This is a genomic window from Streptomyces sp. NPDC055749 (genome assembly GCF_053617235.1).
Window position 1 is genome coordinate 70510 of the sequence record NZ_JBSHFH010000019.1, and the last position, 56886, is coordinate 127395.

General features: G+C 70.3%; 51 protein-coding genes. 23 read left to right on the forward strand and 28 right to left on the reverse strand.

Translation table 11 applies throughout. From position 1 onward, the window contains the following. Positions 1 to 130 precede the first annotated feature (130 nt). On the reverse strand, positions 131 to 679 hold the full coding sequence (locus ACWGO0_RS16835; RefSeq protein WP_453534627.1) for a GNAT family N-acetyltransferase: 549 nt from the start codon (positions 677 to 679) through the stop codon (positions 131 to 133). 306 nt (positions 680 to 985) lie between these two features. On the opposite strand from ACWGO0_RS16835, the gene ACWGO0_RS16840 reads away from it, so the two are divergent. From ACWGO0_RS16840 to ACWGO0_RS16875, 8 genes are all read left to right on the forward strand, one after another. Then, entirely contained in the window at positions 986 to 2497 is a 1512-nt protein-coding gene (locus ACWGO0_RS16840; protein ID WP_453534630.1) for an ABC transporter substrate-binding protein, read from the forward strand. After that, on the forward strand, positions 2494 to 3447 hold the full coding sequence (locus ACWGO0_RS16845; RefSeq protein ID WP_453534633.1) for an ABC transporter permease: 954 nt from the start codon (positions 2494 to 2496) through the stop codon (positions 3445 to 3447). Before ACWGO0_RS16840 ends, ACWGO0_RS16845 begins: the two co-directional genes overlap by 4 nt. Further along, entirely contained in the window at positions 3444 to 4334 is an 891-nt protein-coding gene (locus ACWGO0_RS16850; protein ID WP_453534636.1) for an ABC transporter permease, read from the forward strand. The genes ACWGO0_RS16845 and ACWGO0_RS16850 overlap by 4 nt, the downstream gene beginning before the upstream one ends. A 34-nt stretch (positions 4335 to 4368) precedes the next feature. Continuing rightward, complete coding sequence (locus ACWGO0_RS16855; RefSeq protein ID WP_453534639.1) at positions 4369 to 5469, forward strand: ABC transporter ATP-binding protein; 1101 nt, start codon at positions 4369 to 4371, stop codon at positions 5467 to 5469. Between the two features lie 83 nt (positions 5470 to 5552). Then, positions 5553 to 6509 carry an ABC transporter ATP-binding protein gene (locus tag ACWGO0_RS16860; protein WP_453534770.1) on the forward strand — a complete coding sequence of 319 codons (957 nt, stop codon included), beginning with the start codon at positions 5553 to 5555 and terminating at the stop codon, positions 6507 to 6509. Between the two features lie 63 nt (positions 6510 to 6572). Then, a complete protein-coding gene (locus tag ACWGO0_RS16865; protein ID WP_453534641.1) occupies positions 6573 to 8414 on the forward strand; it encodes a gamma-glutamyltransferase family protein in 1842 nt (613 codons plus the stop codon). Between the two features lie 45 nt (positions 8415 to 8459). Next, on the forward strand, positions 8460 to 9305 hold the full coding sequence (locus ACWGO0_RS16870) for an inositol monophosphatase family protein (protein ID WP_453534644.1): 846 nt from the start codon (positions 8460 to 8462) through the stop codon (positions 9303 to 9305). A gap of 108 nt (positions 9306 to 9413) precedes the next feature. Further along, on the forward strand, positions 9414 to 10829 hold the full coding sequence (locus tag ACWGO0_RS16875; protein ID WP_453534646.1) for a phytoene desaturase family protein: 1416 nt from the start codon (positions 9414 to 9416) through the stop codon (positions 10827 to 10829). A 27-nt stretch (positions 10830 to 10856) separates the two neighbouring features. Here ACWGO0_RS16875 and ACWGO0_RS16880 read toward each other — a convergent pair whose 3' ends face one another. Then, entirely contained in the window at positions 10857 to 11588 is a 732-nt protein-coding gene (locus ACWGO0_RS16880) for a hypothetical protein (RefSeq protein ID WP_453534649.1), read from the reverse strand. Between the two features lie 202 nt (positions 11589 to 11790). Here ACWGO0_RS16880 and ACWGO0_RS16885 point away from each other — a divergent pair, with 202 nt between their 5' ends. The 3 genes from ACWGO0_RS16885 to ACWGO0_RS16895 all read left to right on the forward strand — a co-directional run bounded on the left by ACWGO0_RS16885 (position 11791) and on the right by ACWGO0_RS16895 (position 14275). Beyond that, on the forward strand, positions 11791 to 12177 hold the full coding sequence (locus ACWGO0_RS16885; protein ID WP_453534652.1) for a hypothetical protein: 387 nt from the start codon (positions 11791 to 11793) through the stop codon (positions 12175 to 12177). Between the two features lie 89 nt (positions 12178 to 12266). Continuing rightward, positions 12267 to 13739 (forward strand): AlkA N-terminal domain-containing protein, encoded by a 1473-nt coding sequence (locus tag ACWGO0_RS16890; RefSeq protein ID WP_453534654.1) that lies wholly within the window; start codon positions 12267 to 12269, stop codon positions 13737 to 13739. 11 nt (positions 13740 to 13750) lie between these two features. Next, positions 13751 to 14275 (forward strand): methylated-DNA--[protein]-cysteine S-methyltransferase, encoded by a 525-nt coding sequence (locus ACWGO0_RS16895; protein ID WP_453534657.1) that lies wholly within the window; start codon positions 13751 to 13753, stop codon positions 14273 to 14275. 24 nt (positions 14276 to 14299) lie between these two features. Here ACWGO0_RS16895 and ACWGO0_RS16900 read toward each other — a convergent pair whose 3' ends face one another. Then, positions 14300 to 14884, reverse strand: coding sequence for a TMEM165/GDT1 family protein (locus ACWGO0_RS16900; RefSeq protein ID WP_453534660.1), 585 nt, complete (start codon positions 14882 to 14884; stop codon positions 14300 to 14302). A 335-nt stretch (positions 14885 to 15219) separates the two neighbouring features. Here ACWGO0_RS16900 and ACWGO0_RS16905 point away from each other — a divergent pair, with 335 nt between their 5' ends. Beyond that, complete coding sequence (locus ACWGO0_RS16905; RefSeq protein ID WP_453534663.1) at positions 15220 to 15633, forward strand: (2Fe-2S) ferredoxin domain-containing protein; 414 nt, start codon at positions 15220 to 15222, stop codon at positions 15631 to 15633. Positions 15634 to 15642: 9 nt separating this feature from the next. Here the strand turns inward: ACWGO0_RS16905 and ACWGO0_RS16910 are convergent, their stop codons facing one another. From ACWGO0_RS16910 to ACWGO0_RS16955, 10 genes are all read right to left on the reverse strand, one after another. Further along, entirely contained in the window at positions 15643 to 16911 is a 1269-nt protein-coding gene (locus tag ACWGO0_RS16910; RefSeq protein ID WP_453534666.1) for a hypothetical protein, read from the reverse strand. A 198-nt stretch (positions 16912 to 17109) separates the two neighbouring features. Next, complete coding sequence (locus tag ACWGO0_RS16915) at positions 17110 to 17835, reverse strand: TetR/AcrR family transcriptional regulator (protein ID WP_453534669.1); 726 nt, start codon at positions 17833 to 17835, stop codon at positions 17110 to 17112. An 89-nt stretch (positions 17836 to 17924) separates the two neighbouring features. Further along, entirely contained in the window at positions 17925 to 19325 is a 1401-nt protein-coding gene (locus ACWGO0_RS16920) for a GH39 family glycosyl hydrolase (RefSeq protein ID WP_453534672.1), read from the reverse strand. Further along, positions 19318 to 20094 (reverse strand): polysaccharide deacetylase family protein, encoded by a 777-nt coding sequence (locus ACWGO0_RS16925; RefSeq protein WP_453534773.1) that lies wholly within the window; start codon positions 20092 to 20094, stop codon positions 19318 to 19320. Before ACWGO0_RS16925 ends, ACWGO0_RS16920 begins: the two co-directional genes overlap by 8 nt. A 69-nt stretch (positions 20095 to 20163) precedes the next feature. Then, a complete protein-coding gene (locus ACWGO0_RS16930) occupies positions 20164 to 21276 on the reverse strand; it encodes a GNAT family N-acetyltransferase (protein ID WP_453534674.1) in 1113 nt (370 codons plus the stop codon). A 62-nt stretch (positions 21277 to 21338) separates the two neighbouring features. After that, a complete protein-coding gene (locus tag ACWGO0_RS16935) occupies positions 21339 to 22391 on the reverse strand; it encodes a glycosyltransferase family 2 protein (RefSeq protein WP_453534776.1) in 1053 nt (350 codons plus the stop codon). Positions 22392 to 22438: 47 nt separating this feature from the next. Then, positions 22439 to 23743 carry a lipopolysaccharide biosynthesis protein gene (locus ACWGO0_RS16940; RefSeq protein ID WP_453534677.1) on the reverse strand — a complete coding sequence of 435 codons (1305 nt, stop codon included), beginning with the start codon at positions 23741 to 23743 and terminating at the stop codon, positions 22439 to 22441. Positions 23744 to 23797: 54 nt separating this feature from the next. Further along, complete coding sequence (locus ACWGO0_RS16945; RefSeq protein WP_453534680.1) at positions 23798 to 24199, reverse strand: hypothetical protein; 402 nt, start codon at positions 24197 to 24199, stop codon at positions 23798 to 23800. Then, positions 24199 to 25887 (reverse strand): glycosyltransferase, encoded by a 1689-nt coding sequence (locus ACWGO0_RS16950; protein WP_453534683.1) that lies wholly within the window; start codon positions 25885 to 25887, stop codon positions 24199 to 24201. The genes ACWGO0_RS16945 and ACWGO0_RS16950 overlap by 1 nt, the downstream gene beginning before the upstream one ends. Positions 25888 to 26141: 254 nt before the next feature. Further along, on the reverse strand, positions 26142 to 26984 hold the full coding sequence (locus ACWGO0_RS16955) for a glycosyltransferase family 2 protein (protein ID WP_453534686.1): 843 nt from the start codon (positions 26982 to 26984) through the stop codon (positions 26142 to 26144). Positions 26985 to 27324: 340 nt separating this feature from the next. Between ACWGO0_RS16955 and ACWGO0_RS16960 the strand changes: the two genes are divergently transcribed. After that, on the forward strand, positions 27325 to 28440 hold the full coding sequence (locus tag ACWGO0_RS16960; RefSeq protein WP_453534779.1) for a glycerate kinase: 1116 nt from the start codon (positions 27325 to 27327) through the stop codon (positions 28438 to 28440). Positions 28441 to 28501: 61 nt separating this feature from the next. Here the strand turns inward: ACWGO0_RS16960 and ACWGO0_RS16965 are convergent, their stop codons facing one another. Continuing rightward, on the reverse strand, positions 28502 to 29221 hold the full coding sequence (locus ACWGO0_RS16965) for a PucR family transcriptional regulator (RefSeq protein WP_453534689.1): 720 nt from the start codon (positions 29219 to 29221) through the stop codon (positions 28502 to 28504). A 259-nt stretch (positions 29222 to 29480) separates the two neighbouring features. Here ACWGO0_RS16965 and ACWGO0_RS16970 point away from each other — a divergent pair, with 259 nt between their 5' ends. From ACWGO0_RS16970 to ACWGO0_RS16990, 5 genes are read left to right on the forward strand one after another with little or no spacing between them, the layout of a single operon-like run. Next, positions 29481 to 30278: an ABC transporter ATP-binding protein gene (locus ACWGO0_RS16970; protein WP_453534692.1), complete on the forward strand. Its 798-nt coding sequence runs from the start codon at positions 29481 to 29483 to the stop codon at positions 30276 to 30278. Then, positions 30266 to 31078 carry an ABC transporter ATP-binding protein gene (locus tag ACWGO0_RS16975; protein WP_453534695.1) on the forward strand — a complete coding sequence of 271 codons (813 nt, stop codon included), beginning with the start codon at positions 30266 to 30268 and terminating at the stop codon, positions 31076 to 31078. Before ACWGO0_RS16970 ends, ACWGO0_RS16975 begins: the two co-directional genes overlap by 13 nt. Beyond that, positions 31075 to 31965 carry a branched-chain amino acid ABC transporter permease gene (locus tag ACWGO0_RS16980; protein ID WP_453534698.1) on the forward strand — a complete coding sequence of 297 codons (891 nt, stop codon included), beginning with the start codon at positions 31075 to 31077 and terminating at the stop codon, positions 31963 to 31965. Before ACWGO0_RS16975 ends, ACWGO0_RS16980 begins: the two co-directional genes overlap by 4 nt. Then, on the forward strand, positions 31958 to 33085 hold the full coding sequence (locus ACWGO0_RS16985) for a branched-chain amino acid ABC transporter permease (RefSeq protein WP_453534701.1): 1128 nt from the start codon (positions 31958 to 31960) through the stop codon (positions 33083 to 33085). Before ACWGO0_RS16980 ends, ACWGO0_RS16985 begins: the two co-directional genes overlap by 8 nt. After that, positions 33082 to 34335 carry an ABC transporter substrate-binding protein gene (locus tag ACWGO0_RS16990; protein ID WP_453534704.1) on the forward strand — a complete coding sequence of 418 codons (1254 nt, stop codon included), beginning with the start codon at positions 33082 to 33084 and terminating at the stop codon, positions 34333 to 34335. Before ACWGO0_RS16985 ends, ACWGO0_RS16990 begins: the two co-directional genes overlap by 4 nt. A gap of 198 nt (positions 34336 to 34533) precedes the next feature. On the opposite strand, the gene pssA is transcribed toward ACWGO0_RS16990, so the two are convergent. The 10 genes from pssA to ACWGO0_RS17040 form a co-directional block, all read right to left on the reverse strand. Continuing rightward, the gene (gene pssA, locus ACWGO0_RS16995) at positions 34534 to 35388 is read right to left on the reverse strand and encodes a CDP-diacylglycerol--serine O-phosphatidyltransferase (protein ID WP_453534707.1); all 855 of its coding nucleotides are present in this window, start codon (positions 35386 to 35388) and stop codon (positions 34534 to 34536) included. Continuing rightward, a complete protein-coding gene (locus tag ACWGO0_RS17000) occupies positions 35375 to 36022 on the reverse strand; it encodes a phosphatidylserine decarboxylase (protein ID WP_453534710.1) in 648 nt (215 codons plus the stop codon). The genes pssA and ACWGO0_RS17000 overlap by 14 nt, the downstream gene beginning before the upstream one ends. A 180-nt stretch (positions 36023 to 36202) precedes the next feature. Next, a complete protein-coding gene (locus ACWGO0_RS17005) occupies positions 36203 to 37408 on the reverse strand; it encodes an acyl-CoA dehydrogenase family protein (protein ID WP_185297422.1) in 1206 nt (401 codons plus the stop codon). Between the two features lie 27 nt (positions 37409 to 37435). Beyond that, on the reverse strand, positions 37436 to 37939 hold the full coding sequence (locus tag ACWGO0_RS17010) for a MaoC family dehydratase (RefSeq protein WP_453534714.1): 504 nt from the start codon (positions 37937 to 37939) through the stop codon (positions 37436 to 37438). 2 nt (positions 37940 to 37941) lie between these two features. Continuing rightward, positions 37942 to 38913 (reverse strand): HpcH/HpaI aldolase/citrate lyase family protein, encoded by a 972-nt coding sequence (locus ACWGO0_RS17015; RefSeq protein ID WP_362837135.1) that lies wholly within the window; start codon positions 38911 to 38913, stop codon positions 37942 to 37944. Then, on the reverse strand, positions 38910 to 40922 hold the full coding sequence (locus tag ACWGO0_RS17020; protein ID WP_453534717.1) for a protein meaA: 2013 nt from the start codon (positions 40920 to 40922) through the stop codon (positions 38910 to 38912). The genes ACWGO0_RS17015 and ACWGO0_RS17020 overlap by 4 nt, the downstream gene beginning before the upstream one ends. An 8-nt stretch (positions 40923 to 40930) precedes the next feature. Further along, complete coding sequence (gene ccrA, locus ACWGO0_RS17025) at positions 40931 to 42268, reverse strand: crotonyl-CoA carboxylase/reductase (protein ID WP_453534720.1); 1338 nt, start codon at positions 42266 to 42268, stop codon at positions 40931 to 40933. Between the two features lie 358 nt (positions 42269 to 42626). After that, on the reverse strand, positions 42627 to 43418 hold the full coding sequence (locus ACWGO0_RS17030; RefSeq protein ID WP_453534723.1) for a GNAT family N-acetyltransferase: 792 nt from the start codon (positions 43416 to 43418) through the stop codon (positions 42627 to 42629). Between the two features lie 76 nt (positions 43419 to 43494). Beyond that, positions 43495 to 44310 (reverse strand): TetR family transcriptional regulator, encoded by an 816-nt coding sequence (locus ACWGO0_RS17035; protein WP_453534726.1) that lies wholly within the window; start codon positions 44308 to 44310, stop codon positions 43495 to 43497. 91 nt (positions 44311 to 44401) lie between these two features. Beyond that, positions 44402 to 46183: a 3-hydroxyacyl-CoA dehydrogenase family protein gene (locus ACWGO0_RS17040; RefSeq protein WP_453534729.1), complete on the reverse strand. Its 1782-nt coding sequence runs from the start codon at positions 46181 to 46183 to the stop codon at positions 44402 to 44404. Between the two features lie 371 nt (positions 46184 to 46554). On the opposite strand from ACWGO0_RS17040, the gene ACWGO0_RS17045 reads away from it, so the two are divergent. Beyond that, on the forward strand, positions 46555 to 47130 hold the full coding sequence (locus tag ACWGO0_RS17045; RefSeq protein ID WP_453534731.1) for an adenylosuccinate lyase: 576 nt from the start codon (positions 46555 to 46557) through the stop codon (positions 47128 to 47130). A gap of 64 nt (positions 47131 to 47194) precedes the next feature. Here ACWGO0_RS17045 and ACWGO0_RS17050 read toward each other — a convergent pair whose 3' ends face one another. Together ACWGO0_RS17050 and ACWGO0_RS17055 are read right to left on the reverse strand one after the other, a co-directional pair. Next, positions 47195 to 48805 (reverse strand): alpha/beta hydrolase, encoded by a 1611-nt coding sequence (locus ACWGO0_RS17050; RefSeq protein WP_453534734.1) that lies wholly within the window; start codon positions 48803 to 48805, stop codon positions 47195 to 47197. 165 nt (positions 48806 to 48970) lie between these two features. Further along, on the reverse strand, positions 48971 to 50017 hold the full coding sequence (locus ACWGO0_RS17055; protein WP_453534737.1) for an Rv2578c family radical SAM protein: 1047 nt from the start codon (positions 50015 to 50017) through the stop codon (positions 48971 to 48973). Positions 50018 to 50151: 134 nt separating this feature from the next. Here ACWGO0_RS17055 and ACWGO0_RS17060 point away from each other — a divergent pair, with 134 nt between their 5' ends. The 3 genes from ACWGO0_RS17060 to ACWGO0_RS17070 all read left to right on the forward strand — a co-directional run bounded on the left by ACWGO0_RS17060 (position 50152) and on the right by ACWGO0_RS17070 (position 53706). Then, on the forward strand, positions 50152 to 50595 hold the full coding sequence (locus ACWGO0_RS17060; protein ID WP_453534739.1) for an SRPBCC family protein: 444 nt from the start codon (positions 50152 to 50154) through the stop codon (positions 50593 to 50595). 188 nt (positions 50596 to 50783) lie between these two features. Then, positions 50784 to 53222, forward strand: coding sequence for an MFS transporter (locus tag ACWGO0_RS17065; protein ID WP_453534742.1), 2439 nt, complete (start codon positions 50784 to 50786; stop codon positions 53220 to 53222). A 25-nt stretch (positions 53223 to 53247) separates the two neighbouring features. Continuing rightward, complete coding sequence (locus ACWGO0_RS17070) at positions 53248 to 53706, forward strand: aspartate/glutamate racemase family protein (protein WP_453534745.1); 459 nt, start codon at positions 53248 to 53250, stop codon at positions 53704 to 53706. Here ACWGO0_RS17070 and ACWGO0_RS17075 read toward each other — a convergent pair. Further along, positions 53684 to 54574, reverse strand: a complete 891-nt coding sequence (locus ACWGO0_RS17075; RefSeq protein ID WP_453534748.1) for a LysR family transcriptional regulator — start codon at positions 54572 to 54574, stop codon at positions 53684 to 53686. The genes ACWGO0_RS17070 and ACWGO0_RS17075 overlap by 23 nt on opposite strands. Before the next feature lie 125 nt (positions 54575 to 54699). On the opposite strand from ACWGO0_RS17075, the gene ACWGO0_RS17080 reads away from it, so the two are divergent. Further along, positions 54700 to 55692, forward strand: a complete 993-nt coding sequence (locus tag ACWGO0_RS17080) for an aldo/keto reductase (RefSeq protein WP_453534751.1) — start codon at positions 54700 to 54702, stop codon at positions 55690 to 55692. Positions 55693 to 55705: 13 nt separating this feature from the next. Here ACWGO0_RS17080 and ACWGO0_RS17085 read toward each other — a convergent pair whose 3' ends face one another. Continuing rightward, positions 55706 to 56818 (reverse strand): magnesium and cobalt transport protein CorA, encoded by a 1113-nt coding sequence (locus ACWGO0_RS17085; protein WP_453534753.1) that lies wholly within the window; start codon positions 56816 to 56818, stop codon positions 55706 to 55708. Between the last annotated feature and the right edge of the window lie 68 nt (positions 56819 to 56886).

A 56886-nucleotide genomic window follows, 5' to 3' on the forward strand; every position in this document is an offset into this window, starting at 1 on the left:
CTCGCGTACCGCGCTCGCGTACCGCGCTCGCGTACCGCGCTCGCGTACCGCGCTCGCGTACCGCGCTCGCGTACCGCGCTCGCGTACCGCGCTCGCGTACCGCGCTCGCTGAGCTGCGCCACCCGCGCGGTCAGCGCAGCTCGCCCTCCAGCATCGCCATCGTGAACTCGTCGTACCACTTGCCGTCGCGCCGGAAGCTCTGGCGCAGCCTGCCCTCCTCGACGAAGCCCACCTTGCGGTAGATGTGATGGGCCGCGTGGTTCTCGGTGACGACAGTCAGGCCGATCCGGTGCAGCCGCATCTTGTCGAAGCCGTAGCGGCAGACCGTCCGCAGCGCGTCGGTGGCGTAGCCCCGGCCCCAGGACTCCTTCTCGCCCAAGTAGATGTCGAGTTCGGCGCTGCCCGTCTCCGCCTCGACGTCGCGCAGCCGGACCAGGCCGATGAGCTGCTCGTCCTCGCGCACTTCGATGCCGAGCAGCAGATCGTCGTACGCGTTGCGGGGCCGTTCCTCCAGCCACTTACGCGTCAGTTCGGGCTGCTGGGGGTAGCCGTCGCCCATCCAGCGCATGACCTCGGGGTCGTGGTTCCACCGCCACAGGGCGTCCGCGTCCGGCGGTCCCATGGCCCGCAGCTTCACCAGTTCTCCGAGCACCATGTCCAGCAGCCTCCGTGTCTTCATGATCAGTTCTCGTGATGCGGCAGTCCTAACACGGTGCGGACAGCGCTCTCAAGCCATTTGGTGGCCCCCCGGCACCACCCACGCCGACCGTTATCCGATCGTCAGCAAAATTCCTGTCCGCTATGTGAGCAGCCCTCTTGCACTGCGGACTGTATGCGAAATACGGTCGGCGGTATTCCTTGATCACCCCCTGGCGGGAGGTAGGCCCTCGTGCGCCGAAAAGCGGTTGCCCTGGTGGCAGTTGCATTGGTGTCCCTCACCTCGGGCTGCGCGTCGCTGCAGTCCTCGGCGACCGAGGTCGGAGGTGTGCGGAAAACCGATGAACGGCCCGTACGCGACGGCGGGACGCTCACCGTTGCTCTCAACTCCGACCCCGACAAGCTCGATCCCACGCTCGCCCAGACCCTGGTGGGCCGCACGGTCTTCGCGGGCATGTGCGAGAAGCTGTACGACATCGACGAGGACGGCACCGTCGTGCCGCAGCTCGCCGCCGCGCTCCCCACCACATCGGCCGACGGCCGCACGGTCACGGTGCGGGTACGCGAGGGGCTGACGTTCAGCGACGGCACCGCACTCGACGCACAGGCGGTCGTCACCTCGCTGCTGCGCCACCGCGATCTCCCCGGATCCGCGCGCGGCACCGAACTGGCCCCGGTCAGCAAGGCCGAGGCCACCGGCCCGTACACCGTGCGGATGGAGCTCGACCACCCCTACGTACCGCTCACCGGCGTGCTCGCCGACCGGGCCGGGATGGTGATGTCACCGGCCGCGCTCAAGAAGTACGGGAAGAGCTTCACCAACCACCCGTCCTGCGTCGGCCCCTTCAGGTTCGTCGAGCGGGTCGGCGGCGACCGGATCGTCCTGGAGAAGGACCCCCACTACTACGACGCCGACAAGGTCCATCTCGACGGAGTCGTCTACAAACCCATCCCCGACGGCAACGTCCGCCTCGCCAACCTGCGCTCCGGCGACCTCCAGGTCGGCGACCAGATGGGCCCCGTCGACGTACGCAGCGCCCTCACCGAACCGGGGCTCCAGCTCTTCAACTCGCCCTCGCTCGGCTACCAGGGCATCGGTATCAACGTCGGCAACGTGAAGGGCCTGGGGCAGCCGCCCGGGAAGATCGACACCCCGCTCGCCCGTGATGTCCGGGTCCGGGAGGCGTTCGAGCTCGCCATCGACCGCGAGCTGATCAACAAGGTCGTCTTCCAGGGGATGTACGAACCGGCCTGCGGCCCCATCTCCCCGCAGTCCGCCATCGCCCCCGGCGTGCAGCCGCAGGACTGTCCGAAGCGCGATGTCGCCAAGGCGAAGAAGCTGCTGGAGGAGGCCGGGGTGAAGACCCCCGTGAAGATCGAGCTGAAGACCTCCACCACCCCGGAACAGGGGCGCGTCGGCCAGGTCCTCCAGGCCATGGTCAAGGAGGCCGGCTTCGAACTCTCGCTGCGGCCCACCGAGTACGCCACCATGCTCGCCGAGACCGACGCCGGGCACTACGACATCTTCACCAGCGGCTGGTCCGGCCGCCTCGACCCCGACGGCAACGTCTCCAACTTCCTCAAGACGGCGGGCGCCATGAACGCGTACGGCCTCGGCGACCCCGGGATCGACAAGCTGATCGCCGAGGGCCGCACCGTCGCCGACCCGGCACGGCGGACCGAGATCTACGACGAACTGACCCGACGGGTCCAGGACGCCCACGCCATGATCTACCTCTACCGGCAGAAGAACTACGTCGTCACCACCAAGGACGTCGCGGGCATCCGCGTCTACGGCGACGGACTGGTCCGGGTCACGACTGCGGGGTACACCCGATGACGAAGTACCTGCTGACGCGGCTGCGTCAGTCCCTCATCACGCTCTTCCTCGTCAGCATCGTGGTGTTCGCCGGAATCCGGGCCCTGCCCGGCGACCCGGCGCTCGCACTCGCCGGCGAGGAACGCAGCCCCGAGGCACTCGCCGCGATCCGCGAGAGCTACGGACTCAACGACAACATCGTCGTCCAGTACGGACGGTTCATAGGCCACGCCCTCACCGGCGACCTCGGTACGTCCTCCCGCACCGGGCTTCCCGTCGCCGACGCCATCGCCCAGGCCCTGCCCGTCACCCTGGAACTCGCCGCGCTCTCCCTGCTCCTCGCGGTCGTCGTCGGCATCGGCGCCGGTGTCGTCGCCGCCGTACGGCGCGGCAGGCCGGAGGAGTGGCTCGCCAACGCCATCGCGCTGATCGGCCTCTCCATCCCGACCTTCTGGCTCGGTATCGTCCTGGTCCTCGGATTCGCCATCGCCGTCCCGGTGTTCGCCGCTTCCGGTTACGTCCCCTTCGGTACGGACCCGGTCGACAACCTGCGCCGCATGGTGCTTCCCGCGATCGTGCTCGGTTCCGGTCTGGCCGCCGTCGTGATGCGCCAGACCCGGGCGGCGATGCTCGACTCGCTCTCCGCCGACTACGTCCGTACGGCACGCGCCAAGGGCCTGTCGCGGCGGTCCGTCATCGGCGGGCACGCGCTGCGCAACTCGCTCGTCACCGTCGTGACCGTCCTCGGTCTCCAGCTCGGCCACCTGATCTCCGGCGCCGTCGTCACGGAGCAGATCTTCGTCCTGCCCGGCTTCGGCAAGCTCACCATCGACGCCGTCTTCACCCGTGACTACGCCACGCTCCAGGCCGTGGTGCTCTGCACCTCCGCCGCGTACATCCTCATCAACCTGCTGGTCGACGTGGTCTATTCGGTCATCGACCCGCGCATCCGGCTCGGAGGTGCCCGGTGACCACAGCGACCACATCCCTCCCCACCAAGCCCGCGGTCACTCCGCGGCGCAGGGGCGGCGGCAGGCTCCGCGCCCTGCGCAGGAACCGGCTCGCCCTCACCGGCGGGATCATCGCCGCCGTCTTCGTACTCGTGGCACTGTTCGCCCCGCTCATCGCACCGTACGACCCCGCCCAGCCGAACTTCGGGAACGTTCTGGCGGAACCGAGCTGGGCGCACTGGCTCGGCACCGACGATCTCGGCCGCGACCAGCTCTCCCGCATCGTGTACGGGGCGCGGGCCTCCATGCAGGTCGGCCTCGTCGCCGTCGTGCTGGCCTTCCTCGTCGGCGTACCGCTGGGACTGCTCGGCGGGTACTACGGCAAGATCGCGGACAGCGCCGTCTCGCGCCTCACGGACACCATGCTGGCCTTCCCCTTCCTGGTGCTCGCCGTCGGACTCGCCGCGATCCTCGGCCCGTCCCTCATCAACGCGACCATCGCCATCGGCATCTCGCAGATCCCCGCCGTCATCCGCATCACCAGGGCCGAGACCCTGCGGCTGCGGGACGCCGACTACGTCGCCGCTGCCATCGCCAACGGCGGGGGCGACGGCACCCTGCTCTTCCGGCACATCCTGCCCAACGCCACATCCGCGCTGATCGTCCAGGCGACCGTGGGCATCCCCGCCGCCATCATCGGCGAGGCGCTGCTCAGCTTCCTCGGCCTCGGCGTCCAGCCGCCCGACCCCTCGCTGGGCGTGATGCTCTCCGGCGCCCAGTCCTTCCTGGCGCCCGCGCCCTGGATGGCCGTCTTCCCCGGCCTGGCGATCGTCGCGGCGACCCTGGCCTTCAACCTGCTCGGCGACGGACTGCGTGACGTCCTCGACCCCCGCGGAGGCACCCGATGACCGAGACCGTTCACGCCTTCTGCGGAGGCACCCGATGACCGAGACCGTCCTCGAACCCGTACGGGATCCGGTACGCGAACCCGTCCTGAGCGTGCGCGACCTGGCGGTGTCCTTCCGCTCCGACACCCGCACCGTGCACGCCGTCGACGGAGTCTCCTTCGACCTGGCCCGCGGTGAAGTCCTCGCCGTGGTGGGGGAGTCGGGCTGCGGCAAGTCCGTCACCTCGATGGCCGTCATGGGGCTGCTCCCGCCGACCGCCCGCGTCGGCGGTTCCATCAGGCTCGCCGGCCGCGAACTCGCCGGCGCGTCCGAGAAGGAACTCCAGAAGGTCCGCGGCAAGGACATCGCGATGATCTTCCAGGAGCCGATGACCTCGCTGAACCCGGTCCTGACCATCGGCCGGCAGATCGGCGAAGTGCTCCGCAGGCACCAGGGCCTCAGTAAGAAGGAGGCGCGCTCGCGCGCCGTGGAACTCCTCGAACTCGTCGGCATCCCGGCCCCGGCGCGCCGCATCGAGGAGTACCCCCACCAGCTCTCCGGCGGTATGCGCCAGCGCGTGATGATCGCCATCGCCGTGGCCTGCGACCCCGCCGTCCTGATCGCGGACGAGCCGACGACGGCACTCGACGTGACCGTGCAGGCCGGCATCCTGGAAGTGCTCCAGTCGCTGCGCGAACGGCTCGGCACCGCCATCGTCCTGGTCACCCACGACCTCGGCGTGGTGGCCGACGCCGCCGACCGGGTCCTCGTGATGTACGCGGGCCGCCCCGTCGAACAGGCCCCAGTCCACGACCTGTTCGCCGCCGGAAGGCACCCGTACACCCGTGGCCTGCTCGGCGCGGTCCTGCGTCCCGGCGGCGAGGGCAAACGACGGCTGCCCGAGATCCCCGGCCTGGTGCCGAGCCTCGACAGCCAGCCGGACGCGTGCACCTTCGCCCCGCGCTGCGCCCGGGCCGACGACACCTGTACGGGCAGCCGTCCCGGCTTCAAGGCCATCGACCGCCAGGCCGGCGCCGACGCCTCGCACCGGGCCGCCTGCTGGCACCCGTACGGAGCGGACGAAGTCACTGCCCCCGCACGCGAATCCACCGCCCCCGCACACGAAGCCCGACCCGACCAGGAGGCCGGAAAGTGACCACAGCACAGACCGTCCCCGCACCGCGCGAGAGCGGTGAGGGTGCCCCGCCCCCGCTGCCCCCGGTCCTCGAAATCACTTCCATGGAAAGGCACTTCGCGGCCTCCGGCGGCGCGACCGTACGGGCCGTGGACGGCGTGTCGATCACCGTCGGGCGCGGCGAGGTCGTCGGACTCGTCGGCGAGTCCGGCAGCGGCAAGACGACCGTCGGCCGCTGCGCCGTCCGCCTCGACGAACCCACCGGCGGCACCGTCCGCATCAACGGCACGGACGTCACCCACCTCTCCCGCCGGGCCCTGCGCCCCCTGCGCAAGGACTTCCACCTGGTCTTCCAGGACCCGTCGTCCTCCCTCGACCCGCGCATGACCATCGGGCAGATCATCGCCGAGCCGATCAGACTGAACCGGCAGGCCCGAGGCGAAGAGGTACGGGCCCGCGTCGAGAAGCTCCTCGGCCAGGTCGGACTGCGCCCCGAGCACGCGGACCGGCACCCGCACGAGCTCTCGGGCGGGCAGCGCCAGCGCATCTCCATAGCCCGCGCGCTCTCCTGCGACCCCGATCTGGTCGTCGCCGACGAACCGACTTCGGCCCTCGACGTCTCCGTCCAGGCGGCCGTGCTCAACCTCCTCGCCGACCTTCAGCGCGACCGCGGGTTCGGCTGTCTGTTCATCACCCACGACCTGGCCGCCGTCGAATTCCTCGCCGACCGGATCGCCGTGATGTATCTGGGCCAGATCGTCGAACAGGCCCCGACAGCCGAGCTGTTCGCGGCACCCAAGCACCCGTACACCCAGGCCCTGCTCTCCGCCGCACCCGTCCCGGACCCGGTCGAGCAGCGGTCCCGCCGGCGCATCGTGCTGCACGGCGAACTCCCCAGCCCCCTCGACCCCCCGCCGGGCTGCCGCTTCCACACCCGCTGCCCGCTCGCCACCGACCGCTGCCGCACCGAGGTCCCCGCCCTGCGCGAGATCCCCGGCGGTCGGCAGGTCTCCTGCCACCTCGTGGCCGACGACGGCACCGCCCCCGACGCGGCCGGCTGACCCGCCCCGCGCCCCCGCGTCTACGATCCGCACAGACCACCAGCACAGCTAGGAGCCGTATCCGTGTTCACCACCCGGCCGACCCTCCAGGGCACCTTCGGCATGGTGTCCTCCACCCACTGGCTCGCCTCGCAGTCCGCGATGGCCGTCCTGGAGGACGGCGGAAACGCCTTCGACGCGGCCGTCGCCGCCGGATTCGTCCTGCACGTCGTCGAACCGCACCTCAACGGCCCGGCCGGTGAGGTCCCGGTGATCCTGGCGCCGAAGGACGGCGACGTACAGGTGCTGTGCGGCCAGGGTCCCGCCCCCGCGGGCGCCACCGTCGCCCACTACCGCTCCCTGGGGCTCGACCTCGTGCCCGGCACGGGGCCGCTCGCCGCCGCCGTCCCCGGCGCGTTCGACGCCTGGATGCTGCTGCTGCGCGACCACGGCACCAAGAGCGTCGAGCAGGTCCTGCGGTACGCGATCGGATACGCGGAGGACGGCCACGCACCCGTCGAGCGGGTCGGCCAGACCGTCGAGACTGTCCGCGAACTCTTCGAGACGGAATGGCCGTCCTCCGCCGAGGTCTACCTCCCTGGCGGCAACGCGCCGCGGCCGGGCGAGCTGTTCCGCAACCCCGCCCTCGCGGCAACCTGGCGCCGCCTCATAGCCGAGGCCCGCGAGACGGGCGGTGAGGACCGCGTCGCGCAGATCGACGCGGCCCGGAAGATCTGGAGCGAGGGCTTCATCGCCGAGGCCCTGGTCCGCCAGGCCGCCGTTCCCACCATGGACACCAGCGGCAAGCACCACACCGGCACCCTCACGGCCGCCGATCTGGCCGGCTGGTCCGCCTCGTACGAGGCCCCCGCCACGTACGACTGGAACGGCTGGACGCTCGCCAAGGCGGGCGGCTGGAGCCAGGGCCCCGCCTTCCTCCAGCAGCTCGCCCTGCTCCCCGCCGAGCTGCCCGCGTACGGCTCCGCCGACTACGTGCACCTGCTCATCGAGGGCTGCAAGCTCGCCATGGCCGACCGGGAGGCCTGGTACGGCGACGCCGCGACCGTCCCCCTGGACACCCTGCTCTCCGAGCCGTACAACGCAGCGCGCCGCGCCCTTGTCACCGGCGATGCGTCGTACGAGCTGCGCCCCGGCAGCCCCGACGGCCGCACCCCCGTCCTCAGCGCGCACGCCCACGCCGTCGCCTCCGGCGAGTCCGGCTTCGACGCCATGGGCATCCCGGCCGCCGGTGCGGGCGAGCCGACCGTCGCCAAGGACGGCGCGGGCGCCGCTGAGCCTGCCGTCTCCGCCGATGGCTCGACCCGCGGCGACACCTGCCACGTCGACGTCGTCGACCGCTGGGGCAACATGGTCTCCGCGACCCCCAGCGGCGGCTGGCTCCAGTCCAACCCGGTCGTCCCCGAGCTGGGCTTCCCGCTCGGCACCCGCCTCCAGATGGCCTGGCTCGACGAGGGCCTGCCGAACTCCCTCACCCCCGGCCGCCGCCCCCGCACCACCCTCACCCCGTCCCTCGCCCTGCGCGACGGCGTGCCCGTCATGGCGTTCGGTACGCCCGGCGGCGACCAGCAGGACCAGTGGCAGGTGCACTTCTTCCTCGCCGTCGCGCTGCGCGCCGAGGTCCGCGGGGGCCTCGACCTCCAGGGCGCCATCGACGCCCCGAACTGGCACAACGACAGCTTCCCCGGGTCCTTCTTCCCGCGCGGTATGCGCCCCGGCAGCGTCACCGTCGAGGAGGGCATGGACCCGGAGGTCGTGGCCGAGCTGCGCCGCAGGGGCCACGAGGTCACGGTCGGCGACCCGTGGTCGGAGGGCCGGATGTGCGCCGTCGCCCGCGACCCGCGGACCGGAGTCCTGTCCGCCGCGGCCAATCCGCGCGGCATGCAGGGGTACGCGGTCGGCCGCTGACCGCCCGCCCGACGCGCCCCCGGCGGACCGTGCTTAGCTGGAGTCATGATCGATGACTTTCTCGCCGAGAACGCCGGGGACGCCGGGCACCTGACGCAGGTCGAAGCGGCGGTCCGCGAAGCCGCCGCCGCCGAGATCATGCCGCGCTACCAGCAGCTCGCCTCCCACGAGATCATCGAGAAGAGCGGCCCGCACGACCTGGTCACGACCGCCGACCGCCTCGCCGAGGAGCATCTGACCGCCTCCCTGACCCGGCTGCTGCCCGGCTCGGTCGTCGTCGGCGAGGAGGCCGTCCACGCCGACCCGCGGGTGTACGACGCCCTGGGCGGCGAAGCACCCGTCTGGATCGTCGACCCGGTCGACGGGACCCGGCAGTTCGTCCGCGGCGAACCCGGCTTCTGCACCCTGGTGGCCCTCGCCCACCACGGCGAGGTCCTCGCCTCGTGGACGTACGCCGCCGCGCTGGGAGAGATGGCCGTCGCCGTACGCGGCCGGGGCGCCACGCTCAACGGCAAGCCCCTGCACGCGGGCTCGCCCGCGCCCGGCGCCGTCCTGAAGGTGGCCATGTCCCACCCCGACTACACGTCCGACGCCCAGAAGCGGGCCCTGCTGGGGCTGCGTACCGAAGGCATCGACGCCCGCCCCTGCGGGTCCGCCGGACTCGAATACCTCGCAGTCGCCTGCGGAGCCCAGGACGCGGTCGCGTTCAACTGGGAGTTCGCCTGGGACCACGCGGCGGGCCTTCTCCTGGTCACCGAGGCGGGCGGCGCGCAGTCCACGCTCTCCGGCGCGCCCTTCCGTATCGCCGGTGGCAACGACCTGCCCTTCACGGCCGCCCGGGACGACACCACGAAGGAACGCGTCCTGGACGCGCTGCGCACCGGGATCTGACCGGTCCCGCAGCACCGAGCGGCCGGGCGGAAGGCCACCCGCTCCCACGCTGTCGGTGGCCCCGAATATCCTGGGTGTCCTGGCCGCCGGCTGACAAGGAGTCCCAAGGTGCCGTCGATGCTCGATGCAGTCGTCGTGGGGGCGGGGCCCAACGGACTCACCGCCGCAGCCGAGTTGGCCCGCCGGGGCTTCTCGGTGGAGGTGTTCGAGGCCGCGGACACCATCGGGGGCGGGGCCCGTACCGAAGAGCTCACCCTCCCCGGATTCCGCCACGACCCGTGTTCGGCCGTGCATCCGCTCGGCGTGGGGTCACCGGCGTTCCGGGACATGCCGCTGGACCGCCACGGGCTCCGGTGGATCCAGCCCGAACTGTCGCTCGCCCACCCCTTCCCCGACGGCACCGCCGCCGTGCTCACGCAGTCGGTGGGGGAGAGCGCGATGTCACTCGGGGCGCGGGACGCGGGCGCCTACCGCCGGCTCGTCGCGCCGTACGTCGGGCACTGGGACACTCTGGCCGCCGACTTCCTGCGCACGCCGTGGGACGGGCTGCCGCGCGATCCGTACCGCCTCGCGCGCTTCGGTCTGGTCGGCCTCCAGCCGGCCACCTGGCTCACCCGGCGCTTCCACGATCCGAAAGCGCGGGGCCTCTTCGCCGGGCTCGCCGCCCATGCCATAGCTCCCACCAGCGGATTCGCCACCGGCGCCATCGCCCTCGTGTTCGCGCTCGCCGCCCACGAGCACGGCTGGCCGGTGCCGCGCGGCGGCTCCCAGGCCATCGCCGACGCCCTCGCCTCGTATCTGCGCGAACTGGGCGGCACCATCCGCACCGGCACCGAGGTCAAGCGCCTGGACGAGCTGCCGCCCGCCCGCGCCTACATCTTCGACACCTCGCCGACCGCCCTCGCCCGGATCGCCGGACTCGGCAACGCGTACAGCGGCTACCGGTACGGAGCCTCCACCTTCAAGATCGATTACGCCCTGTCGGGCCCCATGCCGTGGACCGCCAAGGACGCCCGGCGGGCCGGCACCGTCCACATCGGCCCGACCGAGGGCGAGATCGACAGCGCGCTGCGGGCGGCCGTCGAGGGCCGTGATCCGAGCGTCCCGTTCCTCATCACCGCTCAGCCGACCCTCGCCGACCCTTCACGGGCACCCGAGGGCAAGCACGTCTTCTGGGTGTACGGGCACGTCCCGGCGCGCTGGACGGGCGACGCGACCGAGGTCATCGAACGCCAGCTGGAGCGCTTCGCGCCGGGCTTCCGCGACCTGGTACTCGCCCGCGCCGTCGCGGGACCCCCCGAACTCGCCGCGCGCAACGCCAACTACGTGGGCGGTGACATCGCGTGTGGCGCGTTCTCAGGACTCCAGACGCTCATCCGCCCCAAACTGGCCCGCGTGCCGTACGCCACCGCGCACCCGGCGGTCTTCATCTGCTCCTCGGCCACACCGCCGGGACCCGGAGTCCACGGCATGTCCGGCCACCACGCGGCGAAGGCGGTCTGGCGGCGCCTGCGGAACGGCTGAGCCTGGGCCGCGACCACCGGGGCGGGGTCAGGCCAGCTTGGCCGTCTGCGCGGCGAAGATGCCCTCGGGCAGCTCCGCCTTGGCCGGGTCCGTGAGGTGCAGTGTGAAGAACACCGCGAGTGTGCTGCCCTCACGCACGGCCGTGAGATGCATCGGGATCTGCGCACCCTCCGCGACACCGGTCATCACCCACGACACCGACTCCTCGCCCGCCTCCGCGGGGGCCTTCTCCGGCTCGACCGACTTGTAGGTGACGGTCGCGCCGCCGTTGTTGTTGGACGTCACGAAGCCGTCGGCGCAGGCATCGATCGCAGCCCGCAGGTCGGTCAGCGTCCGCTGCGCGCCGTCGTCCTCGTACGAGGAGAGGTTGACCGTCACCGTAAGGCCCTGCGCGGCGGTGGAGCTGAAGCTGCGGCTCGTCCAGGCGGCGGCCTCCGGGGTGCGGGCCGTCCCCGAAGCGGTCATGTCCGCGAGCGGCGTGCAGGCATCGTCGTCGGCCTCGGGGCGGACTGCCGCGACGTCGTTCGCCTGCGACACGAAGCCCTTCGTCTCGGCGTCCGCGACGAAGAGCTGCGTCAGTTCCGCCTCGGTACGGGCCGGGGGCGCCGGGGTGGCCGGGTCGGCCGGTGCGGATGCCGTGGCCGACGGCTTCGTGTCGGAGCCGGTATCCGTATCCGATCCGCCGCAGCCGGTGACCAGCGCGAACAGGGCGCCTGCGGCGAGGGCGGAGGAAAGAGCGCGGTGGTGCAGGGGGAGCATAAGTGCCTTGTTCTGTCGACGAGTTCGGTGACCCGGGAAAGTGCGGAGCCGAGGAAGGAGGACGGCCGGGACCCCGCTGGGGGGCAGGCCCCGGCCATCCACTTGTCCCAGCGTCCCGAGCCGCCCGAACGTCACACACGGCCCGCGTGTACGTCACCATGTACGCCGGGGCCCAGGGCCGTTGACAGGAGGGGGAGGGCTGATGAGCACAGCGACGGACCGCGCTTCCCGCGGGCACTGGTCCGCCGGGTTCCGCATGGGTGCGGTGTCCGGGATTCCCACGGCTGTGGTGGGCGTCCTCCTCATCGGGGCCATGTGGAAATCCTGCGACGTGGGAGTCAACTCCTCGGCGAACTCCATGGTCCTGATCTTCCTGCTGCCCGTCGTCTGGCTCCTGACGGCCGTGGTGTGGACGGTCGTCCACGGAGCCGTGGGGCGGTTCGGGCGCACGGCCGCCACGATCTGCGCCGTCGCGGCGAACCTCTGGCTGCTCTGGTTCCTCACGTCCGCGGTCGGAGGCATGGACTACCCGTCCACCGCCTGCCCGGACAACATCCCCGACTGGTGGCCGGCCTTTGTCCCGGTCTGAGCCGGGGTCGTTCCGTGCATGCCTGGCAGGCGAAGGCTGATGTCGGATTTCCGCCAGCCGCCGCCCTCCCCGTGCCTCATCCTTGAACCATGCACACCGAAACCGAGCGCTGCGTACGGGCCGTCCAGTCCAAGGACGCCCGCTTCGACGGATGGTTCTTCACGGCGGTCCTGACCACCCGGATCTACTGCCGTCCCAGCTGCCCCGTCGTGCCGCCCAAGGTCGAGAACATGAGCTTCCTGCCCAGCGCCGCCGCTTGTCAGCAGGCCGGCTTCCGGGCCTGCAAGCGGTGCCGTCCCGACACCAGCCCGGGCTCCCCGGAATGGAACGCGCGCGCCGACTCGGTCGCCCGCGCCATGCGTCTCATCGCGGACGGCGTCGTCGACCGGGAGGGCGTCACAGGGCTTGCCGCGCGCCTCGGCTACTCCGCACGGCAGATCGAGCGCCAGCTGCTCGCCGAGCTGGGGGCGGGCCCTCTCGCGCTGGCCCGCTCCCAGCGCGCCCAGACGGCCAGGCTGCTCATCGAGACCACTCAGCTCCCCATGGCGGAAGTGGCGTTCGCCGCCGGGTTCTCCTCGATCCGTACCTTCAACGACACCGTCCGCGAGGTCTTCGCGCTCGCGCCCGGCGAGCTGCGGACCCGCGCCGCCCGGGGGACCGGAACGGCCACGACACCCGGGGTCATCGCGCTGCGCCTCCCGTACCGCGCCCCGCTCAACCCCAGCAACCTCTTCGGCCACCTCGCCGCGACCGCCGTCCCCGGTGTCGAGGAGTGGCGCGACGGCGCGTACCGCCGCACGCTCACCCTCCCGCACGGACACGGCATCGTCTCCCTCGCCCCGCGCGCCGACCACATCGCCTGCCGGCTCCTGCTCACCGACCCGCGCGACCTCACCCAGGCCATCAGCCGCTGCCGGTGGCTGCTCGACCTCGACGCCGACCCGGTCGCCGTCGACGAGCAGCTGCGTACCGATCCACTGCTCGCCCCACTCGTCGACAAGGCCCCAGGACGCCGGGTTCCGCGCACCGTCGACGGTGCGGAGTTCGCGGTACGGGCCGTGCTCGGCCAGCAGGTCTCGACGGCGGCGGCCCGCACCCACGCGGCCCGTCTGGTCACCGCCCACGGCACCCCCGTAGACGACCCCGAGGGCGGTCTCACCCACCTCTTCCCCACCCCGCAGGCGCTCGCCGGGCTCGATCCGGAGGCGCTCGCCCTGCCGCGTACCCGGCGCACCACGCTCACCACCCTCGTCGCGGCCCTCGCCGACGACTCTCTGCGGCTCGGCACGGACACCGACTGGGACGGGACCCGTGCGCAACTGAACGCACTCCCCGGCTTCGGGCCCTGGACGGTCGAGGTCATTGCCATGCGGGCGCTCGGCGACCCGGACGCCTTCCTCCCCACCGACCTCGGGATCAGACGGGCGGCCCAGCAGCTCGGCCTGCCGGCGACGCCCGCCGCGCTCACCGCGCGCGCGGCACACTGGCGCCCCTGGCGGGCGTACGCCGTGCAGTATCTGTGGACCGTCGACGACCATCCGATCAACCACCTGCCCGCGTAAGGACGTTCACCATGACAGTCACAGCGACAGCCTCGGCGACCAGACAGCACACGGTCGTCGACAGCCCCTACGGGCCACTCACCCTGGTCGCGACGGACGGCGTCCTGGCCGGCCTCTACATGGTCGGCCAGCGCCACCGCCCGCCGGAGGAGACCTTCGGTGAGCCGGACCCCCGCCCCTTCGGAGCGGTGATCCGGCAGCTGGACGCCTACTTCGCCGGCGAGCTCCGCGACTTCGACCTGCCGCTGAACCTGGCAGGCACCCCGTTCCAGCAGACCGTCTGGGCCGAGCTCCAGCGCATCCCGTACGGCGAGACCCGGTCCTACGGAGAGCTGGCCGAGCTCCTCGGCAAGCCCGGCGCCTCCCGGGCCGTGGGCCTCGCCAACGGCAAGAATCCGGTCGGCATCATCGTCCCGTGCCACCGGGTCATCGGAGCATCGGGCAGCCTCACCGGCTACGGCGGCGGCCTGGAGCGCAAGCAGCGGCTGCTGGCCTTCGAGAACGGTACGGAGGGTGACGTACCGGCCCTGTTCTGAACAGCGAAAGCGTTTCCGAGCCCGTCAGCCGGTGAAGATCTCCACGGCCGACCAGATCGCGAGCCCCAGCATGCAGAGCCCACCGATGCGCTGCACGGTCTTCAGCGGCACCCGCTTGGCGATGAAACGCCCCGCCAGCAGCGCCAGCGCCGACACGGACATCAGCGCGGCGGCCGAACCGATCGCGGTGGACCAGGCACCGTTGCTCGCCGCGAGGTTGGCGGTGGTGATCTGGGTGAGGTCGCCCCACTCACTGATGAAGACGGCCATGAAGGCGGTCGAGTACACCGGCCAGAAACCGGTCACGGTCTTGACCTCGTCCGCCTCGTCCCCGTCGTCGCCCCCGTTGCGCAGCAGCATGAACGCGCCGAACGCGAAGAGCAGGGCCGAGACCAGCTTGACCGTCCAGTCGGGCAGCAGCCCGATCAGACCGCCCGCGCCGACGGCGATGGCGACGTGCACGACGAACGCGGAGGACGTACCGAACCAGACATAGAGCGGGCGCATACGGGTGCCCATGGCCAGCGAGGCGAACATCGTCTTGTCGGGGAGCTCCGCGAGGAAGATCAGCCCGAAAGCGGTGAGGATCGCCAGGGGGTCGAGATGCATGCCGGGTGGCTTTCTGTAGGAGCCGGGCCCCGGATCTTCGCGAAGCGCCACTCGGGCTTCCGGAGGACCACTCGGCCCGGCATGACGTCAGCGCCCGCAGGGCGCGGGCGTGTCATACCTGACCGAAGGTCTCGCCCACCCGTAAGGATCTACGAGCCCGGCCACCGGGAACCCGAGGGTTCCAGTGTGTCGACGACCGGTTTGCGGGGCTACTCCCCTTCGCAGCCGTCAACGATACCCGATCCCGCGAGGGACGTGATCAGCTGTTCGATACCGGAGCGGTCTGGGTAGAGTCCCACGGTGATCATCCGCGCCTCGACCGGAAGTGTCCCCGCATGAGCCGCCGCACCCGCGGAACAGTCCCCGGACCGGGCACCCCCCGGCCCACCGTCAGCGTCTGCCGGGGCTGCTGCTGCGGCACCGAGAAGATCCCCGGCGTCGACCACGCCGACCAGCTGCGCCGGCTGAAGGAGACGGCCGGCCGGTCCGCCACCGTGCGCGCCGTGGAGTGCCTGGACGCGTGCGAGCACGGCAACGTCATCGTCGTACAGCCCTCCGCCGAGGGCCGCAGGGCGGGCGGCCGGCCGGTCTGGCTCGGGCTGGTCAACGATCCGGACGCGGTGGCCGACATCGCCGCCTGGGCGGCCGAAGGAGGCCCCGGCCTCGCCGACGCCCCCGACATCCTCGACCTCTACGTGTTCCGTCCCTCACGCCGCGTACAGGCGGAACTGGAGCGCCCCGGCCGCTGAACCGAACCGTCAGCCCACCGGAGCGAACGGCGACGGTGTCGCGCCCGTCCAGGTGTTCAGCTCGGCACGGGCCGTCTGCTTGGTGACCCCGCCCTCCTGGACCGTGCCGCTGCGCGCCACGTAGTAGCGGCCGTCGTCGAGCGACACCAGCCCGTACTGGCCGTACTGTCCCGGCACCGCCCAGCCGTACGTACCGGTCGCCTCGTCGTGCAACCCCGCCCGCAGGAGCGGCAGCAGGAGGCCGCGCTCGGGCCGCTGCTGGCCACGGATGTCCCCGGCCACGGGCTTGCGCCCGCCGTCGACCGCGAAGACCGTGTAGTTCGGGAAGCCGGGCTTGGTGCCCTTGTAGGCCGCCATCAGCCAGTTGCCGCTGTGCCCGTCGTACTCCAGGTTCTGCACGCCGTACGTCGTGTTCCCGGTGTACGCGAAGAACTTGCCGTCCACCCGCGCGGGGCCGCTGGTGTGCGGGGCGGCCTCGGACAGCGGACGCTCGTAGTGCTTCCACCGCTCGATGTCGTACTGGAGCAGCACCTGGTGATCGTTGTCCGTGCGACCGGTGTTGGCGTACACGCCGTACGCGACCGTCAGCTTCTGCCTGCCGTTCTTCTTGCCGAACTCCGGCCCGAACGCCACACCGTCGATGCCGCTGCACCCGTACCGGTGGTCGGCGGTCTTCCCTGTGTTGCCGTCGAACACCCCGTCGCCGTCCATGTCGGCGGCGTAGTCCCGTACGACCTCGTCGAGATAGACGGTCGAGACGACATCCGTGGACTGCGCGTCCATGCCCATGCGGGTGATGCGGTCACCGTCGAGGATCGCGATGTAGAACGCCTTCGCGGCCTTGTACTCCAGCGAGCCGTAGACCCGGCCGTCCTTCTCGTTGAAGTCCAGATCCCCGAGATGCCCGGTGAAACCGGTGACCGACCCGACCGGCCTGCCCCGGAGGTCGGTCTTGACCAGGAGATTCGTGTACGAGAAGTACATGAAGCCCTTGCGCCGGTCGACCGCCATTCCCTGGACATGACCGGACTGCCAGGCGCCGCCGTCCACCGCCGTGGGCAACGGACGGGAAACAGCCGGGCGGCTGTCCGCCGCCTCTGCCCGCGTCACCTCTGCCCGCGTCACCTCTGCCCGCGTCACCTCCGGCCGCGACACCTCTGCCCGTGCCGCCACCGCTCCGGTGGGCGCCGCTGTGGCCGAACCCCCCGCCGTGCCGACAACCGCCGTACAGGCCAGGGCCGTTATGGCCGTCTTCCACAGGCCGCCTATGTGTCCCATGAGGTGCACGATCCCTTCGCCGTCGTGGACCCCGGATGATGCCGGGCGCGGGTGCACGCGGGGCCAATGGCGAATGAATGGAAGCGGTTTCAGACGGCGACCGGCTCCAGGTCTGGGCCGATCCACGGCGAACCGGTCTGCGCCGCTGGTGGCGAACTGCCGCAGCGGGCGGCACTGGAGGGACCGTTCGCCCGCTGATCACTCTTCGGTGAGCAACCGGTCGAGCAGCGCGTCCAGGCCCGCCGCCAGTCCCTGCGGCCCACCCCGTTCGGCGAGCGCGGCGGCGGTCTCCCGCAGCCGGGGCAGTTGCTGCGACGGCATACGGTGCAGCCCGAGCCGGAACGCCGGCTCCTGCTCGTCCGGGTTGTCGACCATGGGCTGCAACTCCACGGAAATGTAACCGAGAAGCCAGGCGGTGAAGGCCCGGAAGACGGCCGAGGCCCGGGCTCCATCGAGCCCAGCCTGCCGCAGCAGGGCCAGCACCTGCTCGTGGCCCCGCAGCACGGCCAGCGGCCGCCGGGCCAGCGGGACGGCCAGCATGCGGGTGGCGAGCAGCGGAACGGCCTCGGGGTGGGCGAGGCAGATGTCGTACGTCGTCCGGGCGATCCGATGGAGCTCGGTGCGCCAGTTGAGCGCCTCGGCCTCCGCGCCGGGCCCGGGCTCGGTCTCCAGACGCTCCTCCAGCTCCAGGTACAGGGCTTCGACCAGTCCGTCCAGGAGAGCGTCCTTGCTCGCTGCGTAGCGGTAGAGCGCCATGGCCTCCACGCCGAGCTCGGCGCCGAGGCGACGCATGCTCAGCGCCGAGAGCCCCTCGCGATCGACCAGTTCGAGGGCGGCTGCAAGCACGCGTTCCCGATCGAGCTTGCCGTGATGGCCGCGATCGCTGGCGCGACGGGTTGGGCCGGACCGCTGCTCCTTCGCCATTCCGTCTCCTGGATAGGAAAGGTGCGTGGTGTACGCAATAAATTACATCCGTGGCCTGCGGGAACCCCTGCACACGGCCTTGGCGCCGGTCACGACCTCCTCAGCCAGAGCACCTCATAGGCGTCCATGTTGACGGTCCGGCCGTCGATCTCTGCCCGAACGGCTCTGTCTTGAGTGTTCACGACCAGGACGACTTCGTCGTCGGCGAGCACCCGCACGTTCGCCGCGCCGGATGCCACGTCGACCGGCCGGTAGGTCGTACCTGGGGGGAACTCCGAGTGGAACCGGCGGACGAGGTCAAGCATGGGCAGCGGGGCGCCGCCGCTCCCGTCGGTGAGCTCGGTGCTGCGCCACAGGCAGCCGTAGCATTGTTCTCCGCGTTTCTGCGGGTTCCAGTAGAAGCCTGTGGTGGCACCGCCCCTGACCATGGCGGCCATTCCGGCGGCCTGTACGGCCTTGCGATGCGACTCGCTCCAGCGGTCGCGGTCGCGGTCACTGTCGGCTCCCGGCTCCACGTAGTACTCGGCCCACCACAGAGGCAGGGAGGTGCGTTCCCGCACCCACCGGCCTACAGCGGTGAACTTGTCGACGGAGCGGAACTGATCGGGCAGAGTCCTGTCGTCATGGGTGAAGCTGGACCCGTCGAGGACGGCGAAGTCGGCTCCGGCCTTGTGCGTGTTCCAGTAGTCGAAGGCGTCGAGGACGCGCTGATCGACGCTGCCCCAGGGACCCTTGAGGCTGGAGGCGTGGCTGGTGCGGCCGGGCGCGAAACTGTCCATGTTCAGATACGGCCCGCCCACCAGGTTGTTCTTGTTCACCTTCTTCAACGCAGCGTGGACCTTGTTGTAGAGCTCGGTGTACCCCTCGTAGTTCCAGCGTTTCCTCGAGTCGTCGAAGAAGCCCTTGAACTCGTTCCAGACAATGAAGTGCCGCACGTCCGGATAGCGTTCGGCGACCGTGGCTGCGAGTGCTGCGAAGTCGTCGTAGTGCTCGGGGCGCGGGGCCGTCTCCAGGGAGCGCCGGGACCAGTCGGTCTGGCCCGGCTTGCCGCCCTTCATCCAGTCGGGCGCGCAGCACAGCGTGATGACGGGCGTGCCGCCGGTCTCCCGGATGAGGTCGATGCGGCTGTCCAACGCCGCGAAATCGTAACGTCCCGGGGAGGGTTCGGGGTTGCTGGCGCCCCAGCCCATGATGTGTTGATTCTGTGGCAGTGACCGGGCGGAGAGAGCCTTACGCGCGGTCTCCTTGGCTTCGGGCTCTCCCGCATCGGCGCTGTACTGCGTGTGCGTGAGGCCCCACCCGAGCGACGGCTCGGCAGGGGCGCCCCGGGCATCTGTGCCCCTGGTGGACGTATCGCGGTCGTTCGTGAGTGTGGCGCACAGGGAGAGGACGAGCGCGAGCGCGAGGGTCGTCGCGACGAGGAGGACGATGCGCCACCGCCGGTGTGGCCCGGTGCCCGGCGCCGTCCTGGCCTCGCTGGTGTCAGACATCCGCCCCGGCTCCCTTTCGAATCAGCCAACGGGATCGGCGGACCAGTGCGTAGCCCTTCGTCAGGGCACGGTCCGTGGCGAAGGTGCGGCCCACGGTCCGGCCTTCCGCCAGCCGCGCGAGCTCCTCGGGGCGGGTGTCGCGCCGCACGGTCATCCGGCGCAGCGCGAAGGGGCCCTGGCGCGGATCGGCCAGCGCGTTGCCCACCGCCACTGACTGGGCGAAGCCGGCGGTGCGTACGGCTTGGCGCACGCGGCGGCTGGAGTAGCCATAAGGGTAGGCGAAGGACTCCGGTGGGGAGCCGAGTCGCTCGGCGATGATCTCCCTGCAGCGCCGCACCTCGTACTCCAACTCGCTGTCGGGGAGCTGGTCCATCTGTGGGTGGCTATGGGTATGGCCGCCGATCTCCGCGCCGGCTGCCGCCAGTTCGCGTACCTCCTCCCAGTCGAGCATGGTGTCCAGGGCCGCCCCGCAGATCTCGTGCCGACCGCGTAGCCACCCCGTTGTGACATACACGGTCGCGGCGAATCCGAATTCGCGCAGGACGGGCAGGGCGTAGTGGTGCACCCCCTGGTAGCCGTCGTCGAAAGTGATCAGCACGGGACGTTCCGGCAGCGGCGGACCGCCACGCCAGGCGGCGGCGAGCCGGGCTGTGGTCACCGGAGTGAACCCGCGTTTTGCGAGCAGCCGCATCTGGTCGGCGAACGTTTCCGGCGGGACGGACAGCGCGCGGATCGATGGCGTCGGCGTGTGCGTCACTGCGTGGTACATGAGGATCGGTACGGGGCTGGTCACCGGAAGCTCCCTCGTGCCAGTGGATCACGGAATCGGTGCTGGGCGCTATGACGCCTTCCTCCATGCGTGGACCTTGCCCACGCTCTTCAGCAGCCGGTCGGCCGGCCGGAACAGCTCCGGTCGCGAGACGACGGTGTTGCGCAGGGCCCGGACCGGAGCACGGCGCGCCCGATGGGCCAGCGCGACCGGGTGCCGACGGGTCACCCAGCCCTCGGACACGAAGAATTCACCTGTCTTCAGTACCTCCTTGTGGCCCCGGTTGCCGCGTCCGAGATCCAGATAGGAGATGCCCTCGGCAGCTGCTCCCTGTGCCATCCGCAAATGCTGCACGATGCCTGGGGAGAACTCGGCGAAGGTGGGATCGTAGGCCGGGAACCACAGGGCCATGACCTTTTCCGACCGCGGTCCGAAATGCGCGGCGACGGGCCGGCCGTCGGCGTACAGCACGGACAGGAGGCCGGCGAACGATTCGGTGTGGGTGTGGAACAGGTCGTCCACCAGCCGGATGATCCATGCGTGCGCGAACCGGTCACTACGGCCGGTCTTGCGGTACTGCGCGGACTTCCAGGCCATCAGCGTGCGGAGCATGGCGGGGTCGCGCTCATCGTGTACGTAGCGCACCTCCCCGACCTCCTGGGCCAGCTTGCGTTCCAGTTTCAGCCGGCCCTTGGTGCCCTTGTTCGACCGCTCGCGCAGCCGGGCGACGTAGGCATCCCAGCCCGCCTCCACGTCCATTACAGGTGACGGGAAGGTGCTCTTGATCGAATGCTCGAATGGCTGCTGCCCCTGAGCGAGATGGTCGAACTCCCAGATGGCGAGGCCGCACGCCGAGAGCAACCCGCCGGCGTCACAGCGGAAGCCTGGCCCGTGCACAATCCCCTGGCAGTCGGACAAGCCCAGCCCGATCGCGCGGCCCACGCCCGCCGTGGTGCGCTGGTAGGGAAAGAATGCCACCGGTTCGCCGGCCGGACCGTCCTCGCGTATCACGGCGATACGTACGCCGCGCCTGCACCGGCCCACTGCCAGTGCGAACTCGGGGGAGAGGAAGGGGTTCACCATCTGGGGCAGGCCGTCCCGAAAGGCCTTCGCCTGCATTGTCGTCCAGGCTGCCCGATCCGCGTCGGTCAGCTCCTCCGACCGGTAGACGCTGATGTCCATGACACTTTTCCTTCGTTTCGGGGGACAGCCACCTCAGGGCCGTCCTGCGGATCGGTGTGTGCTCACGTCGGCGCTTCGTCTCGCTCGAACGACTCGGTGATGCTGTCTGCGCTCTGGAGCTTCGGCTGCCGCACCTCCCAGGCGGGGGAGCCACACGTGCGTGCCTGGAGGACGCCGACCGCGTATCCCGCTGCTGCGCTCGCCACGCCGGCCACGATCGCTCCGGCGCGGCCCGCACCGCCGCGCCGCCCCAGCAGGGCGTCGCGCAGTCCGCGTACGGCCCCGGCGGGCAGGACGTGTGTGGTGTAGCGACGCTCGGACTCCAGCCCTTTGCCCACACCTACGTGACGGGTGACCCGGGCCTTCGACAGACCCTCGGCGTAGGTGCGGAGGAGGAAGTAGTCGAAGTGTTCCCGGGCGGAGGGAACCTTGTGATGGATGACCGCGCGGTCGTCGATGAGCAGGACCGCGTCCGGCTTCACCCGGGTCAGCCGGATGCACAGCTCGGTCTCCTCGCAGCCCAGCGGGCGCTTGTCGCCGTCGCGTCCGATGCCGACAGCGAAGCCGCCCGCCGTGTCGAAGGCCGTGCGACGGAAGGAGGCGTTTCCGCCCAGCACGTTGCGGACGGGCGCCCGTCCGGCCGGCATGCCCCGGTAGGCACAGCCGACGACCCAGTCGAACTCCGCGGGGAACCAGGCGGGACGGCGGCCGGAGGCCCACACCGGAACGGTGCGGCCTCCCACCGCCATCACTCGCGGATCGGTGTACGCCGATGCCATGTGCCCCAACCAGTCCTGTTCCGCCACCGCGTCGTCGTCGAGGAAAGCGATGATCGTGCCGCGGGACGCGGCGATTCCCGTGTTGCGGCCGGAGGACAGGCCCTGGGGGCCCGCGTTGGCGAGAATCCTGACCTTCTGAGAGCGACTTCCGACGGAGTCGCTCCCGGCGTACTCCTGCCGGAGCAGGTTGAGCAGGTCCGGATTGTGGTCGACGACCACCAGCGTCTCCAGGGCCGGCAGGGATTGTCCGCGTACCGAGTTCACGGCGGCGAGGATGTCCTCCCAACGCTCCTCGGTGTAGACGCAGATCACCACGGAGATGTCTGTGTGGGGCACGGTGTTCTCCTCATCCGGGTTCGACGCAGAGCCGTTGGCGAGGACAGTCATGAGGGGTCCTCCTTATCCCGGGGCAGCCATCGCGACCGCTGTGCCAGGAGATAGAGCGCGAGCAGACACTGGGCAACGAGCCAGGCGACGCCTCCTCCGACCAGCCCCATCACCGGCAGCAGGACCTGGGCCAGCCCGAGCACCAGGACGCAGAGGGCCAGCTGCAGTCCGACGACCCGGCGCATCTGCCGGCGCATGCGCGCGACATCGACCGCCAGGCTCACAACGAGGTTCGGCAGTGCGGAGAGCGCCAGCAACCTCAGCAGCGGGGTGCCGTGTTCCGCGTACTCCGGCCCGAAGAAGGCGAGCAACTGCGGCGCGGCGACGAATACCGCGGCGGCGCCTGCCGCCATGAACAGTGCCGAGTGACGCAGGACCCGTCTCGCGTGCCGCGCCAGCTGCCCCGGCGCCCGTGCAGCTTCCACGATCAGGGAGCTGCCCATGTTCGTCGCGAGCAGGTAGGGGACGTAGCCGACGATCCACGCGAGCGAGTAGTAGGCGCTCTGCTCCGGGCCGAGCGTGTTCAGCACCACGAGGGGCACCAGGCTGTACGCGGCCATCCGGAACAGCGAGCCTGCGTAGTCCGCCGTCGCGTATCCCATGAGACGGGGCGGGCGTGCCGTCTGCGTCGCCTCCCGCTCATGCTGAGGCACGGCACGTCGCAGCAGGTAGATGTTGGCTACGAGGAGGGCCACCACCAAGGCGCCGGCCCAGGAGATCAGGATGCCGGTGAAGAGTGTGAGGGCGGCAGCCAGGGCCAGCAGAAGAATCTTCACCACGGCGAAGATCACGTTCTCCATCACCACCCAGCCCGGGCGCCGCACTCCGGTCAGGGCGCCGTCCTGGAGGGCGAAGATGGTGTAACCCGCGGTGTAGGCCACGAAGAAGAGGCCGGTCAGCGGCGTGAGCAGGAAATCCAGACCAGGGCTGAGTACCGGGACCAGCAGGAGGAAGCCTCCGGCGATCAGCACGCTGCAGACGATGCTGGCGGCATAGCAGGCGACCACCAGCCTTCGGGTGTGCCGTCCGGCACACGGGACGAAGCGCACCAGGAGGTCGGAGAGGTTCAGCTGGCCGATGGTGGACAGCAGTGTGGCGGCGGTGATGGCGGCGTAGTTGAGGCCCACCGTCCGGTCGTCGTACCAGCGGGTGGCAAGCGCCCAGAAGACCGCTCCCAGTGCCGCATTGACCAGGGAGCTCGTGGCGAGCAGGTGCCCGTTGCGCAGAAGCGGCTCGTGAGGCAGCAGCGCGGCGAGCTTCGTTCGTACGGCCGTGGCGGGGCGAGGGGAGCCGGCGGACACTGTGTGTGCCGTTCGAGGGCGGGAAGAGGCATGAGGCGTGTCCACGATTCGATCTCAATCCCAGGCGCGGTCATCGCGACCGGGAACCGCGTGACTCCGCGTCTCCGGTTGCGTCCGGGGCAGAGCCGATGCCAGCGCCATGACCGAGGTGAGGGCCGCAAGGGCCGCCAGCGCCCGTGCGGTGGTGAACACGTGACTCAGAAGGAGTGCCTCGGCGACGAGCGCCGAGAGCGACAGACTGACGGCTCCTGTGACGAGAGCCGCTTCCAGGACGGTCGCCCTGCCGAACCGGTCGGTGAAGAGCCGTCCGGCACACAGCAGGGTTGCGGCCAAGCCTGGGCAGACGAGCAGGAAGACGGCTGTGACCAGCACCCGCGCCGCGGACGGGACAGGGAGGGCGGTCGCGGCGAGGGCCAGCCAACCCGACACGGCGACAGTCCAGCGCAGCGCAGTCATCAGCCGTTCCTTTCCAGAGGGGGGTCGAATCGGTACACGACCGCGTCGCCGTTGCGGTACACCGGAGTGAAGGAGGATGCCTTCGCCAAAGCGGACTCGAGTCGCGTCATGAAGTCCGCGGGCAGCTCACCGTTCAGGCGCACGTCCGCGGCCTGTGCACGGCTGAGGAGGATGTACGCCGGTTTGCTCCCTGCTCTGTCGAGGAGCGGTTCCAGGCCTGCCAGCGGGTCCTGAACCAGCAGTCGCTTCGTACTCAGACTTTCCTCGGTTATCTGCGTGCGCTCGTGCCGGTCGTAGTGCATCTCCAGGCCGGGAGCGGCGAAGGTGACCGAGATGATCAGCGACCCGGTCGGAGTTCCCGTCGTCAGGTACCGGGTGGCGGCGACCTCCTGCGAGGAGAACCGGTTCATGGCCTCCTTGCTGTAGTAGCCGAACACCAGGCTCCCGAGCATGGCGAGCAGCAGGACGAGGACGGTGGCCATCCGCGCCGGCCGCGCTCTGCCGGAGGGCAACAGCAGAGAGGCCACCAGCAGAGCGGCGGCAGGCAGCATGAACATGAACGCTCGGAAGACCATCTCGCCGCCGTAGGCGTTGACCGCTACGAGAGGGAGGGGGAACAGCACCAGCAGCGGCAGCGGGGTACGGCGTGTCCAGGGTCGTGCTGCGAGCGCGATCGCGGCCAGCAGGACGATGCCCCCCGACAGGCCGCGGTCGATCCAGGACACCATGACCTGGCTCGGGGCGGCGTCGGCGAGCCTGCTCAGACCGGACCAGACATTGGACTCGGGCCGGCTGAGTGCGTTGACGAAGCTGTCGAGATTCGCCGCCACGTACGGCCTCGCCACAGTCCCGTTCCAGGCCACGGTGAGCACGATCGCCCCGACCAGTGCGGGCAGGGTCACTCGCCGGTTGCGACGGGGCAGGGAAAGCAACAGCAAAGCGCTGACCAGCATCAACGGGGTGAGCTGGTGGGAGGAGACGATCGCGGCCTCAATCACCAGCACGAGCAGCAGCCATCCCACGGGCCAGCCTCGGCGAGGCGTTCGTGGGACAGGGAACCTCGACGACGGCAGCCGCCTCACCACCAGGGCGATCACACTCGCGAACAGAAGGAACGTGAAGGCCTGCGGTGCGAAGTAGTCCTGCCCCACCCAGGAACAGGCGTAGAAGATCCACACGGCTCCCCAGATCAGTCTCCGGTCGCGCGTGATCGACCGATAGATCATCAGGAGCGGGCCGAGCAGTAGCAGGTTGGTGAGCAACTGCGCCCACAGCGCGTACCCCAGGGGCGACTCGAGGCCGGTGGCCTTGAGGATCAGCGCGTTGAACTGGAAGAAGCCCGGCCACTGGTTGTAGATGTTGAAGCCGGCCGCATTCGGCACCTCGCCGTCGTGCCGCATCATCGCGTCGATGACGGCCACGTGTTTCCACGCCCATGAATAACGCAGCTCCTGATAGAGCAGCGGCGGCGTCGCGTGGAGGACCGTGATCAGGGCGATCACGTATGCCAGGAAGCAGCCGTGAGGAGTCCGCCGATCAGCTGCCGCGACACAGAAGCCGAGGGTGAGCAGGGCCAGCGCCACCCAGAAGAGCACAGGCATCACCTGCAGCAGCCCGAGATCTCCCATCCCGTCGAGGCGCACACCACGGAGCGACAGCAGCCACAGGGCGACCGAAGCGGGCAGCACGCCGATTACGGTGAGGGTGCCGGGGCCCAGCCGTCGCCACCGTGACCAGCCGGGGAATGGGTGCGCGGGAGCTGGTCCGGGCGGCGCGTGCGGCGAGGTGGTGTGTCCGGCGTGCGAGGGCGCGGCGTGGGCCTTTGACGGGGCAGCTCCGCGAACTGCGCGAGGATGCGGGCCGTTCACCGGCGATTCCGGTGCAGCGGTCCGCAGCACAGGGCGTACCCGGCCAAGAGACCAGGGCGGGCGGTTGGTGGAGCTCACGCCGTGCTCCGTCGGACGGGTGCCGTCTGGGCACCGGGTCGCTCGGAGAGTAGCGTCCGCAGCACCCGCCGGCCGTCGGATATGGCGTGCAGGTTCGAACGGCCGCTGCGGCGGGGCAGTTCGAGGCTCGGCACCTCGGCGATCCGCAGACCGGAGCGCAGCGCGTGCGCGACCATCTCGGTCTCGATCTCGAATCCGGAGGAGTGCAGGTCGAGATCATCGAGGAAGCTGCGGCGGAAGGCACAGAACCCGTAGCACAAGTCCGTCAGTGAGGCGTGGTACAGGCGGTTCACGGCGGTCAGCAGGACCTGATTGCCCAGACGCCTGAAGCCCGTGATGTCGAGTGAGCCGCCGCCGGCCATGAATCGTGAGCCCTTCACGAAGTCGTAGCCGTTGTCCAGGAAGTGCAGGAAGTGCGGGATCTCCCCGGGCACCATGCTGCCGTCGGCGTCGATCATCACGATGTAGTCGCAGGTCGCGGCCAGGAAGCCGGTGCGCAGGGCGTTGCCCTTGCCCGGGCCGCTCTGGTCGACGTGGCGGACGGTGGGCAGGCAGTGCTGCGCCATGTGCACCGTGGCGTCTCTGGAGTCGCCGTCGACCAGGATGACCTCGTCGACGCAGTCCGGGATCTGTTCGAAGACCCACGGGATGTTGGGCGCCTCATTTCGGGCAGGTACGACGAGGCTCACGGTGGCGCGGGGAGGAAGGCGGTCCTCCGCTCGGCGCAGGGGATGGGTGGAGCGGTCTGTGGACCGGCGGGCCGGGTGTCCCGCAGGGTCGCCGCCGGTGGGCTGACGGGTGAGGGCGGGGTGATCGTTCGGCTGAGATGCGTTGTCCATGGTGCCCACGTCTCCGGGTATCGATTCGATGGGTGTCCGGATGTGTTGTGAGTGGCCGGACAGTGCGCCGCTGCCCGGGCCGAGATTCACGACGAGGTGGGAGCGCGCTCATGCTCCTACGCCACATATTTACAATGTATGCGTACATAATGAGACATTCAGAGCATCGAGTCAAATGTGGGACGTATCGCCGAAGCGTGCCCGGCCGGGGAAGGGCAGTGGCGTGCCCGGGCCCCGGTCCTGGACACCCATGGGCAGATCAGGGGTGGTCCGGATAAGGTCGGGGCGGCGCGACTGCCTGTTCGAAAGCAAGGGATGCAAGGTGACGGACGGAGCAGTGATCGAGACTGCCCGCGTGCTCGTGGCGGCGGACAAGTTCAAAGGCTCGCTCACGGCCGTACAGGTCGCGGAGCGGGTGACGGCCGGGCTGCGGCGCGCCGTCCCTGACGTGCGGGTCGAGACCCTGCCCGTCGCGGACGGTGGCGACGGCACGGTCGCGGCGGCTGTGGCCGCCGGATTCGAGCGCCGCGAGGCGCGGGTGACCGGTCCCCTCGGGGAGACGGTCACCGCGGCGTACGCGCTGCGCGAGTCCACCGCGGTGGTGGAGATGGCCGAGGCCTCGGGCCTCCAGCACCTGCCCGCAGGGGTCTTCGCACCCCTCACGGCGACCACGTACGGCTCCGGCGAACTGCTGCGGGCCGCGCTCGACGCGGGCGCCAGGACCATCGTGTTCGGGGTCGGCGGCAGCGCCACCACCGACGGCGGCGCGGGCATGCTCGCCGCCCTCGGGGCCCGGTTCCTGGACGCGGACGGTAAGCCCGTCGGTCCCGGCGGAGGTGCGCTCGCGGAGCTGGCGGAGGCCGATCTTTCCGGGCTCGACCCCCGCCTCGCGGACGTCGACCTGATCCTGGCCAGCGATGTGGACAACCCGCTGACCGGGCCCAAGGGCGCCCCCGAGGTGTACGGGCGGCAGAAGGGCGCGACCGAGGACGACATCGCGGTCCTCGACGCGGCGCTCAGCCATTACGCGTCCGTGCTCGGCCCGGACCACGCGGCCCTCCCCGGAGCGGGGGCGGCCGGTGGCATCGGCTACGGGGCCCTGGTGGCCCTCGGGGCCCGTTTCCGCCCCGGCATCGAGGTCATGCTCGACGTCCTCGGCTTCGCACCCGCGCTGGCCAGGGCGACGCTCGTCATCACGGGCGAGGGTTCGCTCGACGAGCAGACCCTGCACGGCAAGGCACCGGCGGGCGTCGCCGCGGCGGCCCGCGCGGCCGGCGTGGAGGTCGTCGCGGTGTGCGGACGGCTGGCACTGGCACCGGAGGCACTGGGCCGCGCGGGGATCCGCCGCGCGTACGCCCTGACCGAGCTGGAGCCGGACCCTGCGGTGTGCATGGCGCAGGCGGGGCCGCTGCTGGAACGGGTGGCGGAGTCGATCGGGCAGGACTTCCTGACCTGACAGGTGGGGGGGGGCGGGGCCCGGTCCGGGGGCTCCGCCCCCGTACCCCCGCCCGGCCTTCTCACCGCACCGCCGTCAGGCGGAACGCGTCGAGCGCCAGCATCATCTCGATCAGCTCACGCGGTCGTGACAGCGACCGCGATGTCAGCACCTCCAACCGCCGCAAGCGGTTGAACACCGTGTTCCGGTGGCAGAACAGCCGCCCCGCCGCCCGCCCCGCCGACCCGTCGCACTCCAGCCACGCGTCCAGCGTCTCCACCAGCAGCGCCCGTTCCGCCGGCGCCAGTGTCAGCAGCGGCCCGAAGACCTCCGCGAGCAGCCTCGCCGACAGCTCCGGCTGACTCACCACCAGCGCCGTCGTCAGCCGCTCGTCCAGGCGCACGATCCTCGTCGAGCCCGGAGCACACGTCAGCAGCGCCGCCTCGGCCAGCCGCCGCGCCCGGTCCAGCTCCGCCAGGCCCTCCACGACCGGGCCGATCCCGCCGGGGCCCGGGCACAGGCCGGCCAGCACCGCGGTCAGCTCGGCCAGCCCCCGGTCACCGAGACCGACGACCGCGATCTCGCGGTCCGCCCGCGCCCGCCAGAAGAACCGCATGCCGTCCACGACGGCGGCCCTGTGCACCGGCCCACGGTGCTCGGTGCGCAGTACCGCCACCGCGTAGCGCCCCCGCTCCGGCAGCCCGAGACCCGCGGCCGCCCGCTCCGCGAGGTCCGGCGAGCCCCTGCCCTCCAGCAGCGCGTCGAGCAGCGCCCGGACCCGCTCGTCACTGCGCCGCTGCATGCTCTCTCCCCGTTCCGCGGACACGTCGGGCTCGGCGGACCGCTCATGGCTGGTGAGGATGCCACCGGTGTGTGCGGGGGCAACAGGACATCGGCGCCCTCTGTGCGCGTGCACAACCGCACCCTTCACTCGCTGGTCACCCGCATCGTCTCGGGCGCGCGCCGTGGACGCACGGCCCGCCCGGTGCTGGTCTGTGGCCCCACGACGCGACGCACGACACGCGACGTACGACAACGACAAGGCGGAAGGAGGAGGACGCATGGCAACGCTCGAGATCCGCGCACTGTCCGTGGGCTACGGCCCGGTACGGGCTCTGCGCGACGTCTCCGTCGACGTGCCGGCCGGCGCGATCACCGCCGTACTCGGTGGCAACGGCGCCGGCAAGACCACGCTGCTGCGGGCCGTATCGCGGACCCTCGGCTTCCACCGCGGGACGGGCACGGGCACCATCCGCTTCGACGGCCAGGCCCTGGAAGGGCTGCGGCCCGCCCAGGTGGTGGCCGCCGGAGTGGTCCAGGTGCCGGAGGGGCGACAGGTGTTCGCCCGGATGACGGTGGCCGACAATCTGCGGGCGGGCGCACTGGGGGCCCGTGGCGGACGCAAGGAGACGACCGCCGCACTGACCCGCGTACACGAACTGTTCCCGGTGCTCGCCGACCGCGCGCACCAGCGGGCCGGGCTGCTGTCCGGCGGCGAGCAGCAGATGCTGGCCATGGGCCGGGCGCTGATGGCGGGCCCCCGTCTGCTCCTGCTCGACGAACCGTCCCTCGGCCTCGCACCGCTGATGGCGAAGAAGATCGCGGAAACCGTGAAGGAGATCAACGCCGCGGGCACCTCGGTCATGCTCGTCGAGCAGAACGCTGCCATCGCCCTGCGGCTCGCCACCACGGCGTACGTCCTGGACGTCGGCGAGGTCGCACTCGAAGGACCGGCCGACGAGCTCGCCGCCTCCGACGAGGTACGCCGCCGCTATCTGGGCGTCGTCGACGAGACGGCCGCCGAGGACGCGGACCGGGCGGGCCTGGCCCCCCGCACGCTGAGCAGGTGGTCCGCGTGACGACCGCTCCCGCCACCACCGCAGCCACGACGGCACCGGCCGCACTCGCCGTCCGTGACGTGACCGTACGGTTCGCCGGGCTCACCGCCCTCGACGGCATCTCCTTCACCGTCGAACCGGGCAGCGTCCACGCCGTCATCGGCCCCAACGGGGCAGGCAAGTCGACCTGCTTCAACGTGCTCTCGGGCGTCTACAAGGCGTCCTCCGGAACGGTCCACCTCGGCTCCACCGAGCTGACCGGCCTCGCCCCGCACAAGATCGCCGCACTCGGCATCGCCCGCACCTTCCAGAACCTGGCCCTGCCCCCGCACGCCACCGTCGCCGAGAGCCTGCTGCTCGGCCGGCACCGCCTCACCCGGTCCGGGTTCCTGTCCACCGGGCTCTGGCTGCCGTCCGCGGCCCGCGAGGCCAGGCGCCATCTCGAACGGGTCCGTGAGATCGCCGAGTTCATCGGCCTGGAGAAGGAGCTGGACCACCCGGCGGGCGCTCTCCCGTACGGAAAGCAGAAGCTCGTCGAGCTGGGCCGCGCCCTGTGCATGGAACCGCAGGTCCTGCTCCTGGACGAACCCGTCGCAGGGATGACCGCCGACGAACGGCGCCGCGTGGCGGCCGTGGTCGCGGGCGTACGCGACAGCCTCGGCATCTCCATCGTGCTGGTCGAGCACGACATGGGCGTGGTGATGCGGCTCGCGGACGCGGTGACCGTACTCGACTTCGGACGCAGGATCGCGGGCGGCACTCCCGCCGAGGTCCAGAACGACCCGGCCGTCGTCCAGGCCTACTTGGGGGCACAGGAATGACCACCTTCATCGAACTCCTCCTCGGCGGCCTCTCCATAGGCTCGGTCTACGCGCTGATCGCGCTCGGCTTCGTCGTCATCTTCAAGGCCACCGAGGTCGTCAACTTCGCCCACGCGTCCCTGCTGCTGGCAGGCGGATACGTCACCGCCGTGCTCCACGACGACATCGGCTTCTGGCCCGCGCTCGCCGTCGGTATCGCGGGGGCCGCGGTCGTCGGCGCGTCGGTCGAGTTCTTCGTCATGCGCCGCTACCGGGGCAGCGACCAGAGCGTCCTGGCCATCGTCACCATCGGCGTCGACATCATCCTCGTCACCGAACTCACCCGGCGCATGGGCACCGACGTACTGGCGCTCGGCGACCCGTGGGGCGACGACGTCGTCACCATCGGCGGAGTCACCCTCGCCGAGACCCGCATCGCGGCGTTCCTCGCGGCCGGACTGCTCATCACCGTGTTCCTGCTCGCCTTCCGCTACACCTCCTGGGGTGTGTCGATGCGGGCCGCCGCCGAGAACCCGCAGACCGCCGCCCTCATGGGGATCAAGCTCGGCAGGGTCTCGCTCTCCGCCTGGGCCGTCGCGGGAGCGCTCGCCGCCGTCGCCGCGCTCTTCCTCACCGTGTTCCCGACGCCCGGACTCGAACGCGCCACCTCGCTCGCCGCGCTCAAGGCGTTCCCCGCGGCGATCCTCGGCGGCCTCGACTCGACGACGGGCGCACTCGCCGGAGGACTCATCGTCGGCGTCACCGAATCACTCGCCACCGGCTACCAGGGCGACCTCTCCTTCCTCGGACGCGGCATCGGTGACCTCGCGCCCTACCTGGTGATGGTGATCGTCCTGCTCGTCCGGCCCGCGGGACTCTTCGGCACGAAGGAGCTCGCCCGTGTCTGACACCATCGAAACCGCCACGGCGGCTCCCGGCGCCCGGCCGGAGAAGTCCTCCGCACCGGCCGGGTTCGGCGAACGGCTGCGGCAGCCACGCACGTACCTCTGGCTCGTCGGCTCGGTGCTGCTCCTCGCGTTCCCGTTCTACCTGGACCGCTTCTGGCTCCAGGCGGGACTGTTCGCGATGGCCGCCGCGATCGGGGCCATCGGCATCAACCTCCTCACCGGCTCCACCGGCCAGCTCTCCATGGGGCACGCCTTCTTCCTCGCCGTCGGCGCGTACAGCTACTGCATCCTGGCGGGGGAGAGCAGCACCGAGAACGGGCACGCGCTCACCGGGCTCGGACTGCCCACCTGGCTCGCGGCGATCCTCGCCGTGCTGCTGGCGGGCGCGGCGGGCGGAGTGTTCAGCCCCATCGCGGGCCGGCTGCGCGGCGCGTACCTCGGTATCGCCACGCTCGCCCTGATCTTCATCGGCCAGCACGTGCTGTTCAACGCGGGCTCGCTCACCGGCGGCTTCAACGGCCGCCCCGTGCCGCCGCTCTCGCTGTTCGGCTTCACCTTCGACGACACCGAGGTCGTCGTCGCCGCCGTGCCCTTCCAGTCCTCCGAGAAGCTCTGGTACGTGGCGCTGTTCGCCCTCCTCCTCAGCGGGCTCTTCGCCCGCGGGGTGCTGCGCGGCAGGCCCGGCCGGGCGCTCAACGCCATCCGTGACCACCGGATCGCCGCGGGCGTGATGGGCGTACCGGTGGCCCGCTACCGGGCCGGGGTCTTCGTCCTGTCCTCGATGTACGCGGGCCTCGCGGGCGTCCTGCTCGCGCTGGTCTTCCAGCGGACCGTGCCCGAGTACTTCGGCATGATCCTGTCCCTCGAGTACCTCGCCATGATCGTCATCGGCGGGCTCGGCAGCGTCGCGGGTGCCGTCGTCGGCGCCGCGTTCGTCACGCTGCTGCCGCAGGTGCTCACCCACTACAGCGACTCCCTGCCCCTGGTCTCGGCCCCGGGCACGGGCGGCCTCGCACCGGGTGAGGCATCTCGCTATCTGTACGGCGCCGCGGTGGTCGCGGTGGTCCTGTTCCTGCCCGGCGGCCTTACGCGTCTGAAGAAACCAGGGGAGAAGAAATGAAACTGCGAGTGATCCCGGCCGTATGCGCGGCCCTCACCCTCACGCTCGTGGGATGCAGCGGAAAGGCCACCGACAACGGCGGCGAGAAGCAGGACAAGAGCGGGGTGAAGACCGGCGAGGGAGTCACCTCGTCGACGATCACCCTCGGCGCCCTGACCGACATGACCGGCGTGTACGCCTCGCTGGGCAAGAGCGTCACCCAGGCCCAGCAGCTGTGGGTGAAGCAGACCAACGCCGCGGGCGGCATCTGCGACCGCAAGGTCGAGCTGACGGTCCGCGACCACGGCTACGACCCCCAGAAGGCCATCGCGGCCTACACCGAGCTCGAACCCGATGTGCTCGGCTTCACCCAGTTCATCGGCTCCCCGTTCGTCGCGGCCGTCGAGCAGCGCATCGACACCCAGGACAAGGGCCTCGTCCTGCCGCAGGCGTGGTCGGCGAGTCTGCTCGGCTCGAAGTACGTCCGGGTCCTCGGGGCCACGTACGACATCGAGACGATCAACCTGATCGACTACCTGCTCACGGAGAAGCGCATCGCCAAGGGCGACAAGATCGGGCACGTCTACTTCGAGGGCGACTACGGCGAGAACGCCCTCGCCGGCGCGGAGTACGCGGCGAAGGAGGCGGGGCTCACCGTCGTCCAGCAGAAGATCAAGCCCACGGACAACGACATGACCGCCCAGGTCTCCGCGCTCAAGCAGGCGGGCGTCAAGGCCATCGTCATCAGCGCGGGCCCGCGTCAGGCGGCCTCCCTGGTCGGCGTCGCGGCGGCCACCGGCTTCAACGTCCCGGTCGTCGGCAACAACTCGGCGTACGCCCCGCAGCTCCTGGCGACCCAGGCGGGCCCCGCCCTGCTCAAGGACTACTACATCGCCTCCTCCACCCTGCCGATCGGCGACCCGGGGGCCGGACCGGCGAAGCTCGCCAAGGAGTACGCGGCCCAGTACCCGAAGGACGGCCTCGACAACGGCGTCGTCGCCGGGTTCACGGCGGCGTCCGTCTACGGCGAGGCACTGAAGAAGGCGTGCGAGGCCAAGGACCTCACCCGCGAGGGCGTCGACAAGGCGCTGCTCACCCTTACGGCGTACGACAACGGATTCGGGATCACGCACAACTTCTCGGACCCGGCGGCGCCCTCCACCCGCCAGAGCACCATCATGAAGCCGGACGCCAAGGCCCCCGGCGGCCTGAAGGTGGTCCGTCCGGCGTCGGTCGCCCCGGCGGCCGAGTCATTCACGGTGAAGCCCTGACACGAGCACTGACCCTCTGAAGCCCTGAACGGGCCCGGCCGACCGGCCGGGCCCGTTCAGGCGTTCCAGGGCCCCGCGGGAGCCTCCGCCTCCCCGCAGGCCCGCACAGGGCCGCACAGCGAGTCCCCGCACGCACGAGGGCCCGGATGCTGGGGAGCATCCGGGCCCTCGTGTACGTCGTACGTGGTGCGCCAGGTCCTACGGCAGCTGCGCCGCCCGTGCCTCGCGCCGGTTGTCGCGGAAGGTGTTGACCCGCCGCGCCGTGGCGAAGAGCGGGATCACCGCACCCATCACGACCTGCAGCGCGCAGCCCGTCTGGAGGAGCAGCTGGCCACCGGGGGCGTCGAACGCCCAGGCGGCGAGAAGCCCCATCGCACCCACGATCCAGCCGAGCATCGCCACCGCGAGAACGCCCCGCGGCTTGGGGTACTCGACCCGGCTGACCATCAGCCACGCCACTCCGATGATCGCGAGCAGCGTCGGCACGAAGGGCAGCTCCAGGAGCACGATCGAAACGACCGTGAGCGCCCCGAAGGGGCTCGGCATGCCCTGGAACATGCCGTCCTTCATGGTCACGCAGGAGAATCTCGCAAGCCGCAGGACCACCGCCAGCAGCACCACGATCGCCGCGAGAGCCGACACCCGCTGCTGGGCGTCGTCCGCGACCATGCCGTACACCAGCACGAAGTACGCCGGGGCGAGTCCGAAGCTGATCAGGTCGGAGAGGTTGTCCAGCTCCGCGCCCATCGGCGAGCTGCGCAGCTTGCGCGCGACCAGCCCGTCGCACAGATCGAAGATCGCCGCCAGCAGCATCAGGATCACGGCGGTGGCGGCGGAGTTCCGCGCCATGCCGCTCTCGTTGCTGCCCGTGAGGTGCGGGATGAGGATCCCGGTGGTGGTGAAGTACACCGCCATGAATCCGCATGTGGCGTTACCGAGCGTGAGGGTGTCCGCTATCGACAGCCTCATCGACAGCGGCATGTCCTCGGAGTCGTCCTCCTCGGCCGCCTCCGGCACCCAGCCGGCCTGAGTTTCGGGATCAGTCACGGTCAATGCGAGTCACCCCCGCGGTAGTGGCCTGACCGACCTCGACCGCGACATCGACACCCTCCGGAAGGTAGATGTCCACGCGGGAGCCGAAGCGGATCAGGCCGATGCGCTCGCCCTGCTCCACCTTCGTGCCCTGCGGGATGTACGGGACGATGCGCCGGGCGACCGCTCCCGCGATCTGCACCATCTCGATGTCGCCGAGCTCGGTGTCGAAGTGCCAGACAACGCGTTCGTTGTTCTCGCTCTCCTTGTTGAACGCCGGAACGAACCCACCGGGGATGTGCTCGACGGAGGTCACCGTGCCGGCCAGCGGCGCGCGGTTGACGTGCACGTTCAGCGGGCTCATGAAGATCGCGACGCGGGTGCGCCCGTCCTTCCACGGCATGATGCTCTGCACCACGCCGTCGGCCGGTGAGATGACCCGGCCCTCGGTGATCTCGCGCTCGGGGTCGCGGAAGAACCAGAGCATGCCCGCCGCGAGCGCGGTGGTGGGCACGGCCACTGCGGCCCAGCGCCCGGACTTGCGCGCCCGGGTGAGGCTGAGAGCCGCGGTGGCGAGTGTCGGCAGGAGCCACGGCGAAGCTCCGCGTGCGAGGCGGACCCCGCCGCGGGGTGCAGAGGTATGGCTGTCGGGCATGAATGACCTTCGTAGCGGATGATGCCGCGCAGGCAACGGGGGACGGCGGCTTTTCCGGCGATGCTATCGGTTGCGGGCCACAACTGGGCAAGCCAGCAGCCGAGTCGAACCGTCGGCGGGCACCTGGCGAGGATCACAGGGTGTGATGTACTTCGCGGCCAAATCGCCCCGAAAGGGACATCACCCCTGGAACCGGTACTCCTCGAGGAGTCGGCGCCCAATGATCATTTTCTGGATCTCGGCGGTACCTTCACCGATCAGCAGCATCGGGGCCTCCCGGTAGAGGCGCTCGATCTCGTACTCCTTGGAGAAGCCGTAACCGCCGTGGATACGGAAGGCGTCTTCGACGACTTCCTTGCAGTACTCGGAGGCGAGGTACTTCGCCATCCCTGCCTCCAGGTCGTTTCGTTCCCCGGAGTCCTTTTTGCGTGCTGCATTCACCATCATCGCATGAGCGGCTTCGACCTTGGTGGCCATTTCGGCCAGCTTGAACTGGATCGCCTGGTGCTGGGCGATCGGCTTTCCGAAGGTATGGCGCTGCTGTGCGTACGAAACACCCAGCTCAAAAGCACGCTGTGCTACCCCGCAGCCACGTGCGGCCACATTGACCCGGCCGACCTCCACGCCGTCCATCATTTGGTAAAACCCTCGGCCGGTGGTCCCGCCGAGTACACGATTGGCCGGAATGCGTAGCCCGTCCATGATGAGTTCCGTCGTGTCGACGCCCTTGTAACCCATCTTGTCGATCTTCCCGGGGATGGTGAGGCCGGGGCGGACCTCGCCGAAGCCGGGCTCCTTCTCCACGAGGAAGGTCGTCATCGACTTGTGCGGGGCGGTGCCCTCCGGGTGGCCTTCGTCACTGCGGCACAGGACCGCGACCAGGTTGGCGGTGCCGCCGTTCGTCAGCCACATCTTCTGGCCGTTGAGTACGTACTCCTCGCCGTCCCGCACACCCTTGGACGTGATCGCGGAGACGTCCGAGCCGAGCGCCGGCTCGGACATCGAGAACGCGCCCCGGACCTCGCCCAGCGCCATGCGCGGCAGGAACGTGTCCTTCTGCTCCTGCGTCCCGTGCTGCTTGAGCATGTACGCCACGATGAAATGCGTGTTGATGATTCCCGACACACTCATCCAGCCGCGGGCGATCTCCTCCACGCAGAGCGCGTATGTGAGAAGCGACTCACCCAGACCCCCGTACTCCTCGGGGATCATCAGCCCGAACAGGCCGAGTTCCTTGAGTCCCTCGACGATCTCGGTGGGGTACTCGTCGCGGTGCTCCAGCTGGGTCGCGACCGGAATGATCTCCTTGTCGACGAAATCCCGGACCGTGGAGAGGATTTCCTGCTGGATGTCGGTCAGACCGGCGGTCTGGGCGAGTCGCGTCATGACTGCTTCTCCTGTGACTTCACGCGGTTAGTTGGAGGGGACGGGGCGGCCGGGCTGCTCTCCGCCGCGTTCCTTGATGTACGTCTCGGTGGGGACCATGACCTTGCGGCGGAACACGCAGACGACGGTGCCGTCCTGCTTGTAGCCCTTGGTCTCGACGTACACGATCCCGCGGTCGTTCTTGGACCTGGACGGCGTCTTGTCCAGGACGGTCGTCTCGCCGTAGATCGTGTCCCCGTGGAAGGTCGGCGCGATGTGCTTGAGCGACTCGACCTCCAGGTTCGCGATCGCCTTGCCTGAGACGTCCGGCACCGACATGCCGAGCAGCAGCGAGTAGATGTAGTTGCCGACGACGACGTTCTTGCCGAAGTCGGTCGTCTTCTCCGCGTAATTGCTGTCCATGTGCAGCGGGTGGTGATTCATGGTCAGCAGACAGAAGAGGTGGTCGTCGTATTCGGTGACCGTCTTTCCGGGCCAGTGCTTGTAGACGGCACCGACTTCGAATTCCTCATATGTGCGTCCGAACTGCATGATCAGGCCTCCGGGGCTTCGAACTTGGAGGTGCGCTGCATGCCGGCCGCGCGGCCCTTGCCCGCGATGACGAGCGCCATCTTGCGGCTGGCCTCGTCGATCATCTCGTCGCCGAGCATCGCCGAGCCCTTCTTGCCGCCCTCCTCGGAGGTGCACCAGTCGTAGGCGTCGAGGATCAGTTCGGCGTGGTCGTAGTCCTCCTGCGAGGGCGAGAACACCTCGTTGGCCGCGTCGACCTGACCGGGGTGCAGCACCCACTTGCCGTCGAAGCCCAGGGCCGCCGCACGGCCCGCGACCTCGCGGTACGCGTCGACGTCACGGATCTGGAGGAAGGGACCGTCGATCGCCTGGAGGTCGTGCGTACGGGCCGCCATCAGAATGCGCATCAGGATGTAGTGGTACGCGTCCGCCGGGTAGCCGGGCGGCTGCTGACCGACGACCAGGGTCTTCATGTTGATCGAGGCCATGAAGTCGGCCGGGCCGAAGATCAGGGTCTCCAGACGCGGCGAGGCGGCGGCGATGTCGTCGATGTTCACCAGGCCCTTGGCGTTCTCGATCTGCGCCTCGATGCCGATCTTGCCGACCTCGAAGCCCATCGTCTTCTCGATCTGCGTCAGCAGCAGGTCCAGCGCGACGACCTGCTGGGCGTCCTGGACCTTCGGCAGCATGATGCAGTCGAGGTTCGGACCCGCGCCCTCGACGACCGTGATGACATCGCGGTACGTCCAGTGCGTCGTCCAGTCGTTGACCCGCACGACCCGGGTCTTGCCCGTCCAGTCGCCGTTGTTCAGCGCGTCGACGATGTGGTGGCGGGCGCCCTCCTTGGCGAGCGGCGCACAGGCGTCCTCCAGGTCCAGGAAGACCTGGTCGGCCGGGAGGCCCTGGGCCTTCTCCAGGAACCGCGGGTTCGAGCCCGGCACGGCCAGGCAGGAGCGGCGCGGACGCAGACGGTTCACGGGCGTGGGCGTGGTCATGCGGGGACCTCCAGAGGGTCGAGCTTGTTCGCTTTCCGGATCTCGTCGACGATACGGCCGATGATCTCCGTGATACCGAAGTCCTTCGGGGTGAAGACGGCGGCTACGCCGGCTCCGATCAGTGCGGCGGCGTCCGCGGGCGGGATGATGCCGCCCGCGATCACCGGAATGTCCTTCGCGCCGGCCTCGCGCAGCCGGTTCAGTACGTCGGGCACCAGCTCGGCGTGCGAGCCGGACAGGATCGACAGACCGACGCAGTGCACGTCCTCCGCGACGGCCGCGGACACGATCTGTTCGGGCGTGAGCCTGATGCCCTGGTAGACGACCTCGAAACCGGCGTCACGGGCCCGTACGGCGATCTGCTCGGCACCGTTGGAGTGCCCGTCCAGACCCGGCTTGCCGACCAGCAGGCGCAGCCTGCCCGCGCCCAGGTCACCGGCGGTGCGGGCGACCTTCTCGCGTACGAGGGCCAGCGGGGTGCCCGCCTCCGCGGTGACCGCGACCGGGGCCGACGAGACCCCGGTCGGGGCCCTGAACTCGCCGAACACATCGCGCAGCGCCCAGGACCACTCGCCGGTGGTGACGCCCGCGCGGGCGCACTCCACCGTCGCTTCCATCATGTTCTCGGTGCCCGCTGCGGCCTTCTTCAGCGCGGCGAGCGCCTCGGTGGCCCGTGCCTCGTCGCGGTTGTCGCGCCACTCGTGGAGCGCGCTGACGACCTTGGCCTCGTTCTCCGGATCGACCGTCATGATGGCGGCGTCCAGGTCGGCCGTGAGCGGGTTGGTTTCGGTCGTCTCGTAGATGTTGACGCCGACGATCTTCTCCTCACCGCCCTCGATCCGGGCCCGCCGTGCGGCGTGCGAGGACACCAGCTCGGACTTGAGGTACCCGGACTCGACGGCGGCCATGGCGCCGCCCATCTGCTGGATGCGGTCGATCTCGGCGAGCGAATCGGTGACCAGGGACTCCACCTTGGCCTCGATGACGTGCGACCCGGCGAAGATGTCCTCGTACTCCAGCAGATCGCTCTCGTGCGCGAGTACCTGCTGGATACGGAGCGACCACTGCTGGTCCCAGGGGCGGGGGAGCCCCAGCGCCTCGTTCCAGGCGGGCAGCTGGACGGCGCGGGCGCGGGCGTCCTTGGAGAGGGTGACGGCCAGCATCTCCAGCACGATGCGCTGGACGTTGTTCTCCGGCTGCGCCTCGGTCAGCCCCAGCGAGTTGACCTGCACGCCGTAGCGGAACCGGCGCTGCTTGGGGTTGACGATGCCGTACCGCTCGCGGGTGACCTGGTCCCAGATGCGGCCGAAGGCACGCATCTTGCACATCTCCTCGATGAAGCGGACGCCCGCGTTCACGAAGAAGGAGATCCGGGCGACCACATCGCCGAACTTCTCCTCCGGCACCTGCCCGGAGTCGCGGACCGCGTCGAGGACCGCGATGGCCGTCGACATGGCGTACGCGATCTCCTGGACCGGAGTGGCTCCCGCCTCCTGCAGGTGATAGCTGCAGATGTTGATCGGGTTCCACTTCGGGATGTGGTTGACCGTGTACGTGATCATGTCGGTGGTCAGCCGCAGCGAGGGTACCGGCGGGAACACGTGCGTCCCGCGCGAGAGGTACTCCTTCACGATGTCGTTCTGCGTCGTGCCCTGGAGCTTGCCGGCGTCGGCTCCCTGCTCCTCGGCGACGACCTGATAGAGCGCCAGCAGCCACATGGCGGTGGCGTTGATCGTCATCGAGGTGTTCATCTGCTCCAGGGGGATGTCCTGGAACAGCCGACGCATGTCGCCGAGGTGCGAGACGGGCACGCCGACCCGGCCCACCTCGCCGCGGGCGAGGATGTGATCGGGGTCGTAACCCGTCTGCGTCGGCAGGTCGAAGGCGACCGACAGACCTGTCTGGCCCTTGGCGAGGTTACGCCGGTAGAGCTCGTTGGACGCCTCGGCGGTCGAGTGACCGGCGTACGTCCGCATGAGCCAGGGCCGGTCCTTCTGACGCTCAGTCATATCAGGCCTCAGATGTCGCGGAAGCGGTTGATGGCGTCGATGTGCTGCTCGCGCAGCTCCTCGTTGCGCACACCGAGACCCTCGCGGGGCGCCAGCGCGAGGACGCCGACCTTGCCCTGGTGGAGGTTGCGGTGCACGTCGTACGCGGCCTGGCCGGTGTCCTCCAGGGAGTACACCTTCGACAGCGTCGGGTGGATCTTCCCCTTGGCGATCAGGCGGTTGGCCTCCCACGCCTCGCGGTAGTTGGCGAAGTGCGAGCCCACGATCCTCTTGAGCGACATCCACAGGTAGCGGTTGTCGTACTCGTGGTTGTAGCCCGAGGTCGAGGCGCAGGTGACGATCGTGCCGCCCTTGCGGGTGACGTACACGCTGGCGCCGAAGGTCTCGCGGCCCGGGTGCTCGAAGACGATGTCCACGTCCTCGCCGCCGGTCAGCTCACGGATGCGCTTGCCGAAGCGCTTCCACTCGCGAGGGTCCTGGTTGTGCTCGTCCTTCCAGAACTTGTAGCCCTCGGCGTTGCGGTCGATGATCGCGGTCGCGCCCATCTTCCGGCAGATGTCCGCCTTCTGGTCGCTGGAGACGACACAGATCGGGTTGGCGCCGCCGGCCAGCGCGAACTGCGTGGCGTACGAGCCGAGTCCGCCGCTCGCGCCCCAGATCAGGACGTTGTCGCCCTGCTTCATCGCGGCGCCGTTCTTCGACACCAGCTGGCGGTACGCGGTGGAGTTGACCAGGCCCGGGGCCGCGGCCTCCTCCCAGCTGAGGTGCTGCGGCTTCGGCATCAGCTGGTTGGACTTGACGAGCGCGATCTCCGCGAGACCGCCGAAGTTGGTCTCGAAGCCCCAGATGCGCTGCTCGGGGTCGAGCATCGTGTCGTTGTGGCCGTCACTCGATTCGAGCTCGACGGACAGGCAGTGCGCGACGACCTCGTCGCCCGGGTTCCAGGCGTTGACGCCGGGTCCGGTGCGCAGGACGACGCCCGCGAGGTCGGAGCCGATGACGTGGTACGGGAGGTCGTGGCGCTTGCTGAGGTCGCTGAGCTTCCCGTACCGCTCCAGGAAGCCGAAGGTCGAGACGGGCTCGAAGATCGACGTCCACACGGAGTTGTAGTTGACCGAGCTGGCCATGACCGCGACCAGGGCCTCGCCCGGGCCGAGCTCGGGGACCGGCACCTCGTCGAGGTGCAGGGACTTACGGGGGTCCTTGTCGCGGCTGGCGACGCCGGCGAACATCTCGGCGTCGTCCTTGTGCACGGTCACCGCGCGGTAGGACTCGGGGATGGACAGGGCCGCGAAGTCTGCGGCCGTGGTGTCCGGTGACTGGATCGCGTCCAGGATTTCCTTCACGGTGATGCCTCCGGCAGAGCTGGCGTCGAGGGAACGCTTGAGGGGTCCCTGCGGTCAGGGGGAGCGGTGCGGTGTGGAGGTGTGCCGTCGGTTCGGCGGGTGGTGCTTCGGCTTGCTCTGTGGAGCAGAAGGGTTTGCCTGTGACGCAGGCGTCCGGGCACGCAGACACATGGTTTGCGGGGACAGCCGGCGTACGTGAGGTCTCAGCACGCCGGCCGCCCGGACACCAACAACGTATGGCACTCCGTGACACCTGACAAGGCACCGAGTGCCAACAATTTCTCTCACTTGTCATCCGCACGGCACGCATGAGCAACACCATGGGCGCTACGGGATGGTCTGTCCTGCCGACGAGCGGTTACGGGGCGGGGCGGTACACGTACGGCGTCGTCGTGCTCAGCTCCGAGAAACCCAGCCGACGCAGGATCGGGGCGGACTGGTCGGTCGCGTCGACCTGGAGATGGCGGTAACCGCGCTCCGCCGCGATACGGGCGCGGAAAGCGACCAGTGCCCGGTAGATGCCCCTGCCCCGCCACTCCGCGACCGTCCCGCCGCCCCAGAGCCCGGCAAAGCCGGTGCCGGGGCAGAACTCCATCCGGGCCGAGCTGACCGGCTCGTCGCCCGCCATCGCCAGCACCCCCACGAAACTGTCCGGATCCTTCTCCAGTCGGGCCAGCACCTGGTGGCCCAGCCGCGACCAGTCCGTGCCGAACGCCCGCTCATGGGCCCGGCCCATCAGCTCCACCCCGGCCGCGTCGGTCACGCGCCGCAGCTCGATGCCCTCGGGCAGCTCCACGACGGCCGGCAGCCGCTCGACCGGGGCGACCAGCAGACTCTCCGGCGGCTCCGGCACGAACCCGGCCGCCCGCAGCCGCTCCGGCAGGTCCACGGGGCTGTCGTGGGCGTACACCTTCCACTCGAACTCGGCGTGGCCGAGCGAGGTGAAGTACGCGATCTGCGCCGCGATCGCCGCGTCGGCCCGCGCCTCGTCCAGGTCAGGGGCGGACCACACGACTCCGTTCCAGTCGTCGGCCGCGCCGACCTGGCGTACGACGTCACCGGCGCGCTCGACCCGGACACCGGGGCCTTCGGGGCGTGCGTGTTCCCGCATCTCGCGGTCGAAAAGGGCCAGCAGGGGTTCTGGGTTCATCTTTGTCCTCGATCGCCGAACGGGCCTGAATTCAAGCCCGTACCGCGATCGAGGACAAAAGGTTTCCGCAGGGCGCTCAGCGCACCTTGAGCGCCTGCTGGATCGTGCGCATGACCTCGTCGAGCGGCGCGTCCGTCCGCGCCACCGCGACCAGCACCTCGCCCTCCGTTGCCACCGAGGCGACCGGGGCCTTGGGCGGTTCGGCCTGGGCGGTCCGGCCGGCCCCGATGCCACTGCCGAAGGTGTCCCGGACGATCGCGAAGGCGTGGTCGAGCTGCGCTTCCACATCGCCCTGGCCGCCCGCCCGCAGCCAGCGGCGCAGCACATGGTTGTGCGCGGTGACCACGGCCGACGCGGCCACCTCGGCCAGCAACGGGTCGTCATTGCCGACGTGGTGGTCGCGCTCGTCGAAATGGCCCAGCAGATAGCGCGTGAACAGCCGCTCGTAGCGGGCCACCGAGGCGATCTCCGCCTCACGCAGCGTGGGGACCTCGCGGGTCAGTTTGTAGCGGGCCACGGAGACCGCGGGCTTGGCCGCGTACATCTTCATGACTTCCTTGATGCCGCGGCAGACCGTGTCGAGCGGGTGCTCGTGCGCCGGCGCCGCGTTCAGGACGGCCTCGGCCCGCACGAGGGTGTCGTCGTGGTCCGGGAAGATCGCCTCTTCCTTGGAGCGGAAGTGGCGGAAGAAGGTCCGCCGTGCCACGCCCGCGGCGCCCGCGATCTCGTCGACTGTGGTCGCCTCGTACCCCTTGGTGGCGAAGAGCTCCATCGCGGCAGCCGCCAGTTCACGGCGCATCTTGAGCCGTTGGGCGGCGGCACGGGTGCCCGCGGCACTCTCCGGGGCGTCGGGCGCGGCGGGAGTGCGGGGTGACTTGGCGGGCTGGGACATGGTGTGAACGTACAACATCGGTGCGGGGGAGTGCGCCCGTGGGGGCGGGCCGTCGGAATGCCCCAACAGCCCGCCCCACTCCGCTCCCGGCTCAGCGACGGGCATATTCGCGGAAGCCGCGGCCTGTCTTGCGGCCGAGGCAGCCCGCGGCCACCAGGTGCTCCAGCAGCGGCGCCGGGGCGAGGCCCGGGTCGCGGAACTCGCTGTGCAGGACCTTCTCGATGGCCAGCGAGACATCGAGCCCGACGACGTCCAGGAGCTCGAACGGGCCCATCGGGTAGCCGCCGCCCAGCTTCATCGCGGCGTCGATGTCGTCGAGGGTCGCGTAGTGCTCCTCGACCATCTTGATCGCGTTGTTGAGGTACGGGAACAGCAGCGCGTTCACGATGAAGCCCGCCCGGTCCCCGCAGTCCACGGGGTGCTTGCGCACCTTCACGCAGACCTCGCGGACGGTGGCGTGGACGTCGTCGTTGGTCAGCACCGTGCGGACCACCTCGACCAGTTTCATCGCGGGCGCCGGGTTGAAGAAGTGCATCCCGATCACGTCGTCGGGCCGCGTGGTCGCCCGTGCGATCGCGATGACGGGCAGCGACGAGGTCGTGGTGGCGAGCACCGCGCCGGCCCGGCAGACCTTGTCCAGCGTGGCGAACAGCTGCTGCTTGACCGCCAGGTCCTCGGCGACCGCCTCGACGGCGAGGTCGACGTCGGCGAAGGCGTCCAGGGACCCGGCGGCGGTGATCCGGGCGAGGGTCTCGTCCCGCGCCTCGGCCGTCAGGCGGCCCTTGCTGACCGAACGCTCCAGCGACTTCGCGATCCGGCCCCTGGCCGTGTCCGCCTTCTCCTGGCTGCGTGCGGCGAGCACCACGTCGTAACCGGCCTTGGCGAAGACCTCGGCGATGCCCGAGGCCATGGTCCCGGAGCCGGCGACTCCCACGGTCCGCACCTCGCGGCCCGCGACCGCGCCCGTGCTCTCCAGCGGCGTCAGCGCGTCCGGGACCACCGTCTGGCCGCCCGGCGTGTCGTACGTGTAGAAGCCGCGGCCCGTCTTGCGGCCGGTGAGACCCGCCTCGCTGAGCTGCTTGAGGATCGGGGCCGGGGCGTGCAGCCGGTCGTGCGAGGCGGAGTACATCGCCTCCAGGACCGTACGGGCGGTGTCGATGCCGATCAGGTCGAGCAGCGCCAGGGGGCCCATCGGCAGCCCGCAGCCCAGCTTCATCGCGGCGTCGATGTCCTCGCGGGAGGCGTAGTTCGCCTCGTACATCGAGGCGGCCTGGTTGAGATAGCCGAACAGCAGGCCGTCCGCGACGAACCCCGGCCGGTCGCCGACCGCGACCGGCTCCTTGCCCAGTTCCCTGGCCAGCCGGGTGACGGTCTCGACGGCCGGCGGCGCGGTGAGCACCGACGAGACCACCTCGACCAGCTTCATCGCGGGCGCCGGGTTGAAGAAGTGCAGGCCCAGCACCCGCTCGGGGTGCTGCGACTCGGCGGCCAGCCGGGTCACGGACAGGGCGTTGGTGCCCGTCGCCAGGATCGCGGTGGGGGAGACGACCGCGTCGAGGTCGCGGAAGACCTGCTGCTTGATCTCGTACGACTCGGGCACGACCTCGATGACCAGCTCCGCCTCCGCGGCGGCCCCGAGGTCGGAGAAGGTACGGAACCGGGCGAGGACGTCGCGCCGCTCCTCCTCCGTGATCCGCTCGCGCCGCACGGCGCGGGCGGTGGAGGCTTCCAGGGAGGCGACGGCCCGGCGGGCGGCCTCGTCGCTGATGTCGATACCGATGACCTCGCGGCCGGCACGGGCCAGGACCTCGGCAATGCCGGTTCCCATGGTGCCGAGGCCGACGACGGCGATGGTGCTGAGCGGGGTGTCCATCACGGGACTCCTGGGTGAGTGACGACTGAAGAGGAAGCACGGGGCGCACGAGGAAGACGAACCGGCGCGCGGCGTGCGCGAGCTGCATGTCGTGGTGCACGGGCCAGGGCGCTCGAAGCGCACCCCGGCCGGGGAAAGGTGACGGACTCTGTCCCGGAGTCGCGTCGCACAAAGCTGCCGAACCGACAAGCACTCCGGATGGCTGCGTCACCAGGCCATCGGAGCTGCGGGGTTGTGCCCCGCTCAGATGAGGTTAACCGGCGGGTAACGAGCGCGCCAGTCCTGGGTGACTGTGCGCTGGACCACAATTTTCCCGCCCCGGACACCGCCCCCGGTCCGTACGGTCCGTGTCCGCCGATACGCTGAGCGTCATGGACGAGGAGTTCCGGTCGCTGACGGACCGGCTGCGAGACGAGGCGGGGGAGTCGGCGGCGTACGACCGGCTCGTCGCCACCGAGGACGAGGAAGAGCTGGCCCGGGTCCTCGTGGAGCCCGCGCGCCCCCTGTGGGCGCGCGAGATCGCCGCGTTCCGGCTCGGCTGCGGAGGCGACCGCCGGGCCTTCGAGGCCCTGGTCCTCCTCCTCAACCACCGCGATCCGGAGCGCTGCGTCTCCGCCGCGTACGCCCTGGTACGGCTGGGCGACCCCCGCACGCCACGGGCCGCAGCCGCGCTGGCCACCAACACCCTGCGCACGGCGTACGCACTGCACCCGGTACGGCTGCTGACCGACCTGCGCGCCCCCGAATCGGTGCCCACCCTGGTCAGCACACTGGGGCGGCTGCTGAACCCGGACGAGCCGAACTGGCGGGTGGCCCTCGCCTGTGTGGAGGGACTGGGCCGACTGGGTGACGGAGCGGCCCGCCCGGTCCTGGAGGCGGCACTGCCGCACCCCCGCCTCGGCGGAGCCGCGGCCGAAGCACTCGGCCGCCTGCCGGCCGGTCGCTGAGGCCGTGGCCGGGCCCGGATTCCGGGCCCGGCCACGGTGGGTCAGCCCTGGGTCAGCCGGGGGGTCAGCCGCGGAAGCCGAGCAGCCCGTGCAGCGCCTTGCCACCGGAGCTGCCGCCGCCGGCGCCGTCCGTGCTCCGCAGGGCCTTCTCCGCGGTCAGCGGCTTCGGGTCGGCGGGCGCCTGGCAGACCGCGTCCGCCCGGCCGCCGCTGCCCCGCGGGACCGTGCCGTCGATGAGGTAGTCCACCAGATACGCGTCCAGGCACTTGCTGCCGCTCAGCGTGATGCCGTGGTTTCCGCCGCCCTCTTCGACGACCAGGCTGGAGCCCTTCAGCTTGCGGTTCATCGTGACACCGCCCTGGTACGGGGTGGCCGCGTCGTCCGTCGCCTGGAACAGCAGGGCCGGCGGGATTTCGTGGTTGGTGACCCGCACCGGGTTCAGCGGCTCCACCGGCCAGGAGGCGCACGGAGCGTTGTACCAGGTGTTGTTCCAGGTCATGAACGGAGCCTTGGCCGCCACCGCCGCGGTGTCGTTGCGCCAGGTGTTCCAGTCCTGCGGCCACGCCGCGTCCCGGCACTGCACGGCCGTGTAGACCGAGTAGCTGTTGTCCCCGCCCGCGCCCGTGGCGCCGAAGTTCTTGTACGCCGAGACCAACGCGTCCTCGTTGTTGTCGTGGATGTACTCGGCGAACGCCTCGGCCAGATAAGGCCAGTAGCCGTTGTAGTAACCGCCGGGCAGGAAGGTGTCCTCCAGCTCGCTCGCACCGACCTTGCCACCGGCGGGCTGCTCCCTGAGGGACTCCCGCATCCCGTACCAGGCGGCTTCGACCTCCGCCGCGTCGTGGCCGAGCCCGTACGCGTCGTCGTGCTGCGCGACCCAGGCCGCGAACGCCTTGTGGCGGGCGTCGAACGCGTAGTCCTGGCCGAGGTTGTCGTCGTACCAGATGCCCTCGGGGTCGACGACGGAGTCGAGCACGAGCCGCCGGACCCGCTCGGGGAACAGTTTCGCGTACACGGCGCCCAGGTAGGTGCCGTAGGAGTAGCCGAAGTAGTTGATCCGCGGTGCGCCCAGCGCCGTGCGGATCACGTCGAGGTCCTTGGCGGAGCTGACCGTGTCCATGTGCGGCAGCAGATCCCCGTGCTTCTGTCCGCACGCCTCGGCGAAGGACGCGGCCCGGTCCCGGCCGGCCTGCTCCTCCTCGTACGAACGCGGTACGGAGTCGGCACGCACCGGATCGAAGTGCTTGGGACGGCAGTTCAGCGCCGGGGTGCTCTTCCCCACCCCACGGGGATCGAAGCCGATCACGTCGTACTGCGCGGCTACCTTCGCGGGCAGTGCGGACGCCACGAAACCGGCCATCGAGAGTCCGCTGCCGCCGGGGCCGCCCGGATTGACCAGGAGCGGGCCCTGCGAGGTCGCGGCCGTGTGCGGAATCCGGGACAGCGCCAGGGTGACCTGACGGCCCGTCGGCCGGTCGTGGTCGAGCGGGGAGCGGACCGTCGCGCACTGCATCGTCGGATACGACTTGGTCGCGCAGTCCGTCCACTTGAGCTGAGCCACGCGCGGCCCGCCCGCGCCCGGTTCCGGTTCGGCGGTCGCGGCGGACGGCGCGGCGGTCACCAGACCCGCCACCGCCGCGCCGACTGCGACCAGAATTCCTGCACGTTTCGTCATACGGCCTCCCGAGGTGGAGGGAGCGCGGGCGAGGGTGCCGCTGCCCCCGCCGCATGCTCCCCGTATTCGGGCCCGGAAGGACACGATGTGCCGAGAGTTGACCCGTTTGGACAGGGACACGCGGTGCCGGGGTGACGCGGGACGCCCAACCAGTGACGTACGACGTCAGAGCAGGGTCAGCTGGGTGGGGCCGACTTCGGGGCCGTCCGGAAGCGGCACCGGCACCTCCGGCGCGGAGATCCGGCGGGCCTCTCCCCGGTGCGAGGGCCCGATGCCGAACTCGGCCGCCAGTTCGTGGACCCGGCGGGTGATCTGCCGCTGGTACCAGGTGGGCGCGTACGCCCCGTCCGCGTACATCCGCTCGTACCGCCGCACGAGATGCGGGTGGTGCACGCCGAGCCACTGCATGAACCACTCCCGGGCGCCCGGCCGCAGATGCAGGACGAGCGGGGTCACCGAGGTCGCGCCGGAGGCCGCGATCGCGGCGACGGTGGCGCGCAGCTGCTCCGGGCTGTCGCCGAGGAAGGGGATGACAGGCGCCATCAGGACGCCGCAGCCGATCCCGTTGTCGGTGAGCGTGCGGACGACGTCGAGGCGGCGTTCGGGGGACGGGGTTCCTGGTTCGACCGTGCGCCAGAGCTCGGAGTCGACGAAGCCGACCGAGACGGAGACACCGACCTCGGTGACCTCGGCCGACTGCTTCAGCAGCTCCAGATCACGAAGGATGAGCGTGCCCTTCGTCAGGATCGAGAAGGGATTCGCGTGGTCGCGCAGGGCCGTGATGATGCCGGGCATCAGCCGGTAGCGGCCCTCGGCCCGCTGGTAGCAGTCGACATTCGTCCCCATCGCGATGTGCGCGCCGTGCCAGCGGTGCGAGGAGAGCTGACGGCTCACCAGTTCCGCGGCGTTGATCTTGACGACGATCTGGGAGTCGAAGCCGAGCCCCGTGTCGAGGTCGAGATAGCTGTGGGTCTTGCGGGCGAAGCAGTACACACAGGCGTGCGAGCAGCCCCGGTACGGATTCACGGTCCATTCGAACGGCATCCGGCTGGCCCCGGGCACCCGGTTCACGATGGACCGGGCCCGCACCTCATGGAAGGTGATGCCCCGGAATTCGGGTGTGTCGAACGTGCGCGTGGTCACCGCGTCCGCGGCGAAGAGCGCGCTGTTCCGGGCCACTGTGGTGTTTTCGGCCAAATTGTCCCAGCGCATGGACGCCTCCTTGGTAGCACTGACCAGAGAATAGAACACTTGTTCCCATGATCGTGCGCGACCGATTTTGAGGGGCGTGCCCGGGGGTGGTTGGCTCAGCACACCCCGAACAGTCGAGTGGTGGAGGAACTGGCATGGCGCAGGTCGAGGCAACGACAGAGCGGGTCATCGCGGCGGACGCGGAAGCGGTGTTCGATGCGCTGGCCGACTACAAGGAGGTCCGGGGCAAGGTGCTGACCGGGCACTTCAGCGAGTACGAGGTGCGCGAGGGCGGCGACGGCGAGGGCACCCTCGTGCACTGGAAGCTCCAGGCCACCAGCAAGCGCGTCCGTGACTGTCTGCTGGAGGTCACCGAGCCGACCGACGGGCAGCTGATCGAGAAGGACCGCAACTCCTCGATGGTCACCACCTGGACCGTCACCCCGGCCGGTGAGGGGAAGTCCCGGGCCGTCGTCTCGACCGTCTGGGACGGCGCCGGCGGCATCGGCGGTTTCTTCGAAAGGACCTTCGCGCCCAAGGGACTTGGCCGTATCTACGACGAGCTGCTCCAGAACCTCGCCACCGAGGTCGAGAAGTAGCCTCCGGGCGCTGTCGGCCGGCCTCACCGGAACGGGTGGTTTTCCGGGGCGGCCGGTTGTGCGCCGTAGTGCCTCCGACCGGCGCATAAGCCCTCCGCATGCGCCGGTCGTGCTCCTGGTCGCGTTTGCCCCGCCTTCCCGCGTGATGCGAGAAATGGGCGGCGCAGGTGCGACGAGGGGAGCGTTACGTGGTGGGTGGGATCACTCTGGTGAAGGACGGGCCGAGTGGCTCGGGTGGATCCGGGCCGCAGACCGCGCCACCCCCGCCGCCCCCGGCAGGACCTGACGCTGCCTCAGAGGCCGTACCGCCCTCGGAGATCAGCCACGGCCGGGTCCGGATGGTCTTCCTCGGCCTGATGCTCACCCTGCTGCTCGCGGCGCTCGACCAGATGATCGTCGCCACCGCCCTGCCGAAGATCGTCGGCGAGCTGCACGGCCTGGAGAAGATGTCCTGGGCGGTCACCGCCTATCTGCTCGCCTCCACGATCGGCCTGCCGATCTACGGGAAGCTCGGGGACCTCTTCGGCCGCAAGGGCGTCTTCCAGTTCGCGATCGTCGTGTTCGTCATCGGCTCCGCGCTGGCCGGCTGGTCGCGCACCATGGACGAGCTGATCGCGTTCCGCGCGATCCAGGGCATCGGCGGCGGCGGGCTCATGATCGGCGTCCAGGCGATCATCGCGGACATCGTCCCGCCCCGTGAGCGCGGCCGGTACATGGGCCTCATCGGTGCGGTCTTCGGGCTCGCGTCCGTCGCGGGCCCGCTGCTCGGCGGCTTCTTCACCGACCACGCCTCCTGGCGCTGGTGCTTCTACATCAACGTCCCCTTCGGCCTGGTCACCTTCGCCGTCATCGCCGTCGTGCTGAAGCTCCCCAAGCCCGCCGTGCGCCCCCGTCTGGACATCCTCGGCGCGGTGCTCCTCGCCGCCGCGTCCACCTGTCTCGTGCTGCTCACCAGCTGGGGCGGCACCGAGTACGCCTGGGGCTCGCGCACCATTCTCGGGCTCGCCGCCGGAGCTGCCGGAACGACTCTGCTCTTCCTCGCGGTCGAACACCGCGCGCCCGAACCGATCATTCCGCTGCATCTGTTCCGCGACTCGATCTTCAACATCACGGGGCTCGTCGGCGCGGTCATCGGTATCGCGCTCTTCGGCGCCGCCAGCTATCTGCCGACGTACCTCCAGATGGTCGACGGCGCGTCCGCCACCGAATCGGGACTGCTGATGCTGCCGATGATGGGCGGCATCGTCGGCGCATCGGTGGTCTCCGGCCACCTGATCTCCCGTACCGGCCGCTACCGGATCCACCCCCTCCTCGGCAGCGGGATCTCGGCCGTCGGCATGTGGCTGCTCTCCCGGCTCGAAACCGGTACGTCCCGGCTCGAGTACAGCCTCGCCCAGGCCGTACTCGGCATCGGTATCGGTCTGGTGATGCCCGTGCTGGTGCTCGCCGTGCAGAACTCCGTACGCCCCGCCGACCTCGGCACCGCCACCAGTGCCAACAACTACTTTCGCCAGATCGGCGGCAGTGTCGGTGCCGCGATCTTCGGAACGCTCTTCGCCGGGCGGCTCTCGGACGCCCTCGACGTACGCCTCCCGTCCGGCACCGGACTCCCCGATCCCGAGTCGATCACCCCGCAGCTGGTCCATGCCATGGAACCCGCGCTGCGCGACGCCTACATCCAGGCGTACGCCGACGCGATGCCGCGGATCTTCCTGTACCTGGTGCCGGTCCTCCTGCTCGGCCTGTTCCTCGCCTTCTTCCTCAAGGAGAAACCGCTGGTGTCCCACCCCATCCCCGGCACGGCCGCCGACCCGGCGACCGTCCCCGCCGCCCGTACCGACTCGGCGACCGTGACGGTCGGCCACCCGTCAGGCGTGCCGGTCTGCGGGCGCGTCCAGCACCCCGACGGTACGAAGGTCCCGCGGGCCGCCCTCACCCTCGTCGACGTCCAGGGCCGGCAGGCCGGGCGGGGCGCCAGCGGGGACGACGGGCGGTACGCGCTGAGCGTGCCAGGAGCCGGTTCGTACGTCCTGATCGCCGCGGCCGGAGGCCACCAGCCGCAGGCCGTCAGCGTCACCGTCGGCGAGCGGCCCGTCGAGCTCGACGTGGTGCTCGGCGGCGCGGGCCGGCTCGCCGGTACGGTCGTCACCGCGGACGGCGTCCCGGTCCGGGAGGCCGCGGTGACCCTCACCGACGTACGGGGCGAGGTCGTCGCGACCACCCGTACGGGCCGTGAGGGCGGCTATGCGATCACGGAGCTCGTGGCCGGCGAGTACACCCTCGCAGCCAGCGCCCCGGCCTTCCGGCCCGCCGCCCTGCCGGTCAGCGTGCAGGCCGCCCGGGAGACCCGCCAGGACATCGAACTCGCGGGCGGCGCCGTGCTGCGCGGCACCGTGCGCGCGAACGGCGGGCGGCCCGTGGAGGACGCCCGGGTGACCCTGCTCGACGCGGCGGGCAATGTGGTCGACACGCTCACCACCGGCCCCGACGGAACCTTCCGCTTCGTCGACCTGTCCTCCGGGGAGTACACGGTGATCGCCGCCGGATACCCGCCGGTGGCGACGGTCCTGCGGATGGCGGGCGGCGGACGCACGGAACGGGACGTACTGCTGGGGCACGGGGACTGAGGCCCCGCCTTCGGCCGCTGACAGAATGAGCGTTCCCGTCGTCGACATCACCGAGGCAGCGGCCTCGACCGCGCAGTTCCTGGGCCGCAGCTACTCGGTCGTGACCACCCTCGACCGGGCGGTCCCGCTCATCGAGGACCGCCTCGCCCTCGCCGGACTCGCCGCCCGCTGCGCCTCCGTACGGGCCGGCGGACTGGCCGTGCTCGACCTGGAACGCGACCCCCTGGCCGCGGTCGAGGCCATCGTCGAACAGGCCGCCCGGGCCGTCGAGGTGGACCGCGCCGAGGTCATCTGTCTGGGCTGCGGCGGCATGTCCGGGCTGAGTGAACGCGTCGCCGAGCGCACCGGTGTCCCCGTCGTGGACGGGGTCGCCGCTGCGGTCACCATCGCCGAATCCCTCGTCCGCCTCGGCCTCACGACCTCGAAGGTCCGCACCTACGCGCCGCCCCGTCCGAAGCACTTCAAGGCATGGCCTCAGCACTGACCAAGGTCATCAGGGCCCGCGCGCCCGGGCTCATCGCCTGCGCGGGCGGGAGTACGACCACGCTCTCGTACACCGGACGGTGCGGGCCCTCCGGTTCCACCGCCACCAGGCCCCCGGCCTCGGGCTTGCGGGCGAAGTGCTGCGGCACCACCGCGATGCCCAGCTTCTCGTGGACCAGCTCCAGCAGGCTGTGCACGTCGTTCACCTCAAGGGCGACCGTGCGCCGCACCCCCGCCGCGGCGAACGCCTCGTCCGCCGCACGCCGGGGGCCCCAGTCGGGATGGAAGTCGATGAACGACTCACCGGACAGCTCCGTCCACGCCACCGTCCGCTCCCGCGCGAAACGGTGGCCCGCAGCGCACAGGACGACCATCGGCTCCCTGGCCAGCGGCCTCAGCTCGCCCCGCCACTCCAGCGGGCTGACCGTTGCGGCGAAAGCGATGTCGAGCCGCCCGCCCGCCACGCCGTCCAGCAGACTGGACGTACCCTCCTGCCGGAGCCGGATCTCCATATGGGGATGGGCCCGGTGGAAGGCCGCGAGCAACCGCGCGGGGCTGACTCCGGCCACGCACTGCTCGACCCCCACGGTCAGCGTGCCGCGCAGCAGCCCCCGTACGGCATCGACGGCGTCCTTCGCCGCCCGCGCCCCCGCCAGCGTGCGTTCCGCCTCCACCAGGAGTGCCCGCCCCGCCTCGGTGAGCCGGACCGACCGCGTCGTACGGCTGAACAACGGAGTCCGCAGTTCCTGCTCCAGCGCCCGGACGGACGCGGAAAGACCCGACTGGGACACCGCGAGACGCTCGGCGGCGCGGGTGAAGTGCCGCTCCTCGGCGACGGCGACGAAGTGCTCCAGCTGACGCAGTTCCATGATTGAGAAATGTAGACGATGAATCCGACCGGAATCTCCTGTTGGACTGCTGGATGGTTCTGCGCCAGCCTGGGGACGCGCACCGAGCCCGGCGCGTTCCCAGGACCTCTCCGTGGAGCCCGCGTATGTATCTCCCGTCGTCCGACCGCTACTCCGCCATGCCGTACCGGCGCACCGGACGCAGCGGTCTGCTGCTGCCCGCGCTGTCCCTCGGGCTGTGGCACAACTTCGGCGGCGACCGGAACCCCGAGGACCAGGGCCGCATCCTGCGCAGGGCCTTCGACCTCGGCATCACCCACTTCGACCTCGCCAACAACTACGGACCGCCGCCCGGCTCCGCCGAGGTCACCATGGGCCGCGCCCTGAAGACGGACTTCGCCCACCTGCGGGACGAGATCGTCGTCTCGACCAAGGCCGGCTACGGCATGTGGGACGGGCCGTACGGGGAGTGGGGGTCGCGAAAGTACCTGCGCTCCTCGCTGGACCAGAGCCTGAGCCGGCTCGGCCTGGAGTACGTCGACATCTTCTACTCCCACCGGTTCGACCCCGAGACCCCGCTCGAAGAGACGATGGGCGCGCTCGACGCCGCGGTCCGCCAGGGCAAGGCCCTGTACGCGGGCATTTCCAACTACTCACCCGAACAGACCCGAGAGGCCGCCCGCATCCTGCGGGAGCTGGGAACCCCGCTGCTCATCCACCAGCCGCGCTACTCGATGCTGGACCGCCTCCCCGAGGAGGGGCTGCTGAGCGCCCTCGACGAGCTGGGCACCGGCACCATCGCCTACTCGCCGCTGGAGCAGGGCATCCTCTCCGACCGCTATCTGAACGGCATCCCGAAGGGCTCGCGGGCGGCGGGCGACAGCCCGTTCCTGACTACTGAAGCCGTCACCCCCGAGCTGGTGCGCCGGCTGGGCGCACTCGACCAGGTGGCCAAGGAGCGCGGCCAGTCCCTGGCCCAGCTGGCACTGGCCTGGGTGCTGCGGGGCGGCCGGGTCACCTCCGCCGTGGTGGGCGCGAGCAGCGTCGCCCAGCTGGAGAGCAGCGTCGGGGCGGTGGCGAACCTGGAGTTCGCCGACGAGGAGCTGGCCAGGATCGAGGAGATCCTGACCTCCGGCTGATCAGGCCGCCCCGTCAGAGCCAGCCGTTGCGGCGGAAGCCGCGGTGGATGACGAAGCAGGCGGTGGCCATGACGCCGACGACGAACGGATATCCGTAGGTCCACCGCAGCTCCGGCATGTGATCGAAGTTCATGCCGTACACCCCGCAGACCATGGTGGGTACGGCGATGATGGCCGCCCAGGCCGTGATCTTGCGCATGTCCTCGTTCTGGGCGACGGTCACCTGCGCCAGGTGGGCCTGGAGCACCGAGTCGAGCAGCGCGTCGAACGCCACGATCTGGTCGGTGGTACGGGCCAGATGCCCTGCGACATCCCGGAAGTACGGCTGGAACTCCGGGCCCACGGGCCCCATCGGCCCGGCCGCCAGGGCCTGGAGCGGCCGGCTCAGCGGGGCCACCGCCCGCTTGAACTCCATCAGCTCACGCTTGAGCTGGTAGATCCGCCCGGCATCGCCCCGGCCCGACTCCTGGCTGAACACCGCGGTCTCCACCGCGTCGATGTCGTGCTGCACCGCGTCGGCGACGTGCAGATAGTTGTCGACCACCTGATCGGCTATGGCGTGCAGCACCGCGGCGGGCCCCTTGGCCAGCTGCCGGGGGTCCGCCTCCAGGGCCTCCCTGAGCGGACCCAGCGAACCATGACTGCCGTGCCGCACCGTGATCACGAAATCGGCACCCGTGAAGATCATGATCTCCCCGGTGTCCACCACCTCGCTGGTGGCCGTGAGCTGCTCGTGCTCGACATAGCCGCAGGTCTTGAAGATGGCGAACAGAACATCCCCGTACCGCTCCACCTTGGGCCGCTGGTGGGCGTGCACCGCGTCCTCGACGGCCAGCGGGTGCAGCCCGAACAGTTCGGCGAGCCCGGCGAACTCCTCCGCCGACGGCTCGTGCAGACCGAGCCAGACGAAGCCCCGGCCGGACTTGCGGACCCGGCGCAGCGCCTCCTCCGCCGGGCAGGCGACCGAGTGCCGGACGCCGTCCTCGTACACCACGCAGTTGACCACCGAGCTGCCCAGCGGCGAGCGCGCGGGGTGGCTGAGGTCCACTCGCGCCCGGTGGGCGCGGCGTACCGCGTGGCGCAGCTTGCGGACGATCGGCACTGCGGACTCCTTCACATGGCGCATGGTCGGCCAGTGTGCCACTGGACCACTCCGGCCATTCCGGGAGGCCCGGTGTATGCGGAGGGTGTAAA

Bases quoted from the DNA above. Each gene is read 5' to 3' on its own strand.
- ACWGO0_RS16885 (WP_453534652.1), top strand. From the start codon at position 11,791: ATGAGCACAGCGACGGACCGCGCTTCCCGCGGGCACTGGTCCGCCGGG.
- ACWGO0_RS17035 (WP_453534726.1), bottom strand. From the start codon at position 44,310: ATGTCCCAGCCCGCCAAGTCACCCCGCACTCCCGCCGCGCCCGACGCC.
- ACWGO0_RS17045 (WP_453534731.1), top strand. From the start codon at position 46,555: ATGGACGAGGAGTTCCGGTCGCTGACGGACCGGCTGCGAGACGAGGCG.
- ACWGO0_RS16920 (WP_453534672.1), bottom strand. From the start codon at position 19,325: ATGTCTGACACCAGCGAGGCCAGGACGGCGCCGGGCACCGGGCCACAC.
- ACWGO0_RS16835 (WP_453534627.1), bottom strand. From the start codon at position 679: ATGAAGACACGGAGGCTGCTGGACATGGTGCTCGGAGAACTGGTGAAG.
- ACWGO0_RS17085 (WP_453534753.1), bottom strand. From the start codon at position 56,818: ATGCGCCATGTGAAGGAGTCCGCAGTGCCGATCGTCCGCAAGCTGCGC.
- ACWGO0_RS17060 (WP_453534739.1), top strand. From the start codon at position 50,152: ATGGCGCAGGTCGAGGCAACGACAGAGCGGGTCATCGCGGCGGACGCG.
- ACWGO0_RS16890 (WP_453534654.1), top strand. From the start codon at position 12,267: ATGCACACCGAAACCGAGCGCTGCGTACGGGCCGTCCAGTCCAAGGAC.
- ACWGO0_RS16945 (WP_453534680.1), bottom strand. From the start codon at position 24,199: ATGACTGCGCTGCGCTGGACTGTCGCCGTGTCGGGTTGGCTGGCCCTC.
- ACWGO0_RS17030 (WP_453534723.1), bottom strand. From the start codon at position 43,418: ATGAACCCAGAACCCCTGCTGGCCCTTTTCGACCGCGAGATGCGGGAA.
- ACWGO0_RS16895 (WP_453534657.1), top strand. From the start codon at position 13,751: ATGACAGTCACAGCGACAGCCTCGGCGACCAGACAGCACACGGTCGTC.
- ACWGO0_RS16930 (WP_453534674.1), bottom strand. From the start codon at position 21,276: ATGGACATCAGCGTCTACCGGTCGGAGGAGCTGACCGACGCGGATCGG.
- ACWGO0_RS17075 (WP_453534748.1), bottom strand. From the start codon at position 54,574: ATGGAACTGCGTCAGCTGGAGCACTTCGTCGCCGTCGCCGAGGAGCGG.
- ACWGO0_RS16845 (WP_453534633.1), top strand. From the start codon at position 2,494: ATGACGAAGTACCTGCTGACGCGGCTGCGTCAGTCCCTCATCACGCTC.
- ACWGO0_RS17070 (WP_453534745.1), top strand. From the start codon at position 53,248: ATGAGCGTTCCCGTCGTCGACATCACCGAGGCAGCGGCCTCGACCGCG.
- ACWGO0_RS16870 (WP_453534644.1), top strand. From the start codon at position 8,460: ATGATCGATGACTTTCTCGCCGAGAACGCCGGGGACGCCGGGCACCTG.
- ACWGO0_RS16980 (WP_453534698.1), top strand. From the start codon at position 31,075: ATGACCACCTTCATCGAACTCCTCCTCGGCGGCCTCTCCATAGGCTCG.
- ACWGO0_RS17050 (WP_453534734.1), bottom strand. From the start codon at position 48,805: ATGACGAAACGTGCAGGAATTCTGGTCGCAGTCGGCGCGGCGGTGGCG.
- ACWGO0_RS17005 (WP_185297422.1), bottom strand. From the start codon at position 37,408: ATGACGCGACTCGCCCAGACCGCCGGTCTGACCGACATCCAGCAGGAA.
- ACWGO0_RS16880 (WP_453534649.1), bottom strand. From the start codon at position 11,588: ATGCTCCCCCTGCACCACCGCGCTCTTTCCTCCGCCCTCGCCGCAGGC.
- ACWGO0_RS17040 (WP_453534729.1), bottom strand. From the start codon at position 46,183: ATGGACACCCCGCTCAGCACCATCGCCGTCGTCGGCCTCGGCACCATG.
- ACWGO0_RS16855 (WP_453534639.1), top strand. From the start codon at position 4,369: ATGACCGAGACCGTCCTCGAACCCGTACGGGATCCGGTACGCGAACCC.
- ACWGO0_RS16965 (WP_453534689.1), bottom strand. From the start codon at position 29,221: ATGCAGCGGCGCAGTGACGAGCGGGTCCGGGCGCTGCTCGACGCGCTG.
- ACWGO0_RS16915 (WP_453534669.1), bottom strand. From the start codon at position 17,835: ATGGCGAAGGAGCAGCGGTCCGGCCCAACCCGTCGCGCCAGCGATCGC.
- ACWGO0_RS16925 (WP_453534773.1), bottom strand. From the start codon at position 20,094: ATGTACCACGCAGTGACGCACACGCCGACGCCATCGATCCGCGCGCTG.
- ACWGO0_RS16860 (WP_453534770.1), top strand. From the start codon at position 5,553: ATGGAAAGGCACTTCGCGGCCTCCGGCGGCGCGACCGTACGGGCCGTG.
- ACWGO0_RS16955 (WP_453534686.1), bottom strand. From the start codon at position 26,984: ATGGACAACGCATCTCAGCCGAACGATCACCCCGCCCTCACCCGTCAG.
- ACWGO0_RS17000 (WP_453534710.1), bottom strand. From the start codon at position 36,022: ATGCCCGACAGCCATACCTCTGCACCCCGCGGCGGGGTCCGCCTCGCA.
- ACWGO0_RS16905 (WP_453534663.1), top strand. From the start codon at position 15,220: ATGAGCCGCCGCACCCGCGGAACAGTCCCCGGACCGGGCACCCCCCGG.
- ACWGO0_RS17010 (WP_453534714.1), bottom strand. From the start codon at position 37,939: ATGCAGTTCGGACGCACATATGAGGAATTCGAAGTCGGTGCCGTCTAC.
- ACWGO0_RS16900 (WP_453534660.1), bottom strand. From the start codon at position 14,884: ATGCATCTCGACCCCCTGGCGATCCTCACCGCTTTCGGGCTGATCTTC.
- ACWGO0_RS16990 (WP_453534704.1), top strand. From the start codon at position 33,082: ATGAAACTGCGAGTGATCCCGGCCGTATGCGCGGCCCTCACCCTCACG.
- ACWGO0_RS17015 (WP_362837135.1), bottom strand. From the start codon at position 38,913: ATGACCACGCCCACGCCCGTGAACCGTCTGCGTCCGCGCCGCTCCTGC.
- ACWGO0_RS16970 (WP_453534692.1), top strand. From the start codon at position 29,481: ATGGCAACGCTCGAGATCCGCGCACTGTCCGTGGGCTACGGCCCGGTA.
- ACWGO0_RS17020 (WP_453534717.1), bottom strand. From the start codon at position 40,922: ATGACTGAGCGTCAGAAGGACCGGCCCTGGCTCATGCGGACGTACGCC.
- ACWGO0_RS17055 (WP_453534737.1), bottom strand. From the start codon at position 50,017: ATGCGCTGGGACAATTTGGCCGAAAACACCACAGTGGCCCGGAACAGC.
- ACWGO0_RS16910 (WP_453534666.1), bottom strand. From the start codon at position 16,911: ATGGGACACATAGGCGGCCTGTGGAAGACGGCCATAACGGCCCTGGCC.
- ACWGO0_RS17080 (WP_453534751.1), top strand. From the start codon at position 54,700: ATGTATCTCCCGTCGTCCGACCGCTACTCCGCCATGCCGTACCGGCGC.